This is a genomic window from Rhodococcoides kroppenstedtii, assembly GCF_900111805.1.
GTDB lineage: Bacteria > Actinomycetota > Actinomycetes > Mycobacteriales > Mycobacteriaceae > Rhodococcoides > Rhodococcoides kroppenstedtii.
In genome coordinates, this window is the sequence record NZ_FOJN01000003.1 from 114518 (window position 1) to 170911 (window position 56394).

56 protein-coding genes, 4 tRNA genes and 2 pseudogenes (1 of these 62 running past the window's edge) are annotated in these 56394 nt (G+C 68.9%); 29 read left to right on the forward strand and 33 right to left on the reverse strand.

Translation table 11 applies throughout. The features are described 5' to 3' along the window. Positions 1–12: 12 nt before the first annotated feature. The 5 genes from BMZ18_RS04695 to BMZ18_RS04715 form a co-directional block, all read right to left on the reverse strand. A complete protein-coding gene (locus tag BMZ18_RS04695) occupies positions 13–690 on the reverse strand; it encodes a YceI family protein (protein ID WP_068365855.1) in 678 nt (225 codons plus the stop codon). 100 nt (positions 691–790) lie between these two features. After that, positions 791–881: transfer RNA gene (locus BMZ18_RS04700), tRNA-Ser, on the reverse strand. A gap of 57 nt (positions 882–938) precedes the next feature. After that, a complete protein-coding gene (locus BMZ18_RS04705; protein ID WP_068365856.1) occupies positions 939–1136 on the reverse strand; it encodes a CsbD family protein in 198 nt (65 codons plus the stop codon). Between the two features lie 129 nt (positions 1137–1265). Beyond that, positions 1266–1739, reverse strand: a complete 474-nt coding sequence (gene tadA, locus BMZ18_RS04710) for a tRNA adenosine(34) deaminase TadA (protein WP_280141952.1) — start codon at positions 1737–1739, stop codon at positions 1266–1268. Between the two features lies 1 nt (position 1740). Then, positions 1741–2277, reverse strand: a complete 537-nt coding sequence (locus BMZ18_RS04715) for a tRNA adenosine deaminase-associated protein (RefSeq protein ID WP_068104148.1) — start codon at positions 2275–2277, stop codon at positions 1741–1743. A 71-nt stretch (positions 2278–2348) separates the two neighbouring features. On the opposite strand from BMZ18_RS04715, the gene BMZ18_RS04720 reads away from it, so the two are divergent. Then, a complete protein-coding gene (locus tag BMZ18_RS04720; RefSeq protein WP_082895227.1) occupies positions 2349–3317 on the forward strand; it encodes a prephenate dehydrogenase in 969 nt (322 codons plus the stop codon). Positions 3318–3326: 9 nt separating this feature from the next. Here BMZ18_RS04720 and BMZ18_RS04725 read toward each other — a convergent pair whose 3' ends face one another. After that, a complete protein-coding gene (locus BMZ18_RS04725; protein ID WP_280141953.1) occupies positions 3327–3938 on the reverse strand; it encodes a putative glycolipid-binding domain-containing protein in 612 nt (203 codons plus the stop codon). Between the two features lie 280 nt (positions 3939–4218). Here BMZ18_RS04725 and nhaA point away from each other — a divergent pair, with 280 nt between their 5' ends. The 4 genes from nhaA (at position 4219) to BMZ18_RS04745 (ending at position 8066) form a co-directional block, all read left to right on the forward strand. After that, positions 4219–5538 (forward strand): Na+/H+ antiporter NhaA, encoded by a 1320-nt coding sequence (gene nhaA, locus BMZ18_RS04730; protein WP_068365857.1) that lies wholly within the window; start codon positions 4219–4221, stop codon positions 5536–5538. A 122-nt stretch (positions 5539–5660) separates the two neighbouring features. Beyond that, on the forward strand, positions 5661–6815 hold the full coding sequence (locus BMZ18_RS04735) for a DNA cytosine methyltransferase (protein ID WP_068365861.1): 1155 nt from the start codon (positions 5661–5663) through the stop codon (positions 6813–6815). Further along, a complete protein-coding gene (locus tag BMZ18_RS04740) occupies positions 6815–7624 on the forward strand; it encodes a hypothetical protein (RefSeq protein ID WP_068104151.1) in 810 nt (269 codons plus the stop codon). Before BMZ18_RS04735 ends, BMZ18_RS04740 begins: the two co-directional genes overlap by 1 nt. 7 nt (positions 7625–7631) lie before the next feature. Next, complete coding sequence (locus BMZ18_RS04745; RefSeq protein WP_074921809.1) at positions 7632–8066, forward strand: very short patch repair endonuclease; 435 nt, start codon at positions 7632–7634, stop codon at positions 8064–8066. On the opposite strand, the gene BMZ18_RS04750 is transcribed toward BMZ18_RS04745, so the two are convergent. Together BMZ18_RS04750 and corA are read right to left on the reverse strand one after the other, a co-directional pair. Further along, on the reverse strand, positions 8063–8629 hold the full coding sequence (locus BMZ18_RS04750) for a hypothetical protein (RefSeq protein WP_068362013.1): 567 nt from the start codon (positions 8627–8629) through the stop codon (positions 8063–8065). The two genes, BMZ18_RS04745 and BMZ18_RS04750, sit on opposite strands and share 4 nt — an antisense overlap. Positions 8630–8741: 112 nt before the next feature. Next, positions 8742–9758, reverse strand: coding sequence for a magnesium/cobalt transporter CorA (corA, locus tag BMZ18_RS04755; protein WP_068362010.1), 1017 nt, complete (start codon positions 9756–9758; stop codon positions 8742–8744). A gap of 197 nt (positions 9759–9955) precedes the next feature. Here corA and BMZ18_RS04760 point away from each other — a divergent pair, with 197 nt between their 5' ends. Continuing rightward, positions 9956–11053, forward strand: a complete 1098-nt coding sequence (locus BMZ18_RS04760; protein WP_068104158.1) for a ferredoxin reductase — start codon at positions 9956–9958, stop codon at positions 11051–11053. Positions 11054–11104: 51 nt separating this feature from the next. After that, entirely contained in the window at positions 11105–12520 is a 1416-nt protein-coding gene (locus tag BMZ18_RS04765) for a fatty acid desaturase family protein (protein ID WP_068104160.1), read from the forward strand. Between the two features lie 65 nt (positions 12521–12585). Here the strand turns inward: BMZ18_RS04765 and BMZ18_RS04770 are convergent, their stop codons facing one another. The 6 genes from BMZ18_RS04770 to BMZ18_RS04795 form a co-directional block, all read right to left on the reverse strand. Then, positions 12586–12849: a lipopolysaccharide assembly protein LapA domain-containing protein gene (locus BMZ18_RS04770; protein WP_068150208.1), complete on the reverse strand. Its 264-nt coding sequence runs from the start codon at positions 12847–12849 to the stop codon at positions 12586–12588. Positions 12850–13024: 175 nt separating this feature from the next. Beyond that, positions 13025–13195 (reverse strand): CsbD family protein, encoded by a 171-nt coding sequence (locus tag BMZ18_RS04775; protein WP_068362007.1) that lies wholly within the window; start codon positions 13193–13195, stop codon positions 13025–13027. Positions 13196–13419: 224 nt separating this feature from the next. Next, positions 13420–13677 (reverse strand): DUF202 domain-containing protein, encoded by a 258-nt coding sequence (locus BMZ18_RS04780; protein WP_068104165.1) that lies wholly within the window; start codon positions 13675–13677, stop codon positions 13420–13422. Then, positions 13674–14024 (reverse strand): YidH family protein, encoded by a 351-nt coding sequence (locus tag BMZ18_RS04785; RefSeq protein ID WP_068104167.1) that lies wholly within the window; start codon positions 14022–14024, stop codon positions 13674–13676. Before BMZ18_RS04785 ends, BMZ18_RS04780 begins: the two co-directional genes overlap by 4 nt. 27 nt (positions 14025–14051) lie before the next feature. Next, positions 14052–14429 carry a DUF5313 family protein gene (locus tag BMZ18_RS04790; RefSeq protein ID WP_068104169.1) on the reverse strand — a complete coding sequence of 126 codons (378 nt, stop codon included), beginning with the start codon at positions 14427–14429 and terminating at the stop codon, positions 14052–14054. After that, on the reverse strand, positions 14426–14881 hold the full coding sequence (locus BMZ18_RS04795) for a MarR family winged helix-turn-helix transcriptional regulator (protein ID WP_068104171.1): 456 nt from the start codon (positions 14879–14881) through the stop codon (positions 14426–14428). The genes BMZ18_RS04790 and BMZ18_RS04795 overlap by 4 nt, the downstream gene beginning before the upstream one ends. 88 nt (positions 14882–14969) lie before the next feature. Here BMZ18_RS04795 and BMZ18_RS04800 point away from each other — a divergent pair, with 88 nt between their 5' ends. Beyond that, positions 14970–15503 (forward strand): thioesterase family protein, encoded by a 534-nt coding sequence (locus BMZ18_RS04800; RefSeq protein WP_139203855.1) that lies wholly within the window; start codon positions 14970–14972, stop codon positions 15501–15503. Positions 15504–15523: 20 nt separating this feature from the next. Here the strand turns inward: BMZ18_RS04800 and BMZ18_RS04805 are convergent, their stop codons facing one another. The 3 genes from BMZ18_RS04805 to BMZ18_RS04815 form a co-directional block, all read right to left on the reverse strand. Further along, positions 15524–15853, reverse strand: coding sequence for a YnfA family protein (locus BMZ18_RS04805; RefSeq protein ID WP_068362001.1), 330 nt, complete (start codon positions 15851–15853; stop codon positions 15524–15526). 47 nt (positions 15854–15900) lie between these two features. Next, positions 15901–16389, reverse strand: a complete 489-nt coding sequence (locus tag BMZ18_RS04810) for an FBP domain-containing protein (RefSeq protein WP_068361998.1) — start codon at positions 16387–16389, stop codon at positions 15901–15903. A gap of 159 nt (positions 16390–16548) precedes the next feature. After that, complete coding sequence (locus BMZ18_RS04815; protein ID WP_068361995.1) at positions 16549–19377, reverse strand: FAD-binding and (Fe-S)-binding domain-containing protein; 2829 nt, start codon at positions 19375–19377, stop codon at positions 16549–16551. 69 nt (positions 19378–19446) lie between these two features. On the opposite strand from BMZ18_RS04815, the pseudogene BMZ18_RS04820 reads away from it, so the two are divergent. The 5 genes and pseudogenes from BMZ18_RS04820 to BMZ18_RS04840 all read left to right on the forward strand — a co-directional run bounded on the left by BMZ18_RS04820 (position 19447) and on the right by BMZ18_RS04840 (position 24202). Beyond that, positions 19447–20903, forward strand: a pseudogene (locus tag BMZ18_RS04820) (aminotransferase class I/II-fold pyridoxal phosphate-dependent enzyme). A 26-nt stretch (positions 20904–20929) separates the two neighbouring features. After that, positions 20930–21790, forward strand: a complete 861-nt coding sequence (locus BMZ18_RS04825; protein WP_068361992.1) for an LLM class flavin-dependent oxidoreductase — start codon at positions 20930–20932, stop codon at positions 21788–21790. A gap of 189 nt (positions 21791–21979) precedes the next feature. Next, positions 21980–22399 carry a fluoride efflux transporter FluC gene (locus BMZ18_RS04830; protein ID WP_068361989.1) on the forward strand — a complete coding sequence of 140 codons (420 nt, stop codon included), beginning with the start codon at positions 21980–21982 and terminating at the stop codon, positions 22397–22399. Then, positions 22396–22764, forward strand: coding sequence for a fluoride efflux transporter FluC (locus BMZ18_RS04835; RefSeq protein WP_068104195.1), 369 nt, complete (start codon positions 22396–22398; stop codon positions 22762–22764). The genes BMZ18_RS04830 and BMZ18_RS04835 overlap by 4 nt, the downstream gene beginning before the upstream one ends. A gap of 79 nt (positions 22765–22843) precedes the next feature. Then, entirely contained in the window at positions 22844–24202 is a 1359-nt protein-coding gene (locus tag BMZ18_RS04840; RefSeq protein ID WP_068361986.1) for an MFS transporter, read from the forward strand. Here the strand turns inward: BMZ18_RS04840 and BMZ18_RS04845 are convergent. The 5 genes and pseudogenes from BMZ18_RS04845 to BMZ18_RS04865 form a co-directional block, all read right to left on the reverse strand. Next, positions 24133–25410 (reverse strand): annotated as a pseudogene (locus tag BMZ18_RS04845) (lipase family protein); the annotation flags it as partial. The gene BMZ18_RS04840 and the pseudogene BMZ18_RS04845 overlap by 70 nt on opposite strands. Positions 25411–25451: 41 nt before the next feature. Beyond that, positions 25452–26114 carry a TetR/AcrR family transcriptional regulator gene (locus BMZ18_RS04850; RefSeq protein WP_068361980.1) on the reverse strand — a complete coding sequence of 221 codons (663 nt, stop codon included), beginning with the start codon at positions 26112–26114 and terminating at the stop codon, positions 25452–25454. Between the two features lie 93 nt (positions 26115–26207). Next, positions 26208–26280 (reverse strand) — tRNA-Arg (locus BMZ18_RS04855). A 52-nt stretch (positions 26281–26332) separates the two neighbouring features. Beyond that, positions 26333–26422: transfer RNA gene (locus BMZ18_RS04860), tRNA-Ser, on the reverse strand. Between the two features lie 114 nt (positions 26423–26536). Then, entirely contained in the window at positions 26537–27244 is a 708-nt protein-coding gene (locus BMZ18_RS04865) for a dienelactone hydrolase family protein (RefSeq protein ID WP_068362045.1), read from the reverse strand. A gap of 71 nt (positions 27245–27315) precedes the next feature. On the opposite strand from BMZ18_RS04865, the gene hisC reads away from it, so the two are divergent. Then, positions 27316–28380 carry a histidinol-phosphate transaminase gene (gene hisC, locus BMZ18_RS04870; protein ID WP_068361977.1) on the forward strand — a complete coding sequence of 355 codons (1065 nt, stop codon included), beginning with the start codon at positions 27316–27318 and terminating at the stop codon, positions 28378–28380. Here hisC and BMZ18_RS04875 read toward each other — a convergent pair. Next, positions 28377–29393, reverse strand: coding sequence for an alpha/beta hydrolase (locus tag BMZ18_RS04875; protein ID WP_068361974.1), 1017 nt, complete (start codon positions 29391–29393; stop codon positions 28377–28379). The genes hisC and BMZ18_RS04875 overlap by 4 nt on opposite strands. 523 nt (positions 29394–29916) lie before the next feature. Between BMZ18_RS04875 and BMZ18_RS04880 the strand changes: the two genes are divergently transcribed. Continuing rightward, complete coding sequence (locus BMZ18_RS04880) at positions 29917–31215, forward strand: PucR family transcriptional regulator (RefSeq protein ID WP_068104203.1); 1299 nt, start codon at positions 29917–29919, stop codon at positions 31213–31215. Positions 31216–31448: 233 nt separating this feature from the next. On the opposite strand, the gene BMZ18_RS04885 is transcribed toward BMZ18_RS04880, so the two are convergent. Both BMZ18_RS04885 and BMZ18_RS04890 read right to left on the reverse strand, forming a co-directional pair. Then, positions 31449–31538 (reverse strand) — tRNA-Ser (locus tag BMZ18_RS04885). Positions 31539–31598: 60 nt separating this feature from the next. Continuing rightward, positions 31599–32774 (reverse strand): alpha-hydroxy-acid oxidizing protein, encoded by a 1176-nt coding sequence (locus tag BMZ18_RS04890; RefSeq protein ID WP_068361971.1) that lies wholly within the window; start codon positions 32772–32774, stop codon positions 31599–31601. 81 nt (positions 32775–32855) lie between these two features. On the opposite strand from BMZ18_RS04890, the gene mgrA reads away from it, so the two are divergent. Together mgrA and BMZ18_RS04900 are read left to right on the forward strand one after the other, a co-directional pair. Continuing rightward, positions 32856–33887: an L-glyceraldehyde 3-phosphate reductase gene (mgrA, locus tag BMZ18_RS04895; RefSeq protein WP_167322062.1), complete on the forward strand. Its 1032-nt coding sequence runs from the start codon at positions 32856–32858 to the stop codon at positions 33885–33887. Between the two features lie 34 nt (positions 33888–33921). Next, a complete protein-coding gene (locus tag BMZ18_RS04900) occupies positions 33922–34911 on the forward strand; it encodes an NAD(P)H-quinone oxidoreductase (RefSeq protein WP_068361965.1) in 990 nt (329 codons plus the stop codon). Positions 34912–34934: 23 nt separating this feature from the next. Here BMZ18_RS04900 and BMZ18_RS04905 read toward each other — a convergent pair whose 3' ends face one another. After that, on the reverse strand, positions 34935–36134 hold the full coding sequence (locus BMZ18_RS04905; protein ID WP_068362042.1) for a cysteine desulfurase-like protein: 1200 nt from the start codon (positions 36132–36134) through the stop codon (positions 34935–34937). Positions 36135–36226: 92 nt separating this feature from the next. Between BMZ18_RS04905 and BMZ18_RS04910 the strand changes: the two genes are divergently transcribed. The 5 genes from BMZ18_RS04910 to BMZ18_RS04930 all read left to right on the forward strand — a co-directional run bounded on the left by BMZ18_RS04910 (position 36227) and on the right by BMZ18_RS04930 (position 40382). Beyond that, complete coding sequence (locus tag BMZ18_RS04910) at positions 36227–36835, forward strand: bacterial proteasome activator family protein (RefSeq protein WP_068361962.1); 609 nt, start codon at positions 36227–36229, stop codon at positions 36833–36835. A gap of 18 nt (positions 36836–36853) precedes the next feature. Beyond that, positions 36854–37714, forward strand: a complete 861-nt coding sequence (gene wzm, locus BMZ18_RS04915; RefSeq protein WP_068104213.1) for a galactan export ABC transporter permease subunit Wzm/RfbD — start codon at positions 36854–36856, stop codon at positions 37712–37714. 15 nt (positions 37715–37729) lie between these two features. Beyond that, positions 37730–38581, forward strand: a complete 852-nt coding sequence (wzt, locus tag BMZ18_RS04920; RefSeq protein WP_068361959.1) for a galactan export ABC transporter ATP-binding subunit Wzt/RfbE — start codon at positions 37730–37732, stop codon at positions 38579–38581. Continuing rightward, positions 38574–39491, forward strand: coding sequence for a galactofuranosyltransferase GlfT1 (glfT1, locus tag BMZ18_RS04925; RefSeq protein WP_068361956.1), 918 nt, complete (start codon positions 38574–38576; stop codon positions 39489–39491). The genes wzt and glfT1 overlap by 8 nt, the downstream gene beginning before the upstream one ends. Before the next feature lie 75 nt (positions 39492–39566). After that, positions 39567–40382 carry a class I SAM-dependent methyltransferase gene (locus BMZ18_RS04930; RefSeq protein WP_068362039.1) on the forward strand — a complete coding sequence of 272 codons (816 nt, stop codon included), beginning with the start codon at positions 39567–39569 and terminating at the stop codon, positions 40380–40382. Here BMZ18_RS04930 and BMZ18_RS04935 read toward each other — a convergent pair. Together BMZ18_RS04935 and BMZ18_RS04940 are read right to left on the reverse strand one after the other, a co-directional pair. Then, on the reverse strand, positions 40369–42237 hold the full coding sequence (locus BMZ18_RS04935; RefSeq protein WP_068362036.1) for a glycosyltransferase: 1869 nt from the start codon (positions 42235–42237) through the stop codon (positions 40369–40371). The two genes, BMZ18_RS04930 and BMZ18_RS04935, sit on opposite strands and share 14 nt — an antisense overlap. Positions 42238–42376: 139 nt before the next feature. After that, a complete protein-coding gene (locus tag BMZ18_RS04940; RefSeq protein WP_068361953.1) occupies positions 42377–43174 on the reverse strand; it encodes a glycosyltransferase in 798 nt (265 codons plus the stop codon). Positions 43175–43277: 103 nt separating this feature from the next. Here BMZ18_RS04940 and BMZ18_RS04945 point away from each other — a divergent pair, with 103 nt between their 5' ends. Continuing rightward, a complete protein-coding gene (locus tag BMZ18_RS04945) occupies positions 43278–45488 on the forward strand; it encodes a putative glycosyltransferase family protein (RefSeq protein WP_068361950.1) in 2211 nt (736 codons plus the stop codon). Positions 45489–45500: 12 nt separating this feature from the next. Here the strand turns inward: BMZ18_RS04945 and BMZ18_RS04950 are convergent, their stop codons facing one another. Together BMZ18_RS04950 and BMZ18_RS04955 are read right to left on the reverse strand one after the other, a co-directional pair. Further along, the gene (locus BMZ18_RS04950) at positions 45501–46478 is read right to left on the reverse strand and encodes a Gfo/Idh/MocA family oxidoreductase (RefSeq protein WP_074921811.1); all 978 of its coding nucleotides are present in this window, start codon (positions 46476–46478) and stop codon (positions 45501–45503) included. After that, the gene (locus BMZ18_RS04955) at positions 46478–47578 is read right to left on the reverse strand and encodes a DegT/DnrJ/EryC1/StrS family aminotransferase (protein WP_068361944.1); all 1101 of its coding nucleotides are present in this window, start codon (positions 47576–47578) and stop codon (positions 46478–46480) included. The genes BMZ18_RS04950 and BMZ18_RS04955 overlap by 1 nt, the downstream gene beginning before the upstream one ends. Positions 47579–47731: 153 nt before the next feature. On the opposite strand from BMZ18_RS04955, the gene BMZ18_RS04960 reads away from it, so the two are divergent. Then, positions 47732–48457 (forward strand): DapH/DapD/GlmU-related protein, encoded by a 726-nt coding sequence (locus BMZ18_RS04960; RefSeq protein WP_068361942.1) that lies wholly within the window; start codon positions 47732–47734, stop codon positions 48455–48457. Beyond that, positions 48454–49437 (forward strand): lysylphosphatidylglycerol synthase transmembrane domain-containing protein, encoded by a 984-nt coding sequence (locus BMZ18_RS04965; protein WP_068361939.1) that lies wholly within the window; start codon positions 48454–48456, stop codon positions 49435–49437. Before BMZ18_RS04960 ends, BMZ18_RS04965 begins: the two co-directional genes overlap by 4 nt. A 20-nt stretch (positions 49438–49457) precedes the next feature. On the opposite strand, the gene BMZ18_RS04970 is transcribed toward BMZ18_RS04965, so the two are convergent. Continuing rightward, a complete protein-coding gene (locus BMZ18_RS04970; protein ID WP_082894953.1) occupies positions 49458–51161 on the reverse strand; it encodes a hypothetical protein in 1704 nt (567 codons plus the stop codon). Continuing rightward, complete coding sequence (gene rfbB / locus BMZ18_RS04975; protein ID WP_068361936.1) at positions 51158–52174, reverse strand: dTDP-glucose 4,6-dehydratase; 1017 nt, start codon at positions 52172–52174, stop codon at positions 51158–51160. Before rfbB ends, BMZ18_RS04970 begins: the two co-directional genes overlap by 4 nt. Positions 52175–52228: 54 nt before the next feature. Here rfbB and rfbA point away from each other — a divergent pair, with 54 nt between their 5' ends. Together rfbA and BMZ18_RS04985 are read left to right on the forward strand one after the other, a co-directional pair. Further along, the gene (gene rfbA, locus BMZ18_RS04980; protein ID WP_068361933.1) at positions 52229–53101 is read left to right on the forward strand and encodes a glucose-1-phosphate thymidylyltransferase RfbA; all 873 of its coding nucleotides are present in this window, start codon (positions 52229–52231) and stop codon (positions 53099–53101) included. Next, entirely contained in the window at positions 53098–53655 is a 558-nt protein-coding gene (locus tag BMZ18_RS04985; protein WP_068361930.1) for a dTDP-4-dehydrorhamnose 3,5-epimerase family protein, read from the forward strand. The genes rfbA and BMZ18_RS04985 overlap by 4 nt, the downstream gene beginning before the upstream one ends. A gap of 52 nt (positions 53656–53707) precedes the next feature. Here BMZ18_RS04985 and BMZ18_RS04990 read toward each other — a convergent pair whose 3' ends face one another. Further along, on the reverse strand, positions 53708–54163 hold the full coding sequence (locus BMZ18_RS04990; protein ID WP_074921813.1) for a GtrA family protein: 456 nt from the start codon (positions 54161–54163) through the stop codon (positions 53708–53710). Between the two features lie 81 nt (positions 54164–54244). Here BMZ18_RS04990 and dprE1 point away from each other — a divergent pair, with 81 nt between their 5' ends. Together dprE1 and dprE2 are read left to right on the forward strand one after the other, a co-directional pair. Further along, positions 54245–55651: a decaprenylphosphoryl-beta-D-ribose oxidase gene (dprE1, locus tag BMZ18_RS04995; protein ID WP_068104227.1), complete on the forward strand. Its 1407-nt coding sequence runs from the start codon at positions 54245–54247 to the stop codon at positions 55649–55651. Continuing rightward, on the forward strand, positions 55648–56394 hold the 5' portion of the coding sequence (gene dprE2 / locus BMZ18_RS05000; protein ID WP_068104228.1) for a decaprenylphospho-beta-D-erythro-pentofuranosid-2-ulose 2-reductase. The gene runs 18 nt beyond the window's last position; only the first 747 of its 765 coding nucleotides appear in the window; it begins with the start codon at positions 55648–55650; its stop codon lies off the right edge, out of view. The genes dprE1 and dprE2 overlap by 4 nt, the downstream gene beginning before the upstream one ends.

Genomic DNA, 56394 nt, shown 5'->3' on the forward strand with positions numbered 1-56394 from the left:
GCGCCGATCGCGTCAGTTCTTCGCCAACGTCACCAGGAAGTCGACCGTGCCGGTGGGCTCGACGGTCACGAATCCGAGCGACGGCGGCTCGACGCCGAAGTCCGTCCAGGTGACCGGAATGCCGCCCGAGGCAACGAGATTCGCGCCATCACGCAACACCGAGGCGTCGACCGTCACCGGCCGGGTCTGCCCCTTGAGCGTCAGTTCGCCGGTGAGGGGGACGGTGGCGGTGGTGCCGTCGGTGGGCACCGACGACAGGTCGACCGGCTCGGTGACGGTGAACGTCGCCGTCGGGTTCGCCGCGACGTCGAAGATGTTGCCGCGGAACTGATTGTCGCGGCGGTCGCTGTCGGTGGTGATGGTGCCCGTCTGCACCACGATCTCGCCGGCGGTGAGCGTCGACCCGTCGACGGTGGCGGATCCGCTGACGTCGCGCGTGGTTCCGACGACCGTGACGTCGGCGCCGTTGAGCACCTCGGCCACGGTGTAGCCGGCGGACGTCGGGTTGCTGTCGGAGCCCGGCGTGACGGTCCACTCCCCGTCGAGGTCACCTTCCGCGGCACGCGCACCCTCGGTGGACACCGTGGCCGCGGGGTCGCTGCTCTCGAACGAGGCGTAGATGCGCGGCCCGACGAACAGGGCGATCACTGCGACGACCACGACGGCTCCGACGATCCACCACTTCTTCATGGGGTCGATTTTAGTTGTGGTTTCAACGATCCGCGCGGTCGCGAGCTGGGAATTGCCTGTGAAACGACGAAACCCCCCGGTGTGACGGGGGGTTTCGTTCTGGCGGTGGCGGAGGGATTTGAACCCTCGGACGGGGGTTACCCGTCACACGCTTTCGAGGCGTGCTCCTTAGGCCGCTCGGACACGCCACCGCCGATAAGGCTACCGGAGGGGGTGCGCGATCGAGAAATCGCGGCCGGAGCAGGGCCTCAGTGGCCGGTGAGCTTGTCCTTGATGTTGGACGCGGCGTCCTTGACCTTCTCCACGCCGTCCTTGACGGCGGAGGACGCCTGGTCGCTCTGACCCTCGGCGCGGAGCTGGTCGTCGCCCGTGGCGTTGCCGGCGGCTTCCTTGCCCTTGCCCTTGAGGTCTTCTGCCTTGTTCGAGATCTTGTCGTCCAAGCCCATGGTGCTCTCCTGTTCGTCCCGAAGGACAGTTGCTGCGTAGAACACGGACGTCCACCCCTCCGTTTCGGCGAGGCAGGCGACGCGGCATTGCGTCTATCGTCCTACTCCCCGGTAGTACCCGGGCCCGAGTCACGACGAAACATCGCGGGCGCGATGGAAGAAGGCCGTGACCGAATCGGAACACTCGCGTTCCAGCACTCCCCCGGCCACCTCGGGTCGGTGGGTCAGGCGGCGGTCGCGCACCACGTCCCACAGCGACGAGACCGCTCCGGTCCGCGGCTCGTACGCGCCGAAGACGATGCCCGAAATGCGTGACATCACAGCGGCTCCCGCGCACATGGTGCAGGGCTCGAGCGTCACCACGAGGGTGCATTCACCGAGGCGCCAACCGTCGCCGTGCCGCGCCGCGGCGGCCCGAAGGGCGAGGATCTCCGCATGCGCGGTGGGATCGCCGTCCTGCTCGCGGCGGTTGGTCGCCTCGGCCAAGACCGTCCCGTCGGCGTCGACGACCACCGCGCCGACGGGCACGTCGTCGTCGGGTGTCGTTGTGGCGACAGCCAGCGCGCGCCGCATCCACCGCTCGTGGTCCGCGGCGGGAAGCACGTCAGTGCTGGAGCGAGTCGAGCACGGCGGCGAACTCCTTCGCGAAGCCCATCCGCTGCGCGATCATGCCGAGCTGCTCGTCCGGGTAGAGATCCGTCTCGGCCACGATGACGCCGAGGACGGGCTCGGGGAGACCCATGTCGCTCAGCAGGTCGAGATCGCCCTCTTCCCACGGCTCGACGTCGTCCAACTCGTCGGGGTCGAGATCCGGGACGTCGATGTTGAGGCGGTCGAGGACGTCGGCGGCGATGTCGTAGTCCAGCGCGGCGGTGGCGTCGGACAGCAGAACCCGACTGCCCGACGGCGCGGGGCGCAGGACGACGAAGAACTCGTCGTCGACGTCGAGCAGTCCGAAGACGGCGCCCGCGCTGCGCAGCTCACGCAGCTCGGTCTCGGCGGTGGACAGGCTGGTGAGGGCATCCGACGACAGGGCGCGACACGTCCACTTGCCGTCCTCGCGCACGACCGCGACCGCGAACCCCTCCAGGTCGTCGTACTCGTCGGAGGAGGCGTTCCCACTCCCACGCTGTGCAGCCATGCGCGCAACCGTAGTCGCTGAGAGCGGTGTCGATACGTCGACCTCCCTGCGGATGTGCTTTTCTCACAGCTGTGAACTCACCCGATCGTCCCGTCTGCGTGCTGGGTCTGGGTCTGATCGGCGGATCGCTGATGCGGGCCGTCGTGGCGTCCGGTCGCCCGGCCCACGGCTGGAACCGCTCCGCGGGCGCCGTCGACGCCGCTCGGCTCGACGGATACGACGTCACCGGCGACCTCGAGACCGCCCTGCGGCGTGCGGCCGACGAACGCGCCCTGGTCGTCGTGGCGGTACCGATGACGGCGGTCGACGACGTCCTCACCGCCGTCGCGACGTTCGCTCCCGACTGCCCGTTGACCGACGTCGTCAGCGTCAAGGTGGAGATGGCGGACGCGGTCGCCCGGCACGGGCTGTCCGCCGCGTACGTCGGCGGGCATCCGATGGCGGGCACCGCGGCGTCGGGATGGATTGCCGCCGACGCCGACCTGTTCCGCAACGCCGTCTGGGTGGTCACGGTCGACGACGGGACCGACCCCGACGTCTGGATGCAGGTGGCCTCCCTCGCCCTGACCTGCGGATCCGTCGTCGTCCCCGCGCGGTCCGACGAACACGACCGTGCCGTCGCCCGCGTCTCCCACCTCCCGCACGTGCTGGCGGAGGTGCTCGCGAGCGTCGGTGCCGACGGCGGCGAACTCGCGCTCCGACTCGCCGCCGGATCGTTCCGGGACGGGACGCGTGTGGCCGGCACCGCGCCCACGTTGGTCTCCGCGATGTGCGACGCCAACGCCGCCGCCCTGCTCGAAGCCGTCGACGACGCCCTGGCCCGGCTCACGAGAGCACGGGCCGTGCTGGCGGCGGACTCCTCCACCACCGACCTGACCCGGGACGGCCACCGGGCGCGCTCGCGCTACGAGGCTCAGCTCCAGTGGTGGGAGATCACCGACGTCGTCGTCGGTGCGGACGGGTGGGCGGACGCGATGCGCGACCGGGCTCGGGCGGGCGGCGTCGTGCAGCGGTTGCCGGCGCGCCGCGCCGTCACCTGACCGGGCCGATCAGATGCGGTGGGCCATCCCGTCGTATCCGATGACGAACCCCTCGGAGTCGACCGTGACCTTCGAGTGGCCCATCGGGGAGTCCACCTCGAACTCGGTCGGACCCCCGCGGTAGGAGAGGGTCTCGGCGCGGGCGGTGAGGTCCGGCAGGCCGACGTAGACCACGGGTACCTGCTGGTCGGACGCGTCCGCGCTGTGCAGGCCGAGACGGCGGATAGCGAGGGTGTTGAAGAACGGGCTCCACACCAACTCGGTGTCCAGCGCACCGTCGAAGTCGCTGCGGGTGGGGGACGCACTGTCGATCAACCAGAACCCCTGCGAGTCACGGCTGATGGAGATCTGACTCTCTCCGGCGGCCACCGCGGACCGCACGGAGAGCCGCTTGGTCACACCGGACTCGTCGGTCACCAGGTCGTACGACGCCGAGAACGCGGGGTGCTCGTCGCAGGCGCCGGCGATGATGCGGCCGGCGGCCTTGATGCGCTTGCCGTTGATCTGCACTCGCACCGATTCCATGCGGGGTGCTTCGAGCGCGCGCCAGGTGAGAACGGCCGGCCACGACGATCCCGAAACGTCGGCGGACGACAGGGACGTGGGTGCGGGAGTGGTCACGTGCACACGGTAGAGCACCGGGCCGCGCCGAGGAGCGGAGCAGCCAGATTTGTCCGTGATCGTGATTCTCGCCTACTCGTCCCGTGCCGGTTGCCGACAACGGCGAGACCGTGACCAGCGAATTCGCGTCGGAACGCGTGAACGACGCCACCAGCACCGATGCCCGCGAGAGTGCTCACAGCCGCGCGATAAGCTGACCCGTGGAGTGCCGGGAAGTCTGGTCGGCGGCTCACCGGTGGCCTCATGCCGGTCCCAACCGGTCCCCGAACGAAAGTCTCCGATGCCTGCCTCTCCTCGCCTGTTCGGCCTCGGCTCCTGGTCCGAAGCGTCCCGGATCACCGCCGTGCTGCGCCGCGAGACGGTCGGCGGTGCCCTGTTGCTGGCTGCCGCGGTGACCGCCCTCGTCTGGGCCAATTCCCCGTGGTCCGCGGCCTACCACTCCCTCATGGACCTGCGCGTCGGACCGTCGGCACTGCATCTCGACCTGACGCTGGCGACCTGGGCGGCCGACGGGCTGCTCGCCATCTTCTTCTTCGTCGTCGGCCTCGAGCTGAAACGGGAGTTCGTGGCGGGCGACCTCCGCGATCCCGCCCGCGCCGCGCTGCCGATCGTCGCCGCGGTGGGCGGCATGGTCGCCCCCGCGCTGATCTACGTGCTGATCAACGGTCTCGCCGCCGACGGCGCACTCCGCGGTTGGGCCGTCCCCACGGCCACCGACATCGCGTTCGCCGTCGCGGTCCTCGCCGTCGTCAGCTCGCACCTGCCGATCGCGCTGCGCACGTTCCTGCTCACCCTCGCCGTCGTCGACGATCTGCTCGCGGTGACGGTCATCGCGATCTTCTACACCGACGAGCTGAACGTGGCCGCGCTCGCCGGGGCGATGGTGCCGCTCGCACTGTTCGCCCTGGCCGTCCAGAAGCGAATTCGATCCTGGTGGTTGCTGATCCCGCTGGCCGTGGTCACGTGGGTTCTCATGCACGAGTCGGGTGTGCACGCGACGGTCGCGGGCGTCCTGCTGGGCTTCACCGTGCCGGTTCTGCGGAGCCGGGCCGCGGGTGGGCCCGAGGCCGGACCGGGTCTCGCGGAGCACTTCGAACACCGCATCCGTCCCCTCTCCGCCGGGGTGGCGGTCCCGCTGTTCGCGTTCGCGGCGGCGGGCGTGACGGTCGGCGGTCTCGCCGGACTCGGCTCGGCGCTGCGCGACCCCGTCGCCCTCGGCATCGTGGCGGGACTGGTGATCGGCAAGTTCCTCGGCGTGTTCGGAACCACCTATCTGGTGGGTCGGTTCACCCGCGCCACCCTCGACGAGGGGCTCGCCTGGCGCGACGTGGGCGGGGTGGCGATGCTGGCCGGCATCGGGTTCACCGTCTCGCTGCTCATCGGGGACCTCGCGTTCGGCATCGGGTCCGAACGCGACGATCACGTGAAGGTCGCCGTCCTCACCGGGTCGGTGGTGTCCGCGACGCTGGCCACGATCGTCCTGCGCAGCCGCAACCGCGTCTATCGCGCACTCGAGGAGGACCAGCTGCGTGACGACGACGGCGACGGCATTCCCGACGCCTACCAGCGGGGGACGCAGGACGGTCCGGCGGGACGGTAGCGCGGCAGCACGGGCCTGTCGGTGCGCCCCGGTAACGTCTGCGTCGATCGAGATCGGGTCGCACGGCGCCGGTCGGTGGGACGAGTGATGCGGAAGCGAGGACCGGCGTGGGCACAGGCACGATGGTCGGTCTCTTCGCCGGCATCGGCGGCCTCGAGCTGGGTCTGACGCAGCACGGGTGGTCCACCGAGTTGCTGTGCGAGATCGATCCCGGTGCCGGATCCGTCCTCCGGACGCGGTTCCCCGACGTGCCGCTGCACCGCGACGTCACCACGCTGCGGTCCCTTCCCGCGGGCACGGAGCTGGTCGCCGCGGGCTTTCCGTGCCAGGACCTGTCCCAGGCCGGCCGCACCGCAGGGATCACGGGGGCGCGTTCCGGCCTGGTGGATCACGTCTTCCGCCTCGTCGCGCGCCGCCGCGGCCCGCGCTGGCTGGTCATCGAGAACGTTCCCTTCATGCTGCAGCTCGGTCGGGGGGCCGCCATGCGGCACATCACGCACGCGCTCGAAGATCTCGGCTACACGTGGGCGTACCGGGTGGTGGACGCCCGAGCGTTCGGGCTTCCGCAACGCCGCCAGCGTGTGGTGATGCTGGCGTCGCGGACCGAGGATCCTCGAGAGGTACTGTTCGGCACCGACTCCCTCGTGCCGCACCCGGTGGAATCCGGGTCCGTGCCCTGCGGCTTCTACTGGACCGAGGGGGTGCGCGGGCTGGGGTGGGCCGTGAACGCGGTGCCCACGCTCAAGGGAGGATCGACGCTGGGCATCGCAAGTCCGCCGGCGGTGCGTCTGCCCGCAGGCGAGTTGGTGACGCCCGGCATCACCGACGCCGAACGCCTCCAGGGTTTCGACGCCGGATGGACTGCACCGGCCGTCGACGTCCCCGGGGTGCGGGCCGGCCACCGCTGGAAGCTGGTGGGCAACGCGGTGAGCGTGCGGATGGCGTCGTGGATCGGCGAGCGGCTGGCCGACCCGATGGTGTACGACGCCTCGGCGGACGTGCCGATCGTTCCCGGGCAGAGATGGCCGACGGCGGCGTGGGGACGTGACCGCCGGGCCTACCGAGTCCCGGTCGGCACCTGGCCCGTCGAGAACCGGTACGAGGATCTCGCAGATTTTCTGACGGAGCCGAAGTTGTTGTCGGAGCGGGCCACCGCCGGTTTTCTTCGCCGCGCACGGTCCGGCAACCTTCGCTTCGAGCCCGGATTCCTCGACACCGTGGACGCGCACCTCGCGCGGATGCGGGCCGAGGATCGCGAGCCGGTGCGCGTCGCCTGATGTACCCGCTGACGTTCGCGCTCGACTTCTCCGGCGACCGCCCCTCCCCCACCGCCGACCGCGGGGAGAAGAAGAACTACGCCCAGCGGCTCTCCAACCACCTCGCGCAAGTGGTCGCCGACGGTCTGCGTCCGCGCTACCCGTCCATCACCCCCGATGCCCACGGGGTGGGCCAGGAGGCGCAGGTCGACGTGGCCAAGGGCCGCAAGCGACTCGACGTCAAAGCGCTCGACCCCACGCTCGGACTGATCCTGTGCGTGTCCATCAAGACCTACAGCTTCCAGGACTACAGCCCCACCACCGGGCGGTTGGGTCGCTGGACCAAGAACATCGTCCGCAACGATCACGAACTGCGCGGCGAGGCCATGGTGCTGCACCAACGGCAGCCGTACAGCGTGCTCGTCGGCGTGATGTTCGAGCCGTGGTCCACCTGCGAGGACGGTGATCCCACCAAGTCCAGCGACGTCGGGAAATCGTCCTTCGCCCACCACGTCACCACACTCGCGAAACGGTGCGGGCGCGGGAAACGACCCGTCGTCGGCAGCAGCGAACGAGCGTGGGTGGATCTCGGGGCCGAGGACACGCGCTACGACCTGTTCGAGAAGGTCTTCATCGGCTTGTACGAGCCGGACGGGCCGTACCGCGGCGACGTCCGGTTCTTCGACGTCGAGGACGCACCGCCCCGCAACGGGCGCCCCGCCGAGCGGTCCCTGCTGCACTTCGACGAATTCCTCGACGTCGTGCACGCCGAGGTGGAACGCCGAAACCGCTTCGCGCCCAGCTGGTCCGAGCCGGACGACGAGGACTGACGCCGCCATGGCCGAGCGTCCGCGCACCGACGCCGCCACCAGCGCGCGCCTGTCCAAGCAACGCCGCCGCGACACGAAGCCGGAGCTCGCCCTGCGGCGCCTGTTGCACGCGGCCGGTCTGCGCTACCGCGTCGACCGGGCTCCGCTTCCCGGACTGCGTCGTCGTGCCGATGTGGTGTTCACCCGCGCGCGGGTGGCGGTCTACGTGGACGGGTGCTTCTGGCACAGCTGTCCCGTGCACGCCACCCACCCCCGCAACAACGCGCAGTGGTGGGCGGACAAGCTGGCGGGCAACGTCGCTCGCGACCGCGACACCGATCGGCGACTCGAGGAAGCCGGCTGGACGGTGGTGCGGATCTGGGAACACGAAGATCCGACGGCCGCGGCCGAGAAGGTCGTCCGCGCCGTGCGGGCCGACGAGGCCGACGAGCCGAGCGACTAACGCTCGTGACGGCCGCCGCCGGTCTCCGGCGAGTGCGGACTCACCGGACCGCGATCGTCGCCGTGCCGCTCACCGGCGCCCGGCGCCCCGGTGCCGAAGCCGAGGGCGCCGGCGGAGTCGATGCCGTCGCGCGCGCCCTCGCGCCCACCACCTCGGACGGTGTCGTCGCGTCCGTCGCCACGCACGGCGTCGTCACGCACGGCGTCGTCACGTCCGTCGCCACGCACGGTCGGATCGAGCTTGTTCGCCCGCTCCCACTCCTTGTCGAGCTCGTCGCGGCTGCTGGCCGCGTCGCCTCGATGCTCCTGCGCGCGCTGGGCGGCCAACCGGGCTTCCGCGGCCTTGGCGTCGGCCTCGGCCGCTGCACGGCGCGCGTCGGCCTCGGACTTCTGCGCCAGGGCCTCTCGCTGTTCCACCTCCGCGGAGCGTTCGGCAGCCTGCTCGCGGATACGCTGCGCCTCCTCGATGCGCTTCTGCTTGCTCTTCTTCGACAGCGCCACCGCCACGGCGCCCAACAACAGCACGACGACGACGGCCACGACGATCCACACGGTGGTGTTCATCCCGGGCGGCTACCCGGGTGGGTGCCCGTTCACACCCCGAGCGGCTCCCCGATCACGCGGGGGCTCCCCCAATCGGGGGAGCCGGACCGTATTCGCGGTGCCGTTCGTGCGGTCACAACCACTTCTGGCGACGGAACACCAGATACAGCACGCAGGACGCGAGCAGCATCGTCGCCACGGCGGCGGGATACCCGAAGCGCCAGTGCAGCTCGGGCATGTGGTCGAAGTTCATCCCGTAGACCCCGGCGATGAGCGTCGGCGCGAACAGGATGGCGCCCCAGGACGAGATGCGCTTGACCTGTTCGTTCTGCTCGAGGCTCACCTGCGTCATGGCCCGCATCTCGTCGTTCTGCCGCTGACCTACCAGCGTGGTGTGGACGGACAGCGCGTTCTGCAGCGTCGCGCGGAAGGAATCGACGCGCTCGGTGATGCGGATGGCATGGTCGAGCACGTCGCGCAGGTTGCGCCGCAGCTCGAGATCCACGTTGTACTTCTCGGAGCCGCGCCCGAGCGCCTCGATCATCGCGACCAACGGGTGGGTGGCGCGCTGAAACTCGATCACCTCGCGCGAGAGCTCGTAGATGCGGCGGGAGACGTCGGGATCGCCGTCGAAGAGCTGGTCGTCGATCTCGTCGATGTCGTTCTCGAGTCCCTTCACCACGGGCTCGTACTCGTCGACCACCTGGTCGAGGATCGCGTAGAGCACGGCCTCGGCGCCCAGGTCGAGCAGGGCCGGTGCGCTTTCGAGACGTCGGCGCACCACCGAGAGGTTCGGCGACTCGGCGTGCCGGATGGTCACCACGAAGTCCGGCCCGCAGAAGACGTGGACCTCACCGAACTCGACCTTCTCCGTCTCGTCGATGTAGCGAGCCGGGTGCAGCACGACGAAGAGCTGATCGCCGTACCGTTCGAGCTTGGGCCGCTGATGCGCGGAGACCGTGTCCTCCACGGCGAGCGGATGCAGACCGAACTCCTCGGCCACGGACGCGATCTCGTCCTTGTCCGGCCGGTACAGACCGATCCACGCCATCCCGCCGCACTTGCGGAGCAACTCGTAGGTCCGATCGAGGCTCTCCGGCTGCTCGGTGCGCGCACCCTGCACGTACACGGCGTTGTCGACGATGGTCACGTCGTCCTCCTCACCCTTCGCTCGGCGCTCGCCCCCGACCCGTCGAGGAGTCTGTCACGGTCGCGAACGCGGTTCTCTGGAGACTTCGACGGTTTGACATCCGTGCCGTGCGCACTGCGTATTCGCACCCGACCGACCACGCTCCACAATTGCGCGTTCGGCGTCCTGTCACCGGCGGTGACAGTACCGTTGTCGCCATGGCTGAACGTGGTGCTCGCCCTCAGGTCTCGGTCCTCCGGCGAACCATGCTGAAGGCGTTCAAACATCTGTCGAACCCGCTGCGGCCGGACGACTACTTCGAGATGATCAATCCGCTGTGGACCACGCGGGAACTCCGGGGAAAGGTCGACCGTGTCGAGCGCGAAGGCACCGACGCCGTCTCGGTCTTCATCAAGCCGGGATACGAGTGGGGTGGCCACGAGCCCGGTCAGTACCTCCGTCTCGGCGTCCTGATCGACGGCCGCTATCACTGGCGCGCGTACTCGCTGACCTCCGACCCGCACGGCGACAACGGCCTCATCTCGGTCAGTCCCAAGCTCGTCCCGGAGGGCACCGTCTCGCCGTTCCTCGTCGAGAAGATCAAGCCGGGTGACATCGTCCGCCTGAGCGAGGTCGAGGGCGTGTTCACCCTGCCCGATCCCGTGCCGGACAAGCTGCTCTACATCAGCGCCGGCAGCGGCATCACGCCGATCATGAGCATGCTGCGCGAGCTCGACCACCTCGACCAGATGAAGGACGTCGTGGTCATCCATTCCGTCCACAGTCGCGACCAATGCATGTTCGCCGAGACGCTCGAGCGTCTGGATCGCAAGCATTCCACGCTGCAACTCGACATTCGAGTGACCGAGGATCGCGGCCGCATGAAAGCGTCCGATCTGGACGAGTTGTGCCCGGACTGGCGGGAACGGCAGGCATTCTGCTCCGGCCCGGCCGATCTGCTGGACGATCTGAAAGCGTGGTGGAAAGAGAACGGCGATCCGGACAAGTTCCACAACGAGAGTTTTCAGCCCGTCATCGGTAGCGGCGACGAGGAAGGCGAGGGCGGCACGGTCCGCTTCCTGCGCAGTGACAAGGACGTCGAATGCGACGGCGGCACACCGATTCTCGCGGCCGGCGAGGAGGCCGGTCTGGACCTCAAGTTCGGCTGCCGTATCGGCATCTGCCACACCTGCACGGGCACCCTGAAGAAGGGGCGTTTGAGGGACTTGCGGAACGGGGAAGTCTCGGAGCCTACGGGGCAGGCAGTACGCATCTGCGTCAACACTGCCGAGGGAGACATCGAGATCGATCTCTGACGAGACCGGTTGCCATTACCGCCACGCGGTATCTACAGGGGAGGAATCGTCATGAGCGTCGACACCAGCCGACCGAAGGACGACATCGTCAGCCCGCTCGCTCATCTGAGCGACGAGACCATCGAACAATTGGCCAAGGAGTTCGACGCCATTCACGACGAGGTCTATGCCGACCTCGGTGAGCGCGATCGCAACTACATCACCACCGTCATCGCGGCGCAGCGTCAGCTGGCCGTGGCGGGCCGGGTGATCCTGTTCGGATCGAAGTCCCGCACGGCGTGGGTCGCCGGAACCGCATGCCTCGGGATCGCGAAGATCCTCGAGAACATGGAGATCGGCCACAACGTCATGCACGGCCAGTGGGACTGGATGAACGATCCGGACATCCACTCGTCGGTGTGGGACTGGGACACCGCGTCCACCGCGGAGGCGTGGAAGCACTCGCACAACTACGTGCACCACACGTACACGAACATTCGGGGCAAGGACAAGGATCTCGGATACGAGATCATGCGGATCGATCCGCACCAGAAGTGGTCGCCCGTCTACCTCGCGCAGCCGTTCTACAACCTGCTGCTCATGGCCTTCTTCGAGTGGGGCGTCGCGCTGCACGACCTCGACATCGAGGGGATCCGCCGCGGCGAGCGCCCGGTCAAGGACGTCCTCGTCGACCTGCGCGGCATCGCCACCAAGGCACGTCGTCAGATCGTCAAGGACTACATCGGCTGGCCCGCGGTCAGCGCCGTCGCCTACGGCGCGGCCCAGGTGGTCACCGGCGGACGGGTGTCCGGCCGTGGCAAGTCCAAGCTCGGCAAGCGGCTGCGCGACGTGAGTTCCGCTCGCGGGGCGCATCGGGTGGCGTCGGTCCTCGACCGCCACGGCGCCGGGATCGAGCAGACGTTCGTCAACACCTTCGCCGCGAACTTCGTCGCCAACATCATCCGGAACGTGTGGTCGCACGGCATCATCTTCTGCGGCCACTTCCCGGATCAGGCGTACACCTTCAGCCAGAAGGAAGTGGAGAACGAAACTCGCGGCGGGTGGTACGTCCGTCAGCTCGTGGGTGCGGCCAACATCGAGGGCTCGGCCCTCTTCCATCTGATGAGCGGCAATCTGAGCTACCAGGTGGAGCACCACCTGTACCCGGACATGCCGAGCACCCGGTACAAGGAAGTCGCGCCGAAGATCAAGGACATCTGCGAGCGCTACCAGCTGCCGTACAACACGGGCCCGCTGTCCAAGCAGTGGGGCACGGTGCAGCGCACAATCATTCGACTGGCCTTCCCCGGCGGCAAGCCGCGCCCGAAGCCCGGCCCCTACCGCGGTGAGCGCGTCGGCGGCTCGTCCTCTCAGCCGAGCGAAGCGGCCCGCTTCCGCAACCGCGTGCCCGCCGGACACCCGGACGCCGGTCCGGAGCACAACGGCGGCGGCGTCGCGGCCGACATTCCGCCGCGCGGCGACGACTGACCCTGGAACGCGAGAAGAGCCGCCCACCGATTCGGTTGGCGGCTCTTCTCGTCGTGAACTCCGTATCAGCGCACCGCGCGCCGCACCCGCAGCGCGCCGGAGACGAAGAAGGCGATGACCGCGCCGACGACCGCGGCACCCAGCAGAGCGACGCCCTGGCTCAGGTCGAGATTCCACCCGAGGAAATCGATCGTCGTGGAATTCGAGTTCTGGAGAACGAAGATCACCAGAGCCACGACGAGGACGAGCGAGAGCAGCAAGGACAACGTCGAGAGAAATCCTCCGGCGCGCTTGCGGCCGGTGTGCGTGGTGTGGGCGGTGTCGGTCATGGTCATGCCTTTCGCAGAGCCTCCAGCGTCTGCCGGGGGCGATGGTGAGGGGGTTGCTCCGTCCCGCCGATCACGAAACATGGCTGCGCGGTACGGAATTCGCTGAATCGGACAGATAAGACACGAGCGGCGTCGAACCCTCTCGGGATCGACGCCGCTCGGAGAACGAGGTTCCTTACTTGAAGGTGTCCTTCACGTTCTCGCCGATCTTCTTGGCGCCGGCCGAGCCCTGATCCTTCTTGCCCTCGGCCTCAAGGTCCTTGTTGTCGGTGACGTCACCGACAACTTCCTTGGCCTTGCCGATGGCGTCTTCTGCAGCGTTCTTGGCCTTGTCGACGAATCCCATGAGAAATCCTTTCTCTCGATGCGACGGCGTCTCCATCGCGTTCTGGATATGAGTCGAGACAACTCGCCGAAAGCGCGCGCCCCCGTTCGGTGATGCCGGTCACATTCGTGTATCGGCGGGTCACACGTACCCGCGCCGTAGAGCACCGCGGTCAGCACGACACTCGCTCGGTCACCGGCCGTGCGTACCCCCACCGACGGTGGGTTACGCACTCGGGTCGTCCCCTACCCGCGCCCGAGAATCGCGGTGATCGCGACCGCCCCGGCGAGGATCGCCAGGACGACGACCAGCGCGACGTGTCGCGGGAGGCGCCCGGACCGTCCGATCAGCAGCACCACGGCGAGACCCGCCACGACGGCCGTGGCCGCGACGGCGAGGGCGTGCGACTGCACCGCGCGCGCCGCGATCAGCGCCGTCGCCGCGGCGGCGAGGGCGGTTCGCCGCCGCGCCAGCACCGTCCGCTCCGGGGCCAACCCCGTCATGCCGCGAGACCCACGAGGAAGACGACCACGGCGACGGTGAGGCCCACGGCCAGCACCGCCGTCGTCGCCGGAACGGGGAGCGGCTCCCGTCGTCGCAATGCGATCTCCACGCGCATCCACCGCACCAACGACGTGGCGCCGACGACGGCGGCCAGGACCGCGAGCCCGACCACCAACGCGGCGTGAACCGGCCCCGGCACCACCCGGTCACCGAACGCCTCCAGCGCTGCCGCGGCGGCGAGCAGGCCGAGAGCGGTCCTGATCCACGCGAGGAAGGTGCGCTCGTTGGCAAGGGTGAAGCGCGGATCCGGATCGGTTCCGCTCCGGAGATCGCGGGGGCGTGGCATGCGCACGAGTGCAGTCTCCCGGGTGGGTCAGCGGCCGGGACGCCACCGCTCGTAGTTTCGGCGCTCGCGTTCCTCGCGGGCGACCTTCTTCGGATTCTGCAGATCCGGCGACAACCCGTGCGCGGCCAGACGGCGTCGGCGGTTCGGCTCCATGTAGGCCAGGGAGTAGAACAGCGCGAGCAGGACGGCGAGGAGGATCATCGCGCCGCGCAGCCACAGTTCACCGGGAAAGAGCAGGAACGCCAGGAAGATCGGCAGGAACGGCACCATGCTGCGGAGCAGGTGGCGCGGGACGGCCGTGTCCCCGATCAGGTCGTTGCGGACCCACCCCTGCAGCTCCGGGGGCAGTGTTCGCCCGACCGAGTAGCCGAGCCACTGCACGGGGTTGGGACGACGGGCACTCATTGCTCGATCCTTTCGGCAACGGAATTCGCGTGGTGGTTGACCACCGAGAGGGCCGCGTGGAGCCGCTCGAGGTCCGCCGTGTCGACGCCGAGAGCCTCGACGACGCGGGCGGGAACCTTCTCCGCTTCGGCGCGGAGATCGTGGCCGGCGGCGGTGAGATCGACGACCAGTCGCCGCTCGTCGTCCTCGCTCCGCCGGCGTGTGAGAAGGCCCCGGACCTCGAGCCGTTTGAGCAGGGGCGTCGCCGACGCCGGGTCCAGGCACAGCGTGCGGGCGATGTCGCCGGCAGACTGCGGCGTTCGCTCCCAGAGCGCGAGCATGACCAGGTACTGCGGGTGCGTGAGACCCAGGGGCTCGAGGATGGGGCGATAGACGCCGAGCACGGCCCGATTGGTGACCGCCAGGGCGAAACACACCTGGCGGTCGAGCGCGAGAGGATCGGTCACCGTCACGCACTCGACTCTACGCCAACAATTAGTGGTCCAACTATCGGCCGCGTCACAGCCCCGACGCGCCATGGGGCAGAGTGAGCGCGTGCTGATGTCCCTTCGTGCGCTCCGCCAGATGGCGCCGTGGCGCGCCGGGCGCGGCCCGGTCCGTGCCGACACCACCGTCACCTGGTTCCGAGTCGCCCCGTCCGACCTCGACGTGCTGCTGCACATGAACAACGGCCGCTACCTGTCGATTCTCGACGCGGGCCGCGTCGACATGTTCGTCCGCGGTGGACTCTGGACGGCCCTGCGCCGCGAGGGGTGGCATCCGGTGGTGGCGGCGCAGTCGATCACCTACATCGCCTCGCTCACCTTCTGGACCCGCTTCTCGGTCACCACACGGTTGCTCGGATTCGACACCAAGAACGCGTACCTGGAGCAGACTTTCGACGCGGGCGGGCGCACCTGCGCCTCCGCCGTCGTCGCCCTCCGCATCCTCGACGGGGAGGGCCGCTCGGTCCCCAGCGCGCGCGTGCGCGACCTTTTCGACCCGGCCGCGGCGCCGGCGATCGTCGACGATCGCGACATCCCGTTGGGACGACGGACGCAGCACGACGTCGTGACGACGTTCGACGGTCCCTGACCGTCGCGACCGGGTAGCGGTCAGCGCGGTGAGTACATGATGATCGCCACGCCGACCAGGCAGACCAGCGCACCGGTGACGTCGTACCGGTCGGGGCGAAACCCGTCCATCACCATGCCCCAGGCCAGCGACCCGGCGACGAACACGCCGCCGTACGCGGCGAGGATGCGGCCGAATTCCGCATCCGGCTGCAGTGTGGCCACCAGTCCGTAGGCGCCCAGCGCGACGACACCGAGGCCGATCCAGAGCCAGCCGCGGTGCTCGCGAATGCCCTGCCACACCAGCCAGGCACCGCCGATCTCGAGCACCGCGGCCGCTCCGAAGAGCGCGATCGAGCGCAGAACGGTCATGCGGGAAGGGTAGAGGTCCGGAGGCGGCCCACCCTGCTGCCGGGCGCTCAGCCCCGCCGCACTCGATCGGCGAAACTCGCGCTCGCTCCCCGGAGCGCGGCGATGCGGTCCGCACGCGCCGCGTCCATGTCGTATCCGGGGAAGGGCCGCGGCGGGTCACGACGGACATTGGCCGAGCACTGGAAGTCCCGGCAGACGAGGGTGCCCACGGTGCTGCCGCGCTTGCCCGCCGGGCCGGCGAGCTTGGCCGCGTAGAAGACGACGTCGTTCGGCAAACGGACGTCGCGGCACCAGGAGCACTGCGTGCGCACCCGGGGAGTGGCGTCGGCCTGGCGCAGCAGGATCCCGATCGGTTCGCCGTCCGGCGCGGGGATCACGGCGTAGGCGCGGCCGTCGAACTTGGTGTCGCGCCACCCGAGGTAATCGAGGGCGTCGAAGTCGAGTGCCTCGAGATCGGGGAGGGACGCGTCGGAGCGTTCCTTCTTGCTGGCGTTGACTAAGGAGGCGCGCAGGTCGGACGAGGACAGAATGTGCATGAGAGAACAGCCGATCTTCGGATGCGGGCGCCGGAGCGCCCGTCGGTGTCGTCAGGGTAGGACCGAGGACCGGTCGTCGCGGGGGAGCGAGACCGGTCGGGGCGCGTTACCTGATGCCGGCGCCCGAAGCGCCGACCACCTCCGATTCGAGGATCGGGTTCATCGTGGACACGCCTCGACGGTAGCACCGGCGAGCAACTGCGCGAGGTGCACTCCTCGACGCTCCGTGAGATCCGACAGCTGTGTCCGGCACGAATAGCCGTCCGCCAACACGACGGCGGAGTCGTCGGCCGCGCGCACCGCGGGCAGCAGGTGCTGGTCGGCGACGGCGAGAGAGACCTCGTAGTGGCCCTTCTCGACGCCGAAGTTCCCGGCGAGACCGCAACATCCACCCAGTCGGGTCACATCTGCGCCTGCAGCGCGGAGCAACGCGGCGTCGGTGTCCCAGCCCATCACCGCGTGATGGTGGCAGTGCGGCTGCGCCACGACGGTGGTGCCCGTGAGGTCCGGGGGCGTCCATCCGCGCTCGGTGAGCAGCTCCGCAAGGGTGCGGACGCGGCTCACGACGGCCTCGGTGGCGGGCGCTCCCAGTAGACCCGCCGCGTCGGATCGGAGCGTCGCGGTGCACGACGGCTCCATGCCCACGATCGGCACTCCCGGCTCGGCCGCGTTCTCCAGGCGATCGACCGTGCGCCGGAGAATGCGGCGAGCCGCATCGAGCTGCCCGGTGGTGATCCAGGTCAGCCCACAGCACACCGGTCGTGCGGTGATGCGCGGCGCGAAACCCGCCGCCGTCAGCACCTGCACGGTGGCGATGCCGACGTCGGGTGAGAAGTGGTCGGTGAAGGAATCGACGAACAGGACGACGGGGTCGCCACCTGCCGATCGATCGGACTCGGTGCAGGCGAACCACTCTCGGAACGTCTCGGTCGCGAAGGCCGGGAGCGTGCGGCGACGGTCCACGCCGGCGGCCGCGAGCGCCGCGCGCCGCACGGGCGGGAATCGCAGTGCTGCGTTGACGACACCCGGGGCACGGCTCGCGAGACGCGCCCACTGGGGCAGGCGGCCGAGCGCGTAGTGCGACGCCGGCCGGAGTCGCCGCCGGTAGCTCTGGTGCAGCATCTCCGACTTGTAGGTCGCCATGTCGACGCCCGTCGGGCAGTCCGACGCACATCCCTTGCAGGACAGGCAGAGATCGAGGGCGTCGTGCACCTCGGGCGAACGCCAGCCCTCGGTCACCACCGTGCCGACGGCCATCTCCTGGAGGACCCGCGCGCGACCGCGCGTGGAGTCCTTCTCCTCCCGTGTCGCCAGATACGACGGACACATGACGCCGCCGACGGCCGTGGTGTCGACGCGGCACTTGCCCACTCCGGTGCAGCGATGGACGGCCTGCGTGACGTCGCCGCCGTCCTCGTCGAAGCGGAATCCGCTGCGGCGCAACGGCAGTGCCATCGGCACGCGAAGGTCGGCATCGAGCGGTCGGGGATCGACCAACACGCCCGGGTTGAGAATGCCGTCCGGGTCGAACACGTTCTTCACCGCGGCGAACAGATCGAGGGCGCCGCCCGAGTACATCAACGGCAGCAGTTCGCTGCGCGCGCGTCCGTCGCCGTGCTCGCCGGACAGCGACCCCCCGTACGCGGACACCATGGTGGCGGCGGCCTGCAGGAACTCGCGGAACTCCCGCACTCCCCCGCGTCGGTCCAGCGGGAAGTCGAGACGAATGTGCAGGCAGCCGTCACCGAAATGGCCGTAGGGCAACCCGGTCACCCCCGCGTCGGCCATCAGGATCTCGAAGTCGCGCAGGTAACCGCCGAGCCGCTCCGGCGGCACGGCCGTGTCCTCCCACCCGGCGTGCGCCGGGCGGCCGACGGGACTGCGGGCGGAGAGCCCGGACCCGTCGGCACGGATGCGCCACAGGCGATTCGCCGACGCGGTGTCGGTGACGACAGCACTGTCCGAGGCCCCGCACTCCCGCGCCACCTCGTCGGCACGGGCGAGCACCTCGTCCGGATCGTCCCCGGCGAGCTCGACGAACAACCAGGCCGCACCGCCCGGCAGCGGTGGGACGGCGGCGTCGCCGAAGCGGGTCCGCACCACGTCGACGATGCGAGCGTCGATGCCCTCGCACGCGGTGGGCCGAAACCGCAGCACGCTCGGCGTCGCGTCGCCCGCGTCGGGCATCTCGGGATAGCCGAGGACCACCAGGACGCGGTGGGCCGGCTCGGCGACGAGTCGCACCGTGGCGAGCCGGGTGATCGCCAGGGTGCCCTCGCTCCCCACCAGCATGCGGGCGACGTCTTTGCCGCGCTCGGGCAGCAGGTGCTCGAGCGAGTAGCCGGACACCTGCCGGACGAAGCGACCGAATTCGGTTCGGACGGTGGCCAACCCGCGCCCCACGACACCGCGCAGGGCATCCACGGTGGCGGAGTCCGGCGGCGTCGCACCGCTCACCAGCTGCAGCCGCTCGCCCGTGCCCGTGAGCACGTCGAGGGCCGCGATGTTGTCCGACGTGCGGCCGTAGCCGAGAGCCCGGGTGCCGCAGGCGTTGTTGCCGATCATTCCGCCGACGGTGCAGCGCGTCGACGTCGAGGGGTCGGGACCGAAACGCAGGCCGTGGGGCGCCGCGGCTCGCTGCAGTACCGCCTGCACGACGCCGGGCTCGACCACCGCGGTACGGGCGTCGGGATCGACGGAGACGATGCGCTGCAGATGCCGGGAGGTGTCCATCACCACGCCCGTCCCGACGGCGTTGCCCGCGATCGACGTGCCCGCGCCGCGCGTGGTCAGCGGCACGCCCGTCCGGCGACACACCTCGAGAACCGCGTCGATCTCGTCGACGTGGCGGGGCCGGGCGACCACCGTCGGTACGACGCGGTAGAGCGACGCGTCCGAGGAATAGGCGGCCCGCGTGGTCTCGTCGACCAGGACGTCGGTCACGCCGACGTCGCGCAACGCCGAGGCGAGCAGATCCGGTTCCCTCACACCCCGGACGCTACGCCGTCGTCACGACCCGCCGATGTTTGGAACTCGGGTCGGGGGTACCGCTCGGTCATGGACCAGTCACGCGCACCTTCCTCGACGCGGTGGCGGCGTTCCACCGCGCGGACCGGTACGGATTCACGCCACCCGCTCACCGGCGCGGGGCCGGCGTCGATCCCCGCGTGCGCGACGTGCTCGGCGCGGACAGCTTCCGGTCGGACCTGCTGGCATCCGGCGGAATGGACGACCGATCGTCGTCGCACGGATACCTCACCGACGCAGAGAATCTGATGGCCGACGCCGTCGGAGCGCGCTCGGCGTTCTTCTCGACGTGCGGCAGTTCCCTGTCCGTGAAGGCGGCGATGATGGCGGTCGCCGGCAACGATCCGGGTGGGCTCCTGGTGGCGCGGGACAGTCACAAGTCGATCGTCGCGGGACTGATCTTCAGCGGTGTGACTCCACGGTGGATAACGCCCCGCTGGGACACCGACCTGCACCTGTCGCATCCCCCTCCCCCGATCGAGTGCGGCGGGCGTGGGAGGAGAACCGTCGCGGCGGGCGCCCTGGTGGTGAGTCCAAGTCCGTACGGCACGTGCGCGGACATCGCCGGCATCGCCGAGGTCTGCCACGAACGCGGGAAGCCGCTCATCGTGGACGAGGCATGGGGCGCGCACCTGCCGTTCCACGACGATCTGCCCACCTGGGCGATGGATGCGGGCGCCGACATCTGCGTGGTCAGCGTGCACAAGATGGGCGCCGGGTTCGAGCAGGGGTCGGTCTATCACGTCCAAGGCGATCTGGTGGACGACCGGCACGTGGCCATGTGCGCCGACCTGCTGATGACCACGAGCCCCAACTTCCTCGTCTACGCGGCCATGGACGGGTGGCGACGTCAGATGGCCCAGCACGGCGCCGAGATTCTGGGCCCCGCCCTCGCGGTGGCCGACCGGGCGCGGCGGGACATCGAAGCGGTGGCCGGGCTCGAGGTGATGGACGAGGAACTGATCGGTGCCGAGGCGTCGCACGAACTCGACCGCCTCCAGGTACTGATCGACGTCTCCGCGACCGGAGCGACCGGGTACGCCTGCGCGGACTGGTTGCGCCGGGAACACCGCCTCGATGTCGGCCTCAGCGATCACCGCCGCATTCTCGCGACGTTCTCGCTCGCGGACACCCGTGAGACGGCGACGTGACTGGTACGGGCGTTACGCGAGCTCCCCTCCGCGGCAGCCGACTTCTCCGAGGCGCCACGAATCGATCTGCCCGATCCCGCGGATCTGAGCCTGCGCACGGTCATGACGCCACGAGACGCGTTCTTCGGTGAGACCGAGTGCATTCCGGCCGCCAGGGCCGTCGGACGGGTCGCCGCCGAACAGATCACGCCCTACCCGCCCGCCATCCCTGCTGTGGTTCCCGGCGAGGAACTTTCCGAGGGTGTGATCGACTACCTCACCACCGGTGTCGCCGCGGGCATGAACATTCCGGACGCTGCGGACACGAGCCTCGAGACGTTCCGGGTGGTTCGCTGAACCCGTTCGTGCCACGCTCGGTACTCATGACGACTCCCTCCATCGGCACCGTCTTCACCCCCGCCCACGATCCCACCCGTCTTCCGGCAGCAGCCCGCGCGGCGGAGTCCGCGGGGCTCGACGAATTCTGGCTGTGGGAGGACTGTTTCAGCCACGGCGGACTGACCACCGCGGCCGTGGCGTTGGCCTCGACGTCCTGTATCCGGGTGGGGCTCGGTCTCATGCCGGCGCCGCTGCGCAACGTCGCGCTGACGGCCATGGAGGTGGCGTCGCTGCATCGCCTCTTTCCCGGCCGCTTCCTGCCCGGCGTCGGCCACGGGGTGCAGCGCTGGATGGAGCAGGTGGGGTCCCGCGCGGCGTCGCCCATGACGCTGCTGGACGAGTACCACTCCGCGCTGCGCGCGCTGCTGGCCGGAGAGGAGGTCACCGTCGACGGTCGCTTCGTTCGGCTCGACGCGGTGCGATTGCAGTATCCCGTCCCCGGTGCGCCGCTCATGGTCGGTGGGGAGGGGCCGAAGACGTTGCGGTTCGCGGCGTCGCATGCGGACGGCACCCTGCTCTCGGCGGCCCTGACCGACGACCGGCTTCGCGCCGCCTGCGCGGAGGTCCGCGGGGCCGCGTCGACCGACGACCACCCGATCGTTGCACCGCGACTGGTAGCCGTGGGACCCGGTGCGGCGGACCGTCTGCGCGCCGAGGCCTCCCGCTGGGGGTTCGAGTCCGCGGACGAGATCGCCGTCGCGGGCGACGCCGGGGAGGTCGCTGCGGAGTTCGCTCGGCTCGGCGAGATGGGCATCACCTCGGTGCTCGCTCACCCCACCGACGACGAGCCGGACCTCGAGGGCTGGACCGCCGTGATCGGGGAGGCGGCCGCCCAGCTGCGGTGACCGCGTGATCCCCGCGGGCCTGGCTGCCCACAAGTCGCCCGAATCGGCGGGATCCCGTCGATCCGGGCGAGTTGTGGACAGCGGCGCCCGCCCGACGGGTCCGAACCACCGGGCGGTCGGGCTCCGACGCGTAGATTGATCGGGGCCGCCGACCGTCGACGGACCCGTCCGACCCCCGAGGAGCCGTCCATGCCCGGTTCCCCCGCCCGCGCGGCGGTCTCGGTGGGCCTGGTCGCCGCGGGAGGCGCGGCCGGAACCGGCGTTCGGTACGCGGTCGAGTCCGCGCTGCCGCATACCGGAACCGGCTGGCCCACGGGCACTCTTGTGGTGAACGTCGTCGGGTCCTTCGTTCTCGGCGTTCTGCTCGAGGGGTTGGCCCGGCGTGGCCCGGACACCGGGTCACGCCGTCGCCTCCGACTGCTGCTCGGCGTCGGGTTCTGCGGCGCGCTGACCACCTACAGCACCTTCGCGCTCGAGATCGTGGAGTCGATGCAGCAAGGCGCAGCGCCCCTGGCCGCGGCCTACGCCGCGGCGTCGATCGCCGCGGGTCTCGTCGCTGCCGGGGCGGGACTCGCCACGGCCGGGGCCGTGCGGAGGGCCCCGTCGTGATCGCGGTGCTCGTCGTACTCGCCGGCGCCGTGGGGGCGGTCGCCCGGTTCGGCGTGGACTCCGCGGTCGGCCGCCGATGGTCGACCACGGTGCCGTGGGCGACCGTCGGCATCAACGTGTCGGGCTCGTTCCTGCTCGGGGTGCTCGCCGGAGCGGTCGCGCAGCACTCTGCTCCGGACGCCTGGCAGACCGTCGTCGGGACCGGGTTCTGCGGCGGTTACACGACATTCGGCACGGCGATGGTGCAGGCCGTCCGGCTCGGACACTCGGGGCGGTCCGGGGCCGCAGCGGTGAGCGTTCTCGGCACCCTGGTCGCCTCGGTGCTCGCGTGCGCCGGCGGCGTTGCGGTCGCGGCGTGGGCCTGAGTGCCATACCGTCTTCTTGACGGTCATCACTATTGCTGCATAGCGTGACCGCACTCACTCCCGAGACGAGGAACTGCCCATGACGCCTCCCCAGCCCACGAGACAGCGGTCCGGCCTGCTGATTCTCGCCCTCTGCTTCGTCACCATCGTCTTCGACGGGTACGACCTGGTGGTCTACGGGTCGACCGTGCCCACGCTGATCGCCTACGAAGGATGGGACCTCGACACGGGCTCCGCGGGCCTGATCGGCAGCCTCGCCCTGGTCGGCATGCTGCTCGGCACGCTCTCGGTCGGCCTGGTCACCGACCGGTTCGGACGACGTCGCATCATGATCGGGTCCATCGCGTGGTTCTCCCTCTGCATGCTCGCGACGGCCTTCGCCCCGAACGAGGTCGTCTTCGGCTTCCTCCGGTTCCTGACCGGCATCGGCCTCGGCGGGGTGGTGCCCACCTGTATCGCTCTCACCGTCGAGTTCGCGCCGAAGCATCGTCGTCAGATCTCGAACGCCGTGATGTTCAGCGGCTACTCCGTCGGCGGTGTAAGCGCTGCGCTCCTCGCGATCGCACTGCTGCCCGAGACCGACTTCCGCGTGCTCTACGCCCTCGGCGCCCTCCCGCTGATCACGTTGCTGCCCGTCGTCGTTCGCTACCTGCCCGAGTCGGTGTCCTACCTCGCCGCCACCGGCCGCGAGGACGAGGCGCGTGACGTCGCCGCTCGGCACGGGTTGGTCTACGACGACATCGTCGCGCCGGTTCCCGCCGCAGCAGCAGTCGACACCGCGCCCCCGGTCTCGAGCATGCGCGAACTGTTCACCCCGCGGTGGCGCCGCTCCACCGTCCTCTTCGCCGCCGCCAACTTCTGTGGCCTGCTGCTGGTCTACGGCCTCAACACCTGGCTCCCGCAGATCATGCGCAGCGCCGGCTTCGCGCTCGGGAGCTCGCTCGCGTTCCTCCTGGTGCTCAACCTGGGCGCCATCGTCGGCGCGATCAGCGCATCATTCGTCGCCGACCGGATCGGCGTGCAGAAGGTGGTCACCGCGTCGTTCCTGCTCGCCTGCGTCGCCATCTTCCTCATCAGTCTGAACCTCCCTGCAGGACTGCTGTTCCTGCTGGTCGCGGTGGCCGGCCTCGGCAGCGTCGGCACCCAGATCCTGGTGGGTGGCTTCTGCGCCACTCATTACCCGCAGAAGCTGGGTGCGACTGCGCTCGCCTGGTCGCTCGGGATCGGCCGCATCGGTGCGATTTGCGGTCCTCTCCTCGGCGGTCTCATCGCCGGGTGGGCGATGGGGTACCAGGTGAACTTCTACGCCTTCGCGGTGGTGGCCGTGGCCGGCGCGCTCGTGGTCGGCTCGATCCGCACGCAGAACCGTCAGGACCCGATCGGCTCCCCGAAGAGTCCCGCGACGATCTCGCCCACCGCATCGACCCAGACGGGGTAGGTGCGCTGGTCCAAGGCCATGGACCCGACGTCGGTGGTCCGGCAGCCCGGTGCTGCCGGAACACCGGCGAAGCGGTCCCGTAGCCACAGGAGCGCGCTGGGGAACGCGATCACCTCGAGGCTGAGGTGCTCACTGAAGTGGTCGCGCGTATAGGTGACGTTCGCTCCCGGACGGCTGCAGTACGCGTCCACCATCGCGTTCACCGGACCGACCGGCACCAGCCAGTCCGGATTCGAGTGGTACACGTAGAGCGGCATGTCGGGGGTCGTGTCGCCGAGAGTCAGCGGACCCAGCGCCCGCCGAACGACGGGGTCCTCCAACGGATCTCCGTCGGTGCGCAGGAACCCCTTCAGATTCAGGAACGGCAGGAGCGCGGACGACCACCCGACGCAGAGGTTGTCCTTCGCCGCGAAGAGAGCGCGCCCCGCGGGGTCGATGGTGCGGTCGAGGAACTGCGCCAGCTCCGGATCCTCTCGGCTCGCCCCGATGATTCCGGAGGCGACGATGCCCGAGCCGAGTGCGTTGTTCGCGTTGTTCACCAGCGCCGCGACCTCCGCGGGGGTGCCGCCCTCGGTGACGCCGACGATGTCGAGCTCGGGTGCGTAGGACGCGGCCAGTTCGGCGGCGTGGCCGGTGGCGATCGCGCCGCCCGAGTAGCCGCTCATGCCGACCTTCGTGGCGACGCCGGGCAGGTCCATCGGCCCGAAAGCTTCGGCCGCGCGAATGCCGTCGAGCGTGATCCGGCCGGCGACGGGACCGGACGCGAAGGCGTTGTTCGGGCCCTGGTGATCGGGAACCGAGACCGCCCATCCCTGGGCGAGCGCCGCCTGCACCTCGAGGAACTGCGCGCCCGAGGTCACCGCGCCGGTCACCGGCCACGGCACCGCGCCCTGCCGCATCACGTACGACGGCGAGCAGTACGCGGCGAGGGAGTCGACCGCCATCTGCACCGACAGCAACGGCCGCGGTTCGGCCGACTCGCCCCGCGGCCGGACGACGGTGGTCACGGCCGGGATCGGCTCGCCCCGACCGTTGGTCGACCGGTAGGCCAGCTGCCAGGCGTCGACCGGCGTCGGGAGGACGTTCAGCGTGCCGAGCTCCACCGGACGAGCGGCGATGATCTCGCCCGGCTCGGCCGCGGCGACGACGTCGGCCGGCGGGTCGTAGAACTCCGTGTCGTACTCGGGGCTCGGCACGAACGGTGCCGGCACCGGCGGGATCGCCGGCTGCGCGGCGTCACGACGCGTCGTCAGTCACCGATGCGGTGCGGCGCGTCCAGGTCCGGGACGAACGCGCCGAGCACGGCGACCATCGTGTCGACGATGCCGCCGACCGGGGGCCGCGGGCCGGGCATACGCGACCAGGTGGAGATCAACTCGGTCAACGGGCCGATGAACGCCGTCGCCGCGAACTCGTGTCCACCCGGCGGGACGAAGTCACCGCCGAGTTCGGTGCGCAACGTGGCCTCGATGAACGTCGCCCACTCGACGCGACGACGGCTGCGGTGCTGTTCCACCGCATCGCTCACCCCGAGCATCTCGAGATACGACACGCGCGCCCGCCGGGGATCGCTGCCCAGCGAGTCGATCAGGGCGGTGATCGCGGCGGTCACCAGGGCGCGTCGATCACCGTTCTCGACCGCCGCCAACGCGGCGATCACGGCGTCACGGGCGTCGTCCTGTACGGCGTCGTACACGTCCAGCAGGAGCTTCTCCCGGTTCGGGAACTCGTCGTAGAACTGGCTGCGCGCGAGACCCGCCGCCGCGCAGATGTCCGCGACCGACGTTGCGGCGTAACCCTTCTCGCCGATCACCGCCAGACCCGCGGCAAGGAACCGGCGCCGACGCTCGGCGCGCCGGTCGGATAGCGCCCGGCCACCGTAGACGCGTTCGGAGTCACCGGCGACGTTCACCGCAGCAGCGTACCCGGGGCCGCGTGGGGCCTCCGACCGGACGCAGAACGAAACGATCCCCCCACCCGGCCGGGCCGGATGGGGGGATCTCTGTGCGCCCGAAGGGATTCGAACCCCTAACCTCTTGATCCGTAGTCAAGTGCTCTATCCGTTGAGCTACGGGCGCATGTCTTCTGTTGTGTCCGACCGAAGCCGGGTTCTCCGACCGAAGTCGAAGGTGGCGGAGGCGAGAGGATTTGAACCTCCGGACCCGGTGAAGGGTCAAGTCATTAGCAGTGACTCCCATTCGGCCGCTCTGGCACGCCTCCTGAGCCTTCTTCCGAAGGGCACCGGTCCTTTCGAACCGCCGAGAGAGAAGACTACACATGCCCCACAACGGACGCAAAACCGCTGGCCGACGGCGCCCCGGCGGTCCCGAAGACTCAGCGCAGGTGGCTGTCGAACCAGTCGAAGATGCGGCGCTGAGCGTCGACGACCGCGTCCTCCCCCGCCGTCGTCCCCGACTCGGGCGACACCTCGTCGGGACGATGGTCGAGGCCGTCGTAACTCACGACGAGCGTCGCCACCGGCGCCTCGGCGACGGCGTCGCGCAGCCGGTCGACGTGCGCCGCCGGGATGCGCTCGTCGCCCTGGCCGTACAGACCGAGCCACGGCGCCTGCAGGGACGGCGCCGCCTCGATCAGCGCCCGCGCGTCCGCCGTCAACGGCTCGACGATTCCGGGCGCGGCGACGCTCACCGCCGCACCGACGGGCCGGTCGGTGGCCACCAGCGCCGCCGCCGTCCCGGCGTCGTCGAACCCGATGACGCCGATGGTGTCGGCGTAGACGCCGTGACCGGTCAACCACGTCACCGTGGCGTCGAAGTCCTCGAACAACGCGTCGCCGAACACCTCGTCGTCCGACGCGGCGCGGTGGAAGAGGTGCGGAGCGGCCACCAGCCAGCCGTCCTCGGCGAGCGCCTTCATGAAGTCCAGGAGTGCGCGCGAGAATTCGCGCGACTCGTGCAGGACGACGATGCCGCCGCGCGGAGTGGACGCCGGTCGGAAGGTCGTGAGCGGGACACGCTCGGCCGACTCGGTGCCGTCGTCCGCACGGCGAAGAGGGGCCGAATCCTCGATCGATGCCGTCATGGGACCACCGTAGAACTGCCGCGCGCATCTGGCGAGAGCCTGCGGCGGGCCGACGCGCATAATCGAGTGTCGTGACCGCTCGTACACGCCCCGACCTCGACGCCATCCCCGGATACATCCCGGGCCGCACCGTGGCGGGCGCGATCAAGCTCGCCAGCAACGAGACGACGGCGGGGCCGCTGCCGAGCGTTCGGGACGCCATCGCCGAGGCCGCGGCCGGGGTGAATCGGTACCCCGACAACGCCGCGACCGCGCTGACGGACGCCCTCGCGGACTTCCTCGACGTCCCGTCGCCGAACGTCGTCGTGGGCTGCGGGTCGGTGTCGCTGTGCCAGGAGCTGGTGCAGGCGACGTGCTCACCGGGCGACGAGGTGGTGTTCGGCTGGCGATCGTTCGAGGCCTACCCGATCGTCACCCTGGTCGCCGGCGCCACCGCCGTGCGTGTCCCCCTCACCGACGACGACGTCCACGATCTCGACGCCATGGCCGCCGCGGTCACCGACCGGACGCGTCTGATGTTCGTCTGCAACCCGAACAACCCGACCGGCACCGTCGTCGACCCGGCGGACCTCGACCGCTTCCTCGACACCGTCCCCGAGCACGTGCTGGTGGTGCTCGACGAGGCGTACTTCGAGTACACGGACCGCCGGATCGACGGGGTCGAGGTCGGCCGCACGCGGCCCAACGTCATGGTCCTGCGGACGTTCTCCAAGGCGTACGGCCTGGCGGGTCTGCGCGTCGGGTACGGCGTCGGGGCGCCGTCCGTCGTCACCGCGATGAAGAAGGTGCACACCGCCTTCAGCGTCAGCTCGGTCGCCCAGAGCGCGGCGATCGCCTCGCTCGCCGCGTCCGACGAGTTGCTCTCCCGCACGGAGATCGTCGTCGCCGAACGGGCCCGCCTTCGCGACGGCCTACGCGAAGCCGGCTACCAGGTGGCCGACTCCTTCGCGAATTTCGTCTGGCTACCGCTGGGCGCGGCCTCCGGTCGGTTCTCGGCGGACGCGACCGACGCACGAATCCTGGTGCGCGCGTACGGCGACGACGGGGTCCGCGTCACCGTGGGCGACCCGCACGAGAACGACGCCTTCCTCGACTTCGCCGCCGCGGCCGCGACCCGTTACGTCGCGACCGCCTAGACCCCGAGAGCGCGGGCGATCACGGGCCAGGACGCCCGCATCTCGTCCTGCCAGTACCGCCACGAGTGGGTGCCCCAGGGCTTGCGCACGACGGTCGCCGGCACGCCCGCGCGGTTCAGGGTGTCCACGAACCCGTTGGTGCAGAGATTGGCCGCCGCCTCGAGCGGGCCACCGACCAGAAGCGCGTCCGTCAGCTCTTCCAGCGGTGAGCCGCCGGCCTCGTACGGGCCGGGCAGACCCGTGCCGGACGACACGTAGATCTGCTTGCCGCGCAACGCGTCCACGCGCAGGCTCGGATCGTTGTCCGCCCATGCCGGGTCGGAGTTCGACCCCCACATGTTGGTCGCGTCCCCGCCCGTCGATCCCACGGTGGTCCGCACGGCGTTCTTGGTCTCGTTGCTGCGGTTGTCGTAGCACCCGCTGAACGCGGCGACCCCGGTGTACAGGGACGGGTGCTTGGCAATGAGGTTCATCGCGCCCTGCGCGCCCATCGACAGTCCCATGAGCGCGTCGACGCCGTTCCCGGAGAACTGTGCGTCGATCAGCGGGGGGAGCTCCCGCGTCAGGAACGTCTCCCACATGTTGACCCCGAGCACCGGATCCGGGCGCTGCCAGTCCGCGTAGTAACTGCCCCGCCCGCCGATGGGGAGAACGACGTTGATCGGCTTGTCGGCGAAGAAGGCCACCGCGTCGGTCTTGGCGGTCCACGTGCTCTCGGTGTAGTTCGTCTCCTCGCCCGCGCTCACGCCGTCGAGCATGTATAGGGACGGGCGGGGCACCGAACGGTCGGCCGGCAGGAGAACCTGGACCGGTATCTCCCGACCCATGGACGGAGAGAACACGGAGACCATCGCTCGCCGGTCGGTCTGCATCGCGACCGAGACGACGCGGGCACCGGTGTCCCCCACCAGCGCCACCGGACCGGCCGGATCGGCGGTGGCGACGGCCGGCGCGGTCACGGCGAGCGTCGTCGTCGCCAAGCACGCCCCGACGAGGGCCGCGAGACGTCGCATGTCGGTCCCTTTCGTCGTGGCCGGCGATGAGGGGCCGTCGGCCCCGAGCCGTGCGATACATGGCGCAGACGAGGCTACTGCGCAGTAAGGACCACCAAAATCCTGTCCAGTGCATCCGCGCAGGTCCTGGAATCGGTCACAACGCCGGTTAAAGCTGACCGAAACACTGCGCGCAGTCAGCGAAAGAGACCGTCGGACCGCGTACAGGCGCTTGTCGATGCGTTACCGTCTCGATACCGCCCTGTGTTTAGTCACAAATTTGACGCGGTTTGCGTTGTGCAGATGCAAGTCGAAAAGGGCACTTTCAACGACTGTTGCGGACTCAACAGTCGTTGAAATAGAGCATAACACCAGGTCACAGGGGGGTGTGACAACGGACACTCGATGGGCAGTTCGAATGGACGCCGGAAAACAAGACGCTTGGTTCGATCCGTCAAAACAATCTTCGTCCCCGTTAAGGGTTGTTACCGTACACCGAGAACCAGCCCAACCGGCATGAACTACACAGTCATGGGGGAGCCAGATGACTACACCGAAGACCGCCGCGAGCCCGCTTCCGAGCAACGTCGAAGCCGGGCTCATCGCCGGCACCAAGGGGAACAATCTGGCCCTCAGCGACCTCCGCGGAGTCGCCCGTCATCTGGTCGACCACTTCGCCGCCAACACGCCCTGCGGCACTCTCCCGGGCGAACTCCTGCACGGCGACGTCACGGAGGTGACCGTCAAGTGCCTCGGCCTCGCCGTGCGCATGCTGGAGTCCGGCAACACCCCGTCCGAGAAGGATCTCGCCAACGTCCACGACGCCGCGGCGCGGTGGGCCCGTGAAGGCGTCCCTCTCCGGGCCATTCTCCGCGCCTACCACGACGGGTTCCGCTACGGACTCACCCTGGTGGGTCGCCAGACGGCCGGCCAGAAGGTCGAGGACGTCACCGCCAACTCTCTGGTGCTGGTCACCCTGCTCGAGGCCGTGACCACCGAGGTCTCCATGGCCTACGTCGACGAGTACCGGTCCGTGGCCTCCGAGCATCACACCGCCACGCACACCCTCGTCACGACGCTGCTCAGCGGCGGCAAGAACGCCACCGCCACCGCCCAGCAGTGCGGCATCGACCTCGCCGACGACTACCTCGTCCTCGCACTGCACTTCCCGCAGCACCCCGACGAGGCCAACCCCGTCGTCGACCGCACGGTGTCGGCCCGCCGCAAGCTGCGCCGCATCCAGGCCGAGCTGGCCACCTCGTGCGGCAAGTCCCCCCTCGCGCTGCTGAGCACCGAGGGCGGCACCATCCTGCTCCCCGCACCCCGCGACCGCGAGTGGGTCGACGCGCTGATCGAGCGTCTCTCCCGCGCCGGCGAGGTGGCCGTCACCGGGGCCGTCACCTCCTCCGACCGCGACGACATCCCTGCCGCCGCCGAGCACGTGTACGAACTGCTCTCGCTCGCCCGGCAGCTGGGCCGCCCCGCGGGGCTCTACCGCACCGAGGACCTGGTGCTCGAGTACCAGCTCACCCGTCCCGGACGTGGTCGCGAGCAGCTGCTCCGCGCGCTCGAGCCGCTCGACGACGCCCCCGAGCTCCTCGAGACCCTCACCTCGTACCTCGGACACGAGCTGAACCGCCAGCGCACCGCCCGGCACCTGTTCGTTCACGCGAACACCGTCGACTACCGCCTCAAGCGCATCGGCCAGCTCACCGGGATCGACCCGTCCATCCCGTCGGGCCTGCGCTACCTGCAGGCGGCCATCGTGGCGCGCGGGCTCGAGAACGCGAAGAACGCCCAGAGCGCTGCCGCTGCGGCGGCCAAGACGGCGCGCAAGCGCTGACCGTTCCCCTCCTCGGCCCCCTCGCCCCCCTGTGGTGAGGGGGCCGAGGTGCGTTCGGGGGCTGGGGGCGGCAGCTGCTCGGGTTTCCGCAACCCTCACGGGTTGCAACCGGTGCAGGTGACCGGAAGCTGCGCAGGTGGGGGTGCGGTCGGCGTCGGCCCGAAGCTGCTCGGGTTTCCGCAACCCTCACGGGTTGTAACCGGCGCAGGTGACTGCAAGCTGCGCAGGTGCGGTGGCGGAAGCGGAGGGATTTGAACCCCCGGACGCTGTTACACGTCTCTCGCTTTCAAGGCGAGTGCATTAGGCCGCTCTGCCACGCTTCCCGGTCGACCACCCAGATAGTCGAACACCTCGAAATACTAGTGCCCGCGGGTGCCCCTGCCTCACCCACCCGCGAGGATGCTGCGGTCCACCTCGGCGAGGGAGGTCAGGCCGGCGAGGCCCATGGTGATGTCGAGGTCGGCGAGGATGCAGCGCAGGGCGTGCTGGACGCCGTCACGGCCGGCGAGCCCCAGGCCGTAGACCCACGGCCGGCCGTAGAGCACCGCGTCGGCACCCAGCGCGAGGGCGACGAGAATGTCGGAGCCGGACCGGATTCCGGAGTCGAGCAACACCGTGGACGAGCCGCCCACCGCGTCGGCGACGGGGCCGAGCGCGTCGACGGCCGCGATGGCGTTGTCCACCTGCCGCCCACCGTGATTGGACACGACGACGCCGTCCGCTCCGGCGTCGACGACGGCTCGTGCGTCGTCGGGATGCAGGATGCCCTTGACCAGGACGGGCAGGTGGGTCCACTCCTTCACACGGGCGATGTCGGCGGGGCGAAGGGTGTGGTTGCCGAACATCCCCACCCAGGTGAGCACCGCGATCTGCAGGGCCTCGTCGCTCGACTCGGGCGGTGCGGCGAGACGCGACCGGAACACCGGATCGGACAGATAGTTGGCGATGCCCTGCGCCTTCAGGAACGGCAGGTGTCCGAGATCGAGATCGCGCGGGCGCCAACCCATTCCGGGGGTGTCGGCGGTGACCACGATCGCCTTGGCGCCGGCTGCGGTGGCGCGGCGGACGAGCGATTCGGCGACGCCCTCGTCGGCGGGCCAGTAGAGCTGATACCACCAGTTCTCCCCGGACACGGCCGCGACGTCCTCGATGGGGGTGGACGACGCCGTCGACAGCACGGAACCGATGCCGAGCGCGGTGGCCACCGAACCGACGACGGGTTCGGCGTCGGGATGCACCATGCCGAGCACCCCGATCGGTGCCGTGAGAATCGGCGCGTCGAGACGCAGTCCGAACAGGTCGACGGAGAGGTCGCGGGCGTCGGGCGCGCTCGCCCCGCGCCACATGCGCGGCACGATGCGGTGCCGGCCGAACGCCTCGACGTTGCCGGCGGCCGTGCGCTCGGTGGACGCGCTCCCGGCGATGTACGCGAACGCGGCGGCCGACAGGGTCTCGCGAGCACGGGCCTCGAGCCCGGCGGCCGTGGTGGGGAGGTCCGGCGCGGTTCCGCCGAGGCCCGTCAGGTAGATCTCGTTCTGGAAGTTGCCGAATGCACTCACCCGTCGACGCTAACCGCTCGGGCGCGCCCGCCGCACCCGTTTCTCGCCGCGCAGCGCGCCCGGTCCGGCAGGATGGCGGGCATGCCCGATCCCTACGTCGCTGCCGCCGACCGTTACGACCACATGCCCTACCGCCGCACCGGCGCGTCGGGTCTGAAGCTCCCTGCCATCTCCCTCGGACTGTGGCACAACTTCGGCGACGACAAGCCGCTGGCGACGCAGCGCGCGGTGCTGCGCCGCGCGTTCGATCTGGGCATCACCCACTTCGATCTGGCCAACAACTACGGTCCCCCGGCGGGCAGCGCGGAGATCAATTTCGGGCGAATCCTCAAGGAGGACTTCGGGCCCTACCGCGACGAGCTGGTGATCTCGACCAAGGCCGGGTGGGACATGTGGCCGGGCCCCTACGGATTCGGCGGTTCCCGGAAGTACCTGCTGTCCTCGCTCGACCGTTCCCTGGAGCGGATGGGACTGGACTGCGTCGACATCTTCTACAGCCACCGCGCCGACCGTGAGACACCCGTCGAGGAGACCGCCGGCGCGCTGATCAGTGCGGTGCAGCAGGGCAAGGCGCGCTACGCCGGCATCAGCTCCTACTCGGCCGCCCGCACCCGGCAGATGGCGTCGCTGCTGTCCGACGCGGGTGTGCCGCTGCTGATCCATCAGCCCAGCTACTCCATGGTGAACCGCTGGATCGAGTCGGACCTGCTGCCGACCGTGGACGAGCTGGGCGTCGGGGTCATCGCCTTCTCGCCGTTGGCGCAGGGCATGTTGACCGACAAGTACCTCGACGGCGTCCCCCGGGATTCCCGTGCGGCGCAGGGAAAGTCGTTGAACCCGGACTGGCTCACCGACGAGATCCGGGAAAACCTGAACGCGCTGAACGACATCGCGTCGTCCCGCGGTCAGAGCCTTGCGCAGATGGCGATCGCGTGGGCGCTGCGCGACCGGAGGGTGACGACGGTACTGCTGGGGGCGTCGTCGGTCGACCAACTCGAGGACAACGTCGCGGCACTCCAGCGTCTCGATTTCGACGACGACGAACTGTCCCGTATCGACGCGCACGCCCCGGACGCCGGCGTCGACATCTGGGCGGACTCCACGCGGATCTGACCCCGGATCAGCCGGCGGGCCTACCCTGAGAACCATGCACGCGATCACGCTGACCGAGTACGGCGACCCCGACGTCATGGTCTGGGCCGAGGCGGCCGATCCCTCGCCCGGAGCGGGCGAGGTGGCCATCACCGTCACCGCCGCCGGGGTCAACCGGGCGGATCTGCAACAGCGCCAGGGCAATTACCCGCCGCCACCGGGGGCCTCCGAGATCCTCGGCCTCGAGTGCTCCGGGGTGATCGAGGCGCTCGGTGACGGCGTGACGGGACTGCAGGTGGGCGAGGAGGTGTGCGCCCTCCTCGCCGGCGGCGGCTACGCGGAGCGCGTCGTCGTCCCCGCGGAGCAGGTCCTTCCCGTCCCGGCCGGCGTCGACCTCGTGGTCGCGGCGTCGCTGCCGGAGGTGGCCTGCACGGTGTGGTCGAACGTCGTCATGTACGGCGGGCTCGGCGCGGGCGACACGCTGCTGATCCACGGCGGCGGAAGCGGAATCGGCACGCACGCGATCCAGGTCGCGAAAGCCCTGGGCGCTCGCGTTGCGGTGACCGCGGGCTCGGCCGAGAAACTCGAGACGTGCCGGTCCTTCGGCGCCGACATCCTGATCGACTACAAGGAGCAGGACTTCGTCGAAGCACTTCGCGAGGCCACCGACGGCCACGGAGCCGACGTGATCCTCGACAACATGGGCGCGAAGTACCTCTCCCGCAACGTGTCCGCCCTCGCGATGGACGGACGCCTCGTCACGATCGGCATGCAGGGCGGCCGAAAAGCGGAGTTCGATTTCGCCGCGTTGATGGCTCGTCGCGGCAGCGTGCACTGCGCGGGTCTGCGTGCCCGTCCCGTGACGGGGCCGGGCGGTAAGGCCGAGATCGTGCGCCAGGTGTGCGAGCAGGTGTGGCCGATGATCGCGAACGGATCGGTCACTCCCGTTGTGCACGAGGAGGTTCCGATCGCCGCGGCACCCCGCGCACACCGGCTGCTCGACGAGCACTCCACTGTCGGCAAGGTGATCCTGCGGGTTCGGTGACCCGTCTCGGGTCGAGGGACCGCTCAGGCCATCGAGTCCAACACCGACGCGAGCTGGTCGATCTCGTGCCGGGTGGTGTACGGAGCGAGGCCGACCGTGATCGCTCCCCCGGCGTCGGCGACACCCAGCGCCTCGAGCAGGCGGCTGCCGCCGTGGACACCGGAGACCACGTCGATGCGGTGGTCGGCCAGACGGGCCGCCACCTTGTCCGATTCCACCCCGTCGACGCTGATACTGACGCACGGCACCCGGCTCGCCGCCGTCCCGATCGTCATGAGATGCGGTCGGTCGAGCCGGTCCAGGAGGTAGGCGAACAGGGAATCGTGGTAGTCCTGGAGCGATCCGATGGACATCTCCAGCTTCTGCCGGCGCGTTCCCCGCGCCCCCTCGTCGAGCGACGCGAGGCAGTCGATGGACGCGGTGGCCCCGGCGAGCAGCGAGTAGTGCAGTCCGCCGAGTTCGAGCCGCGCGGGGCCGGTGGCCTGCTGGTCGAGCGCGATGGACGGCAGCCGATCGAGCAGGCCGGGATCGCGGAACACCAGCGCGCCCACCCGCGGGCCGCCCCACGCCGCCGCGTTCACGGCGACCACGTCGGCCTTGAGGTCCTCGATGTCGAGCACCGCGTAGGGCGCCGCACCGGACGCGTCGACGACCATCAGCCCACCGACGTCGTGCACCAGGTCCGCGGCCACGCGCACGTCGGGCGCCGACCCGACGAGCGACGACGCCGCCGTCACGGCCACCAACCGCGTGTTGGCCGCCACCAGCTCGTCGAACTGCCACGTCGGCAGCTCGCACGTCTCGATGTCGACCTCGGCCCACTGGACCTGCGCGCCGTACCGGTTGGCGATGCGGAGCCACGGCGCGACGTTCGCCTCGTCGTCCAGCCGGGTGAGGACGATGCCGGTGCCGAGACCCAGCCGAGTACTCAGCGCCTCGGCGAGCCACGCGAGGAGCACCGAGTGATCCGGGCCCAGCACCACCCCCTCGGGTGAGCCTCCGACCAGATCTGCGACGGCCTGCCGGGCCTCCTCCACCACCTGCGTGCTGCGACGCGCCGCGGGATACCGAGAGGAGTGGGACGTGGCCGAATTTCGGAACGTCGTCGACACCGCCGTCGCGACGCGGTCCGGAATCTGCGCACCCAGCTGCGGATCGAGATGTATCCAGCCGTCGCCGAGCGAGGGAAAGAGCCCTCGTACGCGGGCGACGTCGTAGGTCATGCCGAACACTCTAGGCGTCGCCGGCGACTCCTCGGTGGGTCGGAGGGTCGGCCGCCTTCTGTTCTGTCGGCGACCCGGGTCAAGATGGAGTCATGACCACACCCCCCGGTTCGGAATCCTCCGCTTCCACCGACGGTGACGGGTCCGACCACGTCGTCGTCATCGGCCCGGACGGGCAGCCGATCGCCCTCAGCCCCCGCGAAGCCGCGGCTGCGGCGGCCCGGGCGAACGTCACGGGAGCCGACTCGTCCGACGACGACGGCAGCGAGTCGCTGGCCGACATGGTCGAGCAGCCGGCCAAGGTCATGCGCATCGGCACCATGATCAAGCAGCTGCTCGAGGAGGTGCGCGCCGCTCCGCTCGACGACGCCAGCCGGACCCGCCTCAAAGAGATACACACCTCGTCCATCCGCGAGCTCGAGCAGGGCCTCGCGCCGGAACTGCGGGACGAGCTCGAGCGGCTGGCGCTCCCGTTCGGGGAGGACGCGGTGCCGTCGGACGCGGAACTGCGGATCGCGCAGGCGCAGCTCGTCGGCTGGCTGGAGGGGCTGTTCCACGGCATCCAGACGGCGCTCTTCGCCCAGCAGATGGCCGCTCGGGCCCAGCTCGAGCAGATGCGTCAGGGGGCACTCCCGCCCGGCGTCGCCATCGGCGGCGGCGGTCCGGCCCAGCACAACCAGGGAACCGGTCAATATCTCTGACGGGTACTCTCGTCCGTCGTGGTAGCACCAGCGATCGACTCGGACACCGGCGGCGAACCCGCGTCGGACTCCCAGACCTATCGCCGGGCGGTTCGTGACCTGCGGGAGGGCTACGCCCAGCGTGAGCTGTGGCTCAGCCTCGGCTGGCAGGACATCAAGCAGCGCTACCGCCGGTCGGTCATCGGCCCGTTCTGGATCACCATCGCGACGGGCGTCCAGGCCGTCGCCATGGGTCTGCTGTATTCGGTGTTGCTCGACATCGACCTGCGCTCGTTCCTGCCGCACGTCACCGTCGGCCTCATCATCTGGAACCTCATCAGCGCATCGATCCTCGAGGGTGCGGACGTCTTCATCGCCAACGAGGGGCTGATCAAACAGCTCCCCTCGGCACTCAGCGTGCACGTCTACCGCCTGGTCTGGCGGCAGGTCCTCCTGCTCGGGCACAACCTGCTGATCTACCTGATCATGCTGGCCGTGTTCCGGCCGGAACTGCACTGGACCATCGTCACGGCCATTCCGGCGTTCTTCCTCATCGTCGTGAACATGGTGTGGGTGGCGCTGCTGTTCGGCATCGTCGCCACCCGGTACCGCGACCTGGCCCCGATCCTGGGCAGCCTGGTCACGCTGCTGTTCTTCATGACGCCCATCGTGTGGACCACCGCCAACCTGCAGACCATGGGCGGCGAAGCGGCGCAGCGCGCCCGCCTGGTCGAGATCAACCCGCTCTTCCACTACCTCGACATCCTGCGCGCGCCGTTGATCGGCGAGGACCAGCAGGCGTATCACTGGTACATCGTGCTGGGCTGCACCGCAGTCGGCATCGCTCTCACCATGGTCGCCATGCGCACCTTCCGCGCCCGCGTGCCCTACTGGGTCTGATCGGAGACCGCGACCATGACCGTCAGCATCGACACGCATTCCGCGTGCGTGGACTTTCCCATCTTCGACGCCAAGACCCGCTCGCTGAAGAAGGCGTTCCTGGGCAAGGCCGGCGGGACGATCGGCCGCAACGCCAGCGACGTCGTCGTCGTCGAGGCGCTGCGCGACATCACCCTGTCCCTGCGCGAGGGCGATCGCGTGGGACTCGTCGGCCACAACGGTGCCGGCAAGTCGACCCTCCTGCGGCTGCTCGCCGGAATCTACGAACCCACGCGCGGCAGCGCCGTCGTTCGTGGCCGGGTGGCGCCGGTGTTCGACCTCGGCGTCGGGATGGACCCCGAGATCTCGGGCTACGAGAACATCATCATCCGTGGGCTGTTCCTGGGGCAGACCCGGAAGCAGATGGCGTCGAAGATCGACGAGATCGCCGAGTTCACGGAGCTGGGCGACTACCTGGACATGCCGCTGCGCACCTACTCCACCGGTATGCGCGTGCGCATCGCGATGGGCGTGGTGACCAGCATCGACCCCGAGATTCTCCTGCTCGACGAGGGCATCGGCGCGGTCGACGCCGAGTTCATGAAGAAGGCCCGCACGCGGCTGCAGGAGCTGGTGAAACGCTCCGGCATCCTCGTCTTCGCCTCGCACTCCAACGAGTTCCTCGCCCAGCTCTGCGACACCGCGATGTGGATCGACCACGGTCAGGTGCGGCAGCAAGGCGGCATCGAGGACGTCGTCCGCGCCTACGAAGGTGACGACGCGGGTGACCACGTCGCGCACATCCTGCGAGAACTCGCCGCGAGCGACGGCGAGCGCGACAGCGCCGCGAGCGACAGCACCACGAGCGACGGGGAGCGCGGTGCCTGAGACGATCGTCGGCGTCGTCGTCACGCATCGTCGTCGGGCACTGTTGGCGGAGTCACTCGCCGTTCTCAGTGCTCAGACGCGGCCGCTCGACCATCTCGTCGTCGTGGACAACGCGTGCGAGGACGACGTCCGGACGCTGGTCGACTCGCAACCGATCGCGACAACCTACCTCGGCAGCAAGCACAACCTGGGCGGCGCCGGCGGTTTCGCCCTGGGGATTCTGTACGCGCTCTCGCTCGGCGCGGACCGGGTCTGGTTGGCCGACGACGACGGACGACCCGAGGGTCCCGACGTGCTCGCCACACTGCTGCGCTGCGCCGAGACCCACGCGCTCGACGAGGTTTCGCCGGTGGTCTGCGACATCGACGAGCCCGACCGTCTTGCCTTCCCGCTGCGCCGGGGCACGGCGTGGCGGCGCTGGCGGTCGGAGTTGGGCGGGCAGGCCGGAGGCCGGTCGGGGGACGCCGCGGACGACTTTCTGCCGTCGTATGCGTCGCTGTTCAACGGGGCGTTGTTCACCGCCGCGGCGATCGAGGCCGTCGGCGTGCCCGATCTGCGCCTGTTCGTGCGCGGCGACGAGGTCGAGGTGCACCGTCGACTCACCCGCTCGGGGCTGCGCTTCGGGACGTGCCTCCAGACGGCGTACCTGCACCCGAACGGCAGCGACGAGTTCAAGCCGATCCTGGGCGGCCGCATGCACACCCAGTACCCCGACGACGCCGTGAAGCGGTACTTCACCTACCGCAACCGCGGGTACGTCCTGGCGCAGCCCGGTATGCGAAAGCTGTTGCCACAGGAGTGGATTCGATTCGGGTGGTACTTCCTGATCACCACCCGCGACATCGCCGGACTTCGGGAGTGGCGCCGACTTCGCGCCCTCGGTCGCACCGAGCATTTTCGCCGTCCCTGACCCGACGAACCGGACGCGTGGTCGGCCGGGCGGTCCACTACGGTATGTGTCCATGACACGACTGCGGTGGCCGCGATGAGGTGGGGTCGGCGCATCCGGTCGTCGGCGCGCGCGAAAGTGGTGCGGGCCGTGCACGAGGTGGTCGCGGAGACCACCGAGGACGCCGAACGTCGGCACCGGGAATTGCTCGATCTGCTGGTGGGTCAGGCCCGCACGATCGCCGAGCTGCAGGAGTCGGTGTCCACCCTCGAGTTCCGGATGCGACGGGACCTGCCGTTCGCCTCCGACGTCGAGGCGGCCGCGTCGAGCGCGGACTTCGTCGAGCAGCACCTACCGAAGGTCCCGTCGTTCACGCATCCCACCGCCACCCTGCGTCACGCCGTCGACGCCGTGACGATCGACGGCATGGCGCTCGAGTTCGGCGTCGCCACCGGAACGACGCTGAACGTCATCGCCGAGCAGTGGGCCGAGGCCGCCAACGTGGGCGTCGTGGCGGGCTTCGACACGTTCGAGGGCCTCCCGGAGACGTGGCGAACCGGCTTCGAGGCCGGCACCTTCGCGCAGGACACGCTGCCCGAGGTTCCCGGGGCGCACTTGGTTCGGGGCCTGTTCCAGGAGACGCTCGGCCCGTTCCTGTCGAAGAACCGCGGGCCCGTGGCCTTCGTCCACATCGACGCCGACCTCTACTCCTCGGCCGACTTCGTCCTGCGCCGACTCGAATCCCGTCTCCGACCGGGCACGGTGATCGTGTTCGACGAGTTCTTCAACTTCCCCGGTTGGCAGGCGCACGAGTACCGGGCGTGGACCGAGTTCGTCGAGCGGACAGGCGTCGAGTTCGAATACCTCGCCTACACCTCGAACGGTGAACAGGTGGCCGTCAGGCTCGCGTGACCTCGCGGGCGTCGAGTCCGTAGAGGCGGGCCCAGTTCTCGCGGGTGGTCAGATCCGTCCGCGCTGCTCGGTAGGACTGCGTCACCGACGGTGTCTCCTTGCGGAGGCGTGCCAGCGCGGTGCGCCCACGCTGCAACAACTCCAGCGCTCGGTCACGGTCGCGCACCCTCACACGCACACCCTCCTGCGACCGGTCGGTGACAACCGCGTGCGCGAAGAGCGAGACGTGCCACCAGTGGGCGTCGTCGGCCGAGATGGCGACGGGGCCCGGATGGACGCGGCCGCGAAGCTGCTGGACGATCCGCTTGGCGAGGACCGCCCACTCCATGCTGGGTTTCGGGTGCGGCCCGGCCGGCGTGATCACCATGTCCGCGGGACGGACACCGGGAACGTCGTTCGCGTTGTGCCGCTTGGTCTCTCCGTACCGAGCGCGCTCACGCCTGATGGCAGCGGCGGCCTCCATGCCGCCGTCCTTCAGCAGCGCAGGACCGCCGAGGAAGTCCTCGACGGACTTGATCAGGGTGTAGGCCATGCCGTACTGCATCGAGACGAGGTACCGCAGCAGGTCTCGTCGCAACTGCTTGGCCAGGGCGACGCCGTCCAGCTCGGTGTGCAGGGCGGCGGTGATCATGCCGTTCCGGAGGTTGAAGTAGCGATGCCACTCGTCCCAGTCCTTCCAGGCGAAGTCGGCATGCCAGACCGCCGCGCCGGGCAGCGTGACCGTCGCGAAACCGTGTGCGCGAGAGCGGTAGCCGTATTCGATGTCGTCCCACTGGAAGAACAGGGGGAGCGGATAGCCGACCTCGGCCACGATCTCCGACGGGATGAGGCAGGACCACCACCCGTTGTACCCCGCGTCCACCCGCACTTCCTGCTGCTTCTTCTTCAGGACGCTCTTGTCGGCAAAGGCGTCCTTGACGTGCAGTCCGGCTTCGAGACGCTGCAGATTCGCGACCTCGGCACCCACGTGCACGCGGTCCGGGTGCAGGAGATAGAGCATCTGCGCGCCGACGATGGCAGGCTCCACCGTCTTGTTGGCGAAGGCGTTCATCCGGACGAACGCCTCCGGCTCGCACAACACGTCGTCGTCCATGAACACAACGTTGGCGGGGTCTCCCCCCTTGCCCTGAACCTCGTACAGGCCGCGGGTGAAACCGCCCGCGCCGCCCAGGTTCGGCTGCGTGATGTAGACCAGCTTCTCACCCAGATCGCCTGCGACACGTTGAAACAGCGCGCGGGTCTCGACCCGGTCCGTGCCCTGATCGACGACGTAGACGTGATCGACGTCGCGCAGCGCCAGGGGATCGTCCGCCAGCGCGGCCACGGTCGCGGCGCAATCGTCCGCGCGATTGAACGTGCACACCACCACCGAGGTGGGACGCATGCGTTCCGGTGTTGCCACCCGCCAGGTCGCATCGTCGAGAACGAAGTCGCCGGACGAGGTCATAATGCGGACGAACAGCGCGCCCCCGTCCAGGAACTGCGTCGTGGGAACGGTGATGCTCACGCGGTCGTCCGAGTCGGTCACGGCGCGACTGGCCATGATCCGCTCACGGCCCTTGTAGTCGGTGGCGACCACGTCGAGCCGAGCCCGACCGTCGACACGGGCGTCGAACGTCACCTCGGTGACGGTGGTCCAGCGCTGCCAATAACTGGCCGGAAATCGGCCGAAATAGCTGTTCGTGGAGACGACGCTGCGTTTGGCCACAGTGACCGCTGCGCGTGAACGCTCGGCGGATCCCTTGGTGATTCCGGCGTACATGTCTGCGCTGACCAGCGGTGACGGCCCGTCGAACAAGACCCGCTGTGCCACCATCGTTCCGAATGTCGTCGGAACGACGGCGTCGCTGTTCATGATGGAAATCACCCTCCGCGTCGCATTCTCTCGGCATTGCCCGGCGAGAAGCGGACAATCGATCGTCGAACGGAGTCAGGCTATCAATGTGGGCCTGCGAGGCCCGCATTCGCGACGGAGCGGCGGCGGCGACAGAAACTCAGCGGGCGGTGTGCCGACGTAGTGCCGCTCCCGCCGCCTCGCGGAGCCCGCGACGGCGACTCCGCAGCTGCCAGAGTCCGCGCGCCATCGCGACGATGTCGGCCGGCGCGACACGGCTGGGCTGATCGTGGTGCCGGTCGGACAACCGAACGGGAACCTCCACGGGGCGAATCCCGGCGAGCTCCACGGCGTAGTCGAGCTCGGTGGTGAACAAGAACCCGGGTTCCGTCAGCGCGGGTGCGAGTTCACGCGCCATCTGCCCGTCGAGCAGGAATGTGCCCTGGGGGTCCCCGGTTCTGGTCCGCAGTACGACTCGGCGGAGCGTGGCGAACCCCAAGGTCATCGTCGCCCGCAGAATGCCCCGTTCGACCTCCGAACGCGGGTGCGCCTTCGAGCCGATGTAGACGGGCGCCGGCACTGCCGACCGTCGTGCGTGTTCGTCTGCGCCCGCCAAGTCGTCGAAGCCGAAGGGCAGATCGTCGGCGGTGAGCAGGACTTTGTCACCTCGAGAACGCAGGATTCCGAGGCGTAGGGCGTTTCCCATACCCTTGTCGCTGTGCAGCACTCTCAGTGCTGTCCGTTCGACGTCCCATTCCCGTTCGAGTCGGGCGCAGACAGCTGACGTATCGTCGGTCGACCCGTTCTCGACGACCACGATCTCCGTGATTCGGTCGACGAGATGGTCCGCGAACGCCGTCACGGTCGACTCGATGACGGCCGCGGAATTGTGCGCCGGGATGACGACGGACAGTTCCACCGCCCCGGCACCGTCGCGCGAAGGCGAGTCAGTGGGCACGACGGGGGCCTTTCGTGGTCGACGGCGGTGTGACGCGGACGAACACTACGCTGCACTGAGCGAGTCGAACCATTGCTCGCCTCCGAACCGACGAAGGTGAGTCGTGCAACACCCTCCTGCGCTGGCCGGACGCGTCGGCCCGGCCGCCCTGCTCGCGGTCGCGGTCGTCGCCACTGCCGCCATTCCGCTCGCTTACGACCGCTGGTTCTACTACTGGGACGACAGCGCGGCCGCCTTCACCCCGGGCTGGCGGGTGATCGGACAGGAACTGCTCGACGGCCGGTGGCCCGCCCTGGTCCCGGAGATGTGGGCGGGCGGCAACGTCACGGCCGAGGCCCTCTACGGAATCTACAACCCCGTGCTGCTCGCGGCCGCCGTGGTAATCGCCCTGATCCCCAATCTCGCAGTCGGAATCACGCTCGTGAAGGTGTTCTTCCTTGCCGTGCTGGCAGTGGGAACGTACGTGCTGGCCCGGCAGTTCGGTGCATCGCGGCCGATGGCGTTCACCGCCGGTTACGCGATGCCATTCGCGACCTACACGCTGTATTTCGACGCCTCCAGCTGGGCTTCGGGCCTCGTTGCCTTCGCGTGGATTCCGCACGTCTTCTGGTCTGTACGTGCGTCGGCACACGGCCGGATCAATCCACTGTGGGCCATCCTGTTCTCCGCACTCGCGCTGACCACGGGCAATCCCTACGGCGCGGTCGGGGTGGTCGTGGTCTACCTCGCCGTCGCTGTCGAGCTGCTCCGGCTTCGCGGCGTACGTGCACTCACCGCCATGGTGGTGACCGGCCTGTCGGCGCTCCTGATGTCGATCGTGGTCTACCTGCCGCTGGCATTCACGACCGGCGTCTCGGTCCGGACGGCCACGGGCGTGACCAACGACGGCATGCTCCGACCCGGCCTCGGCGACGTGCTCGACCTCTCGAACCCGACTCGATTGCCGATGATCGAGTCGTTCGGGGACCCATTCCTCACGATGCCGGTGGGATACCTCGCGTGGTTCGTCGTACCGCTTCTGCCGTGGATGCGCTGGCGGACGTTGCGAACCTCGCTCACAGCGGCCTCGTCGCTGGTGGTGTTCTTCGCCGTCTACGCCGTGTTGCTCCTCGGTCCGTCACAGCTCTGGCTGTTCCGATGGCCATTGCGGCTCCTCGAGTACGCGCAGTTGCCGGTGATCGTGGTGGTCGCAGTCGTCCTCAGCGCGGGATTGGAACGCGACCGACTTCGCCTTCGCTTCAGCCTGACCGGGCTTCTGGTCGCCTGTCAGTTCTATACCGCGTGGTCCAGCGTTCCGGAGGACCTCGGATACCACGCGACAGCGCTCGGCGTCGTGGCGGTGCTGACCGCGCTGGTGCTGATCGTGCGCGCCGCGGACGCCCGAATTCATGCCGCCGTGTTCGCGGCGGGGACCGCAGCGATTCTCGCGCTGCAGACCACTCTGTGGTTCCCGGGAAACTACACCGTGACTCCGTGGTTCTTTCCGCGACAGGCGTCCTTCACCGCGGACCGGTTCGCCGACCGCTACGTCGGCAATACCTTCGCTGTCGCCGACACCGAGAACATCCCGCTCGACCAGCCCCGGTCCCAGTGGGGCGACCTCGTCTTCGGCAACCAGTGGCAGGCGGCGGGGGTCGACGCGGTCAACAGTTACGCCGGAATCAGTTACGCCGACTTCGTGGACTCCCTGTGCCTCAACTACTACGGCGGGGTCCAGTGTTCCGACGCCGTCGCCCGGCTCGAACGCACCGCTCCCGGAACGGGCGTCTCCTGGATCGACGCACTGCGGCTGGAGACCATCGTGGTGCAGAACAGCGGGCCGTACGGAGGGCCACGTGCCTTCGATGGCCTGTCATCGACGGACTGGACCGTGACAGACGGACCGATCGTGACGATCGCGCGGCGCACGACTGCCCTCGCATTCCCCGACGGGCGGGTGTCGGCGACGACCACGGGCCTCGACGTGCAGGACGACGTGACGACATCGGCCACCCGAGAGCGCCTGCGCTACAGCGGATCCGGTGCAGTCACGTTCGCGCTGCTGGCGTGGCCGGGCTGGTCGGCGACGATCGACGGGCGACCCGTCGAGGTGGATGCCACTCCCGGGGGGCTGCTGCAGATCGATCTGCCTGCCGCCGCCGAGAGTGGATCGACCGTCGACCTCACCTACACCCCGCCGGGCCAGAGCCTCGGCGTGGGTGCAGCGGTGGCCGGCGTCGCCCTGGCACTGGCCCACTCGGTCCTGTGGAGCGTGCGGCGGAGGCGAGCGGCACCCGAGCCCCGACCCGAGGCAATCCATACCGCTACGCCCTGATGCGCGACCGGATCACCGGGCGAACAGTGCGTCTCCTCGCGCAGCCGTGGTGACCTGATCGACCACACGGTGAGCGGGCAGGATCGCCGCGCGCTCGGACGCGGCATCGTCCCGGTCCTCGACCAGATCGAGAAACCGATCCAGCTGTGCCGCGAGAGGTTCCTGGCTGTACTGCAAGGTGGGAATCTCGATGACGGTCTGCTGCTGGTACCCGTCCCGGTCGGCGGGCATGTCGTCGGAAATGTGCTTGTAGATCGTGATGTCCCGACGGAGCAGGTCGATCTCGATCAGCCGGTCCGCCTCGAGAATCGACAACTGCCGGACCTTACGCTGGCTGACCCGGCTGGCCGAGATCGTGGCCACCGCACCCGAACCGAACCGCAGCACGGCATCGGCGCAGTCCTCCGCGACGTTCTCGCGTGACGACTCGTGGAAGTAGCCGAACTCTCCGCGCGCCGACACAGGATGGTCACCCACGAACGAGATGGCCAGATCGACGTCGTGGATCAACAGGTCCGTGGCCACCCCCGTCGAGATTCTCGAGACGAAGGGTGAATGCCGAATACCGTTGACCTGCCACACGTCCCCGACGAACTCGCGGGCAGTACGGACGGCCGGATTGAATCGCTCGAGCAGCCCGCACATCAGTGGTGTTCCGGACTCGTCCGACCGCGCGACCAACTCCGCACTCTGTTCATAGGTGGCGGCCAGCGGTTTCTCCACGAGTACGGGCTTTCCCAGCGCGAGAACGCGTGAGGCGATGTCGTAATGCGCCGGAGTGGCGGCGGCCACGACCACCGCGTCGATGCCGTCCAGATCGTCGAACTCGGGGGCCCACCGGCACCCGAATCGGTCCGCCACCGCCGCGCCGTTCTCCTCGCGCGGCTCGACCAGAACGGTCAGGTCACACCGGTCCGACGCCGCGATCACCCGCGCGTGCAACGACCCCATCCGACCGGATCCGATGAGAGCAATTCGTGGGCCGGCCATCACGCCTCCATTGCCGAACGGACCGCCGCGACGACAGTGGCGACGTCGTCCTCGGACAAGCGCGCGTGAACAGGGATCGACAGGCATCGGCTCGCCACGGACGTGGCAACCGGAGTCTCGTCGATCTGCACTCTCGGGTGCGCGCGGTAGCAGTCGTAGTCGTACGCGGCTCGGGGATAGTAGATCCCCGAACCCACACCCGCCTCGGTCAGGCGGTCGGCGAGCGTGTTCCGGTCGATCGACGCATCCTCGTCGACGAGCACCGTGAACTGGTGCCAGACGTGTCCGCGGCCGCTCAGTTCGGTCGGCAATGTCAGACCGGGCACATCCTTCAGCCCGGTGGACAGCGCCTCCGCGTTGCGTCGTCGCTGTGCGATCTGGGAGTGGTAGGCCCCCATCTGGGGCAACGCGAGACTTGCCTGCAAGTCGGTCATGCGGTAGTTGTGACCGACCATCTCGTACTCGTACCGCGCCCGCATGCCCTGGTTTCGGAGGACCCGCAGGCGATCCGCCACCGCATCGTCGTCGCTGGTGATCATGCCGCCCTCACCGGTGGTGAGGTTCTTGGTGGCGTAGAAGGAGAAGCACCCGAGACCGAACGTTCCCACGCCCCTCCCGTCGTAGGTGGCGCCGTGCGCCTGCGCGGCATCCTCCACGATTGCGAGTCCGTGACGCTCGGCGATCGTGATCAGCGGCGTCATGTCCGCCGATTGGCCGTACAAGTGCACGGGGAGCAGCACCCGCGTGCGCTCGGTCACTCGTTCGGCCACGCTGGTCGGATCGAGCGCGAAATCCGTCGCCGAGATGTCGGCGAATCGCACCGTCGCGCCCGCCTCGAGAATGGCGTTCACGGTGGCGACGAAGGTGAAGGGGCTCGTCAGAACCTCGTCGCCCGGCTCGAGGTCCTGCACGCTCACCGCCGCGACGAGCGCGGTGGTCCCGTTGTTGACGGCCACTGCGTGGCGCGCCCCGACGAGTGCGGCGAACTCCTCTTCGAGTCGGCGCACCTTGGGCCCTTGCGCCACGATTCCGGAGCGGAGCGTGTCGAGGACCTCTCGTTCGACGTCCTCGCCGAACGAAACGCTCGAAATTGCGATCACTTGTTTCTCCCGCGGCAAATAGCGTGACCCGATATCGGGCCGAGATGCTCCGACACTATCGCCCGGACATCGAGATCGGTCATCAGGCTCGCCCCCGCGAGTACGGTCGACCGGACTCGGCTCGACGAATTCGCTCATGGAGGATGGTCTCTCGTGTCCACAACTCGAGGTCGAGATTGCCGCATCCACGACACTGCTGTCATCGGCGACGGGGTCACCATCGGTGACCGGGTAACGATCGGCCCATTCGTAGTCGTGACCGGCCCGGTCACCATCGGTGACGACTGCTGGATCGGAGCGCAGGTGGTGCTGGGCGCACCGCCGGAAATTCTGGGGTTCGACCATTTCGACAGCTATCGGGAAGCCAGCGGTGGAATCGGAATCGAGATCGGCGCGCGAACCGTGATTCGCGAACTCACTGCAGTGCATCAGGGCAGCGTGCGCCCGACCGTGATCGGGGAGAACTCGTTCGTCATGAACCGAATATCGGTGGGCCACGACGTTCAACTCGGCGCGAACACGATCGCGGCACCCGGGGTCACGTTCGGCGGACACGTCACCTTGGGTGCGGGGTGCAACATGGGCATGAACAGCACCATCCATCAACACCGAGTCATGGGAGCGGGTGCCATGGTGGGAATGGGAGGCGTCGCGACCAAAGATGTGCCGCCCTTCGCGACTGTGACCGGCAATCCCGCGCGCCTGCACGCCGCCAACACCATCGGCATGTCCAGGAAGGGCTACGAGCAACCGGACATCGCCGCCGTGTCCGCCGCTTACACCGACGGACGCCTGCCCTCGGTCGACTCGCTCACCACGGCGACAGCCGAGCACTTCACCTGGTGGCAGGAGCATTCCACCAAGCCGCTCGTCTCATGACCGAATCGACCACGACCGGTGGCGCTCGGGCTCACCTCGCGACCGCGGTACGCGCGCTCGTCGTCGCCGCCATCGTTGTCACGGTCGCGCTGGCGGTTCGCTCGCAGTGGGCCGACGTTCGGGACACCATCACGACGCTGGGGATCTGGTCGCTGATCGGGGCCACGTTCTTCGTCTTCCTGGGCATGGGGGCGGCCGTCCGCGCGTGGCAACACGCGCTCGGCTCCCTCCACTTCCCCATCCCCGCATTCGACGCCGCACGGTGCTACCTCGTGGGACAGCTCGCCAAGTACCTGCCGGGCAGCGTCTGGGCCTTCGTGCTGCAGGCGGAACTGGTCCGACGCGCCGGAGTCACCCGTGCCGCCGGTTTCACTGCGGTCCTGGTCACCGTGGGTCTGAGCACGACGTCGGCGCTCGTCGTGGGCTTACTGGCCCTGCCGGCGCTGTTCCACCTGAGCTCGGTCGCCGCGATCGGGGTGCTGTGCCTCGTCCCGATCTCACTGATCTGCGCGTACCCCGCCGTGCTGACCCGGCTTGTGAACGTGTTGCTCCGCCTGTTGCGTCGACCCCCGCTCACCGAGCCGCTGACCCGTCGCAAGATCGCTCTCGCGCTTGGCTGGTGCGCGACCAGCTGGGTCTTCTACGGAATCCATCTCTGGATTCTGACCTCGAACTCGGTGGGACTGCACCCGGCGGGTCTGGTGCAGTGCATCGGCGCCCTCGCCCTGGGCATGTGCGCCGGGGTTCTGGTCTTCGTCGCCCCCTCCGGCATCGGTGTCCGCGAAGCCGTCGTCGTCGCCGCGCTCTCGCCCTTCATGCCGTCGGGCGTCGCCCTCGGCTTGGCACTGGCCAGCCGCCTGATCTTCACGCTCTGCGAGGTGGTGGCCGGCGCCGCCGCCGCCGCGTTGACCTCCGCATCGCTGCGTAACCGGCTGGTGCACAGCCGCTCTCGCACCAAGCCGACCGGGACACTCGGGTAGCTCCCTACCGGAGTAGGAGCTCAAACCCCTTCTTTCCAGATTCCCGTGAAGGTCCCGCAGGTGATTCGGGACCCATTCAACGCACTGTCGATCGCACCGAGCAGCCCGGTCGGATCCTGCGGGCCGACGGCACCAGCGTCGATTCCCCTCGCACCGTCGCCTTCCGCCAGTTGTTCCGGAGTCACTCCTGCGAACAGAACGAGGTAGGAACCCATGCTGTCCATCTCGGTGGCGGTGTCGAGAATGCGATCCCGCGTATCTGCCACCAGCTCCATCGGCAGCATCCAATCGATCGGGAACGGATTCGTGAGATTCAAGGCTGGATAGACGACAGCATTGTCGGGGAGCACAGCCACCTTGCGTGCCGGATATGTGCGGACGCACCTATCTATGTCAGCGAGATAGGCGACCGTGGCGGGCGTTGTGCGGATACCCCTCATTTCCGCGGTCACCGACCCGAGGGAGGCCGTCAACAGCTCCCTCGGCTGGTCACGGTACGCGTCGACCGATTGCTTCGCGACGAGGAACGAGCCCGAGAGAAGCACGCCTACCACGGAGGCCGCGACGCCTACCAACCTCGATCCGCCGGCGTCCACCGAGTCCCCAGAGACGAACGACACAACGATCGCCGCGATCGACAACGCCATACTTCCGCCGAGCAGCGTCGGTGAATCGTATCCCCAGGACAGAGAAGACATCCACGCCAGAAACGGGAGCGCGAGCAGTCGCCACTGCACCCTGGCCCGACCGCGAATCGCAGACTTCAGAAACTCGAACGCAATAGCCAGCACCAGCATCCAGAGGAGAACGATGCCCCAATCACCAGCCCTGGAAAGGCCACCTCTCACGACGACCGCCAGGACACACATCAGGCTCGCCGCTGCACCACAGCGGCCCATGATGGTGGCCCACACGGATCCGTGAGTCGAGGTCCACGCAGCCACTGCACACGCCACGAGGAATACGACGAGGTAGATGCCGAACCCCTCTGCGGACTCGGCGGAGAGCAGGCGGTCCCCGACGGTTCCCGCGCCTCCGGTCAGCTGATCGAGAGCCTGGGCGCCGCCGTTCGCCGCACCGACAACGATCGCGTAGAGCGCCGGACACGCTGCCAGTATTGCCAGATCCAACAGAAGCCGATCTCTGCGACCTCGGCGGTGTTCGATCAACAGGAAGATCAATCCAGCGACCAACGCGGGCGCGAAGCTCTGTTTGGTCGTTGTTGCCGCGCCCAAGGCCAAGAGCCCCAGGCGGAACAGCCAGGTCGACGACCCCCGGGCTCCGCGGTCGAGCGCCCACCAACCAAGCGCGACGAAGAAGATCCCGTCGATCGTGTGCCACGCGTTCATGGGAAACAGGTGGATGTTGACCAATGCGGCCACCACGACGCCTACCGATCCGCAGAATCGGAGTGAGTCCAGCTTCACTCGGAGAGTCAGGAGGGCGAGCCACACCGTTGCCGCCATCATCTGAAGTGTTGCGATCACGACCGAGGCCGGGTACGAGGGGCCAGGCAACACGATGTCGACGACATGGAAGAAAGCCGACCCCAACGGTCGCGCCGAGATGAAGTCACGGTGCGGAATCTCGCCCTGCAGGACTCGCCAACTTTGCGCCAGCACGAACCCCTGGTCCGTGGGATTGAATCCGAACCGTTCCACGAAAAAGGCGACCCACACCGAGACGAGAGCGAATATCGAAATGTTCAGCCAGGACCATCTCACTTGGAGATGCCGGTGACGATCCGCTCGGTGCCGGCGTAGACGGCTTCGGTGGCGTCCTTCTGCGGTCGCCACCAGCCCTCGTTGGTCCGGTACCAGTCGATGGTGGCGGTGAGTCCGGCGCGGAAGTCGGAGTAGGTGGGTCTCCAGCCGAGTTCGGTGCGCAGGCGGGTGGAGTCGATGGCGTAGCGCAGGTCGTGGCCGGGTCGGTCGGTGACGAAGTCGAAATCGTCGGGTGCCTTGCCGCACAGTTCGAGGATGGTTTCGACGACGGTGCGGTTGTTCGCTTCGCCATCGGCGCCGATGAGATAGGTCCGGCCGAGTTCGCCGCGCTCGACGATGGTCCAGACGGCGTCGTTGTGGTCGTCCACGTGGATCCAATCGCGGACGTTGGCGCCGGTGCCGTAGAGGCGGGGACGCACGCCGGTGAGGACGTTGGTGATCTGGCGGGGGATGAACTTCTCGACGTGTTGGTAGGGGCCGTAGTTGTTGGAGCAGTTCGAGATGGTGGCGCGGATGCCGAAGGAGCGGGCCCAGGCGCGGACGAGCAGGTCCGAGGAGGCCTTGGTGGAGGAGTAGGGGCTCGACGGGTTGTAGGGGGTGTCCTCGGTGAACCGGGCCGGGTCGTCGAGTTCGAGGTCGCCGTAGACCTCGTCGGTGGAGATGTGGTGGTAGCGCACGTCTTGGGTGCGGACGGCCTGGAGGAGGGTGGTGGTGCCGACGACGTTGGTGCGCACGAACGGCCAGGGGTCGGCGAGGGAGTTGTCGTTGTGCGACTCGGCGGCGAAGTGGACGACGAGGTCGGTCTCGGCGACGAGGCGGTCCACGAGGTCGGCGTCGCAGATGTCGCCGTGAACGAAGGTGATGCGGTCGGCGACGGGGTCGAGGGAGGCGCGGGTGCCGGCGTAGGTGAGGGCGTCGAGGACGGTGATGTCGACGTCGGGGCGGGTGCGCAGGGTCAGGTGGACGAAGTTCGCGCCGATGAATCCGGCACCGCCGGTGACGAGCATCCTCATGCGCGGAACAGTACGTGGCGTGCGGTCGCTTCTGCAGTCTGGGAGACTCCCCCGGTGCGAGGAATCATTCTGGCCGGGGGCACGGGCTCGCGGTTGCATCCCATCACGCAGGGGATCAGCAAGCAGTTGGTGCCGGTCTACGACAAACCGATGATCTACTACCCGCTGACGACGCTGATGCTCGCCGGGATCCGCGACATCCTGATCATCACCACCCCGCAGGACGCCGACCAGTTCGCCCGCCTCCTCGGCGACGGCTCCCGGTTCGGCATCTCCCTGACCTACACCGTCCAACACGAACCCAACGGTCTCGCCCAAGCGTTCGTCCTCGGCGCCGACCACATCGGCGACGACGCCGTCGCCCTGGTGCTCGGCGACAACATCTTCTACGGCCCCGGCCTGGGCTCGCAGCTCACCCGCTTCGAGAACCTCGACGGCGGCGCGGTGTTCGCCTACGAGGTCGCCGACCCCTCCGCCTACGGCGTCATCGAGTTCGACGAGCACGGCCGCGCGATCTCCCTTGAGGAGAAGCCCGCCGTGCCGAAGTCGACCTTCGCGGTGCCGGGGCTGTACTTCTACGACAACGACGTCGTCGAGATCGCCCGCGGACTGACCCCGTCCCCGCGAGGGGAGTACGAGATCACCGACGTCAACCGGCACTACCTCGAGGCGGGTCGCCTGCAGGTCGAGGTGCTGCCCCGCGGCACCGCCTGGCTCGACACCGGCACCTTCGAATCCCTGCTCGAGGCGTCGAACTACGTGCGTACCATCGAACACCGGCAGGGCCTGAAGATCGGCGCCCCCGAGGAAGTCGCGTGGCGACGCGGCTTCCTCACCGACGACGACCTACGCACCCGCGCGGAGGGTCTGGTGAAGTCCGGGTACGGGTCCTATCTGCTGAACCTGCTCGAGAGGGGCCACCGATGAACATCCGGGAACTGCGGGTGCCGGGGGCGTTCGAGATCACCCCCCGCCAGTTCGGCGACGACCGCGGCGTGTTCTTCGAGTGGTACAAATCGTCGGCGTTCACCGAGGCCGTCGGGCACCCGGTGGACCTGGTGCAGGCCAACTGCTCGGTCTCCGCCGCCGGGGTGCTGCGCGGCATCCACACCACGATCGCCCCGCCCGGGCAGGCGAAGTACGTCACCGCCGTCACCGGCGCGTTTCTCGACGTCGTGGTCGACCTGCGCCCCGACTCCCCCACCTACGGCACCTGGGACTCGGTGCTCATCGACGACGTCGACCGCCGCGCGGTGTACCTGCCCGCCGGCCTCGGGCACGCCATCCTCTCCCTCGAGGACCGCTCCACGGTGATGTACCTGTGCAGCCTCGAATACAGCCCCCACCTCGACCGCGACATCCACCCACTCGACCCCGACCTCGCCATCGACTGGCCCACCCACGGCCGCGACGGCACGCCGCTGACCTACCAACTCTCCGACAAGGACGCCGCCGCTCCGCCGTTCTCGGAGTGGGCGTAGCCCTCGTGCGCCTTATGCGCATCCCTGGATGTGCAAAAGGCGCACGGGCGCGTCAGCGCACCCGGAAGATGACCGTCCGCTGCACGACAAAGTTGATGACGGTGGCCGTGCCCTGCGCGATGACGAAGGCCACAGCGCTGTAGATCACCGTCTCCGGCCAGAGGTGGCCGAACAGCGTGTAGAGCACGTTCTGCACCCCGAAGGTCGCGAGGTAGAGCAGGACGACGGCGACGAAGCGCTTCCGACTCGGCGCGGCGGCGAAGGTCCACCGCCGGTTGATGAGATACGCAACAGTGGTCCCGACGACGAAACCGACGGCCTTGGCCAGGGAAAGCTGCACGTCCAGGCCGTACTGCAGGGCGATGGTGATGGAGAAGTCGACGATCGCCGACAGCACACCGGTGACGAGGAAGCGCACGATCTGCGTGCGCAGATCCGGAGCGGCGTCGGCCGTGTTCTCCGTCAGCGGGAGTTCGACCGGAAGCGGTGCATGGGGCTGGTCCGACACGCGTGCGAGCCTAGCCCCCGAGCCCCCGAGCGCCTTCGCGTCGCGGAGGACCGGCGCGACGAGCCTGTAACCTCACTACCGATGTCCATCACCGATATGCCCCCTACCAGCGCGCGCACTCTCACCGGGTGGGCTCGCACGTCGCCCACCACGGCGCAGGTTCTCTCCACGCCGGACCCGGCCGTCGTCGCCGACGCGGTCCGCGTGGTGGCCGAGCAGAACGAGAGCAAGCCGTCGCACCTGCGTCGCGGTGTCATCGCGCGCGGGCTGGGTCGCAGCTACGGCGACAACGCGCAGAACGGCGGCGGCCTCGTCGTCGACATGAGCGCGATGAACCGCATCCACTCGATGAACGCGGAGACGCACATCGTCGACGTCGACGGCGGCGTGAACCTCGACCAGCTGATGCGCGCCGCGTTGCCTTTGGGCCTGTGGGTTCCCGTGCTGCCGGGCACGCGCCAGGTGACCATCGGCGGCGCCATCGGGTGCGACATCCACGGCAAGAACCACCACAGTGCGGGCAGCTTCGGCAATCACGTGCGGTCGATGGACCTGCTGCTCGCCGACGGCACCGTCCGGCACATCACGCCGGACGGCGAGGACTCGGCGCTGTTCTGGGCCACGGTGGGCGGCAACGGGCTGACGGGCATCATCCTGCGCGCCACCATCGAGATGACCCCGACGGAGACGGCGTACTTCATCGCCGACGGCGACGTCACGGCGAGTCTCGACGACACCATCGCGTTCCACAGCGACGGCAGCGAGAGCAACTACGACTACTCGAGCGCCTGGTTCGACGCGATCTCCGGTCCGCCGAAGCTGGGCCGCGCCGCCATCTCGCGCGGCTCGCTGGCACGGCTGGACCAGCTGCCGACCAAGCTGCAGAAGGACCCGCTGAAGTTCGACGCCCCCCAGCTGCTGACGTTCCCCGACGTCTTCCCCAACGGTCTGGCGAACAAGTGGACGTTCGGGCCCATCGGCGAGCTCTGGTACCGAAAGTCGGGCACCTACCGCGGCAAGGTCCAGAATCTGACGCAGTTCTATCACCCGCTCGACATGTTCGGTGAGTGGAACCGCGCGTACGGATCCGCCGGCTTCCTGCAGTACCAGTTCGTGGTGCCGCCGCAGGCCGTCGAGGAGTTCAAGCGCATCATCGTCGACATCCAGCGGTCGGGGCACTACTCGTTTCTCAACGTGTTCAAGCTGTTCGGCGAGGGCAATCAGGCCCCGCTGAGCTTCCCCATCGCGGGCTGGAACGTCTGCGTCGACTTCCCCATCAAGGCCGGTCTCGGCCGCTTCGTCGCCGACCTGGACAAGCGCGTCCTGGAGTTCGGCGGCCGTCTCTACACGGCCAAGGATTCGCGGACCTCGGCCGAGACGTTCCACGCGATGTACCCCCGCATCGACGAGTGGATCGGTGTTCGCCGCTCCGTCGACCCCACCGGCGTGTTCGCCTCCGATATGGCCAGAAGGTTGGAATTGCTGTGACGATCGATGCCGTAGGCGACCCGCAGACGATCCTGGTGCTGGGTGGCACCAGTGAGATCGGCCTCGCCATCACCGCGGAGTACCTGGCCACGGCGCCCGCGCGGGTGATCCTCGCGGCGCTGCCGAACGATCCGAAGCGCGACGCGTCGGTGGCGCAGATGCAGGCGGCCGGTGCGCGCGAGGTCGAGGTGATCGACTTCGACGCCCTCGAGACCGACGCCCATCCCGCCGTCATCGAGAAGGCCTGGGCCAAGGGCGATGTCGACGTCGCGATCGTCGCGTTCGCGGTCGACTTCGACCCCGAGGAGCTGTGGCAGGACCAGCGCAAGGCGGTCCTCACCGCGAACATCAACTACACGGCCTCGGTGTCGGTCGGCGTGCTGCTCGGCCAGAAGATGAAGGCGCAGGCCTCGGGACGCATCATCGTGATGTCCTCCGTCGCCGGTGAGCGGGTCCGCCGTTCGAACTTCGTCTACGGCTCCACCAAGGCCGGTCTGGACGGCTTCTACCTCGGACTGGGGGAAGCGTTGCGCGAGTACGGTCCTCGCGTCACGGTCATCCGCCCCGGCATGGTGCGCACCGAATTCAGCGCCCACGTCGACGAAGCTCCGCTGACCGTGGACAAGGAAGACGTCGCCAAGCTCGCCGTCGCGTCCGCCCGCAAGGGCAAGGACCTGGTGTGGGCACCGGGCCCCTTCCGCTTCGTGATGATGGGGTTGCGGCACGTGCCGCGTCCCATCTTC

Coding starts and splice junctions, on each gene's coding strand:
- BMZ18_RS04840 (WP_068361986.1), top strand. CDS start 22,844: ATGACGCCTCCCCAGCCCACGAGACAGCGGTCCGGCCTGCTGATTCTC.
- mgrA (WP_167322062.1), top strand. CDS start 32,856: ATGCCCGATCCCTACGTCGCTGCCGCCGACCGTTACGACCACATGCCC.
- BMZ18_RS04705 (WP_068365856.1), bottom strand. CDS start 1,136: ATGGGCTTGGACGACAAGATCTCGAACAAGGCAGAAGACCTCAAGGGC.
- BMZ18_RS04900 (WP_068361965.1), top strand. CDS start 33,922: ATGCACGCGATCACGCTGACCGAGTACGGCGACCCCGACGTCATGGTC.
- rfbB (WP_068361936.1), bottom strand. CDS start 52,174: ATGAGGATGCTCGTCACCGGCGGTGCCGGATTCATCGGCGCGAACTTC.
- BMZ18_RS04875 (WP_068361974.1), bottom strand. CDS start 29,393: ATGCGACGTCTCGCGGCCCTCGTCGGGGCGTGCTTGGCGACGACGACG.
- BMZ18_RS04805 (WP_068362001.1), bottom strand. CDS start 15,853: ATGACCGTTCTGCGCTCGATCGCGCTCTTCGGAGCGGCCGCGGTGCTC.
- BMZ18_RS04775 (WP_068362007.1), bottom strand. CDS start 13,195: ATGGGATTCGTCGACAAGGCCAAGAACGCTGCAGAAGACGCCATCGGC.
- BMZ18_RS04765 (WP_068104160.1), top strand. CDS start 11,105: ATGAGCGTCGACACCAGCCGACCGAAGGACGACATCGTCAGCCCGCTC.
- BMZ18_RS04950 (WP_074921811.1), bottom strand. CDS start 46,478: ATGGCCGGCCCACGAATTGCTCTCATCGGATCCGGTCGGATGGGGTCG.
- BMZ18_RS04770 (WP_068150208.1), bottom strand. CDS start 12,849: ATGACCGACACCGCCCACACCACGCACACCGGCCGCAAGCGCGCCGGA.
- BMZ18_RS04745 (WP_074921809.1), top strand. CDS start 7,632: ATGGCCGAGCGTCCGCGCACCGACGCCGCCACCAGCGCGCGCCTGTCC.
- BMZ18_RS04985 (WP_068361930.1), top strand. CDS start 53,098: ATGAACATCCGGGAACTGCGGGTGCCGGGGGCGTTCGAGATCACCCCC.
- BMZ18_RS04965 (WP_068361939.1), top strand. CDS start 48,454: ATGACCGAATCGACCACGACCGGTGGCGCTCGGGCTCACCTCGCGACC.
- BMZ18_RS04800 (WP_139203855.1), top strand. CDS start 14,970: ATGTCCCTTCGTGCGCTCCGCCAGATGGCGCCGTGGCGCGCCGGGCGC.
- BMZ18_RS04810 (WP_068361998.1), bottom strand. CDS start 16,389: ATGCACATTCTGTCCTCGTCCGACCTGCGCGCCTCCTTAGTCAACGCC.
- BMZ18_RS04785 (WP_068104167.1), bottom strand. CDS start 14,024: ATGCCACGCCCCCGCGATCTCCGGAGCGGAACCGATCCGGATCCGCGC.
- BMZ18_RS04750 (WP_068362013.1), bottom strand. CDS start 8,629: ATGAACACCACCGTGTGGATCGTCGTGGCCGTCGTCGTCGTGCTGTTG.
- BMZ18_RS04760 (WP_068104158.1), top strand. CDS start 9,956: ATGGCTGAACGTGGTGCTCGCCCTCAGGTCTCGGTCCTCCGGCGAACC.
- BMZ18_RS04865 (WP_068362045.1), bottom strand. CDS start 27,244: ATGACGGCATCGATCGAGGATTCGGCCCCTCTTCGCCGTGCGGACGAC.
- BMZ18_RS04905 (WP_068362042.1), bottom strand. CDS start 36,134: ATGACCTACGACGTCGCCCGCGTACGAGGGCTCTTTCCCTCGCTCGGC.
- BMZ18_RS04735 (WP_068365861.1), top strand. CDS start 5,661: ATGGTCGGTCTCTTCGCCGGCATCGGCGGCCTCGAGCTGGGTCTGACG.
- BMZ18_RS04715 (WP_068104148.1), bottom strand. CDS start 2,277: ATGGCTGCACAGCGTGGGAGTGGGAACGCCTCCTCCGACGAGTACGAC.
- nhaA (WP_068365857.1), top strand. CDS start 4,219: ATGCCTGCCTCTCCTCGCCTGTTCGGCCTCGGCTCCTGGTCCGAAGCG.
- dprE1 (WP_068104227.1), top strand. CDS start 54,245: ATGTCCATCACCGATATGCCCCCTACCAGCGCGCGCACTCTCACCGGG.
- BMZ18_RS04830 (WP_068361989.1), top strand. CDS start 21,980: ATGCCCGGTTCCCCCGCCCGCGCGGCGGTCTCGGTGGGCCTGGTCGCC.
- BMZ18_RS04880 (WP_068104203.1), top strand. CDS start 29,917: ATGACTACACCGAAGACCGCCGCGAGCCCGCTTCCGAGCAACGTCGAA.
- BMZ18_RS04930 (WP_068362039.1), top strand. CDS start 39,567: ATGAGGTGGGGTCGGCGCATCCGGTCGTCGGCGCGCGCGAAAGTGGTG.
- BMZ18_RS04780 (WP_068104165.1), bottom strand. CDS start 13,677: ATGACGGGGTTGGCCCCGGAGCGGACGGTGCTGGCGCGGCGGCGAACC.
- BMZ18_RS04825 (WP_068361992.1), top strand. CDS start 20,930: ATGACGACTCCCTCCATCGGCACCGTCTTCACCCCCGCCCACGATCCC.
- wzt (WP_068361959.1), top strand. CDS start 37,730: ATGACCGTCAGCATCGACACGCATTCCGCGTGCGTGGACTTTCCCATC.
- BMZ18_RS04695 (WP_068365855.1), bottom strand. CDS start 690: ATGAAGAAGTGGTGGATCGTCGGAGCCGTCGTGGTCGTCGCAGTGATC.
- BMZ18_RS04740 (WP_068104151.1), top strand. CDS start 6,815: ATGTACCCGCTGACGTTCGCGCTCGACTTCTCCGGCGACCGCCCCTCC.
- BMZ18_RS04910 (WP_068361962.1), top strand. CDS start 36,227: ATGACCACACCCCCCGGTTCGGAATCCTCCGCTTCCACCGACGGTGAC.
- BMZ18_RS04790 (WP_068104169.1), bottom strand. CDS start 14,429: ATGAGTGCCCGTCGTCCCAACCCCGTGCAGTGGCTCGGCTACTCGGTC.
- BMZ18_RS04935 (WP_068362036.1), bottom strand. CDS start 42,237: ATGAACAGCGACGCCGTCGTTCCGACGACATTCGGAACGATGGTGGCA.